The sequence below is a fragment of the Mycolicibacterium aubagnense genome (assembly GCF_010730955.1).
Lineage (GTDB): Bacteria > Actinomycetota > Actinomycetes > Mycobacteriales > Mycobacteriaceae > Mycobacterium > Mycobacterium aubagnense.
Map to the genome: position 1 here is coordinate 1,998,427 of NZ_AP022577.1, position 56,202 is coordinate 2,054,628.

General features: G+C 66.1%; 57 protein-coding genes (1 of these 57 only partly in view). 32 read left to right on the plus strand and 25 right to left on the minus strand.

Features of this window, described 5'->3' with window-relative positions:
* A protein-coding gene (locus tag G6N59_RS09855; RefSeq protein ID WP_138232009.1) for an SDR family oxidoreductase crosses the window boundary here: on the plus strand, window positions 1–512 show its 3' portion. 1,516 nt of this gene lie to the left of the window's left edge; only the last 512 of its 2,028 coding nucleotides appear in the window; its start codon lies off the left edge, out of view; the stop codon is at window positions 510–512.
* Window positions 513–567: 55 nt separating this feature from the next.
* Here the strand turns inward: G6N59_RS09855 and G6N59_RS09860 are convergent, their stop codons facing one another.
* Window positions 568–1,812, minus strand: coding sequence for an ammonium transporter (locus G6N59_RS09860; RefSeq protein WP_138232010.1), 1,245 nt, complete (start codon window positions 1,810–1,812; stop codon window positions 568–570).
* Between the two features lie 205 nt (window positions 1,813–2,017).
* Here G6N59_RS09860 and glnT point away from each other — a divergent pair, with 205 nt between their 5' ends.
* From glnT to G6N59_RS09895, 7 genes are all read left to right on the plus strand, one after another.
* Window positions 2,018–3,358 carry a type III glutamate--ammonia ligase gene (gene glnT, locus G6N59_RS09865; RefSeq protein ID WP_138232011.1) on the plus strand — a complete coding sequence of 447 codons (1,341 nt, stop codon included), beginning with the start codon at window positions 2,018–2,020 and terminating at the stop codon, window positions 3,356–3,358.
* Between the two features lie 66 nt (window positions 3,359–3,424).
* The gene (locus G6N59_RS09870) at window positions 3,425–4,336 is read left to right on the plus strand and encodes a class II glutamine amidotransferase domain-containing protein (RefSeq protein WP_138232012.1); all 912 of its coding nucleotides are present in this window, start codon (window positions 3,425–3,427) and stop codon (window positions 4,334–4,336) included.
* The gene (locus G6N59_RS09875) at window positions 4,333–5,013 is read left to right on the plus strand and encodes a protein glxC (protein WP_138232013.1); all 681 of its coding nucleotides are present in this window, start codon (window positions 4,333–4,335) and stop codon (window positions 5,011–5,013) included. The genes G6N59_RS09870 and G6N59_RS09875 overlap by 4 nt, the downstream gene beginning before the upstream one ends.
* 13 nt (window positions 5,014–5,026) lie before the next feature.
* A complete protein-coding gene (locus tag G6N59_RS09880) occupies window positions 5,027–6,382 on the plus strand; it encodes an FMN-binding glutamate synthase family protein (RefSeq protein ID WP_138232014.1) in 1,356 nt (451 codons plus the stop codon).
* Entirely contained in the window at window positions 6,382–7,560 is a 1,179-nt protein-coding gene (locus G6N59_RS09885) for an NAD(P)/FAD-dependent oxidoreductase (RefSeq protein WP_138232015.1), read from the plus strand. Before G6N59_RS09880 ends, G6N59_RS09885 begins: the two co-directional genes overlap by 1 nt.
* A gap of 42 nt (window positions 7,561–7,602) precedes the next feature.
* Window positions 7,603–8,919, plus strand: a complete 1,317-nt coding sequence (locus G6N59_RS09890) for an allantoate amidohydrolase (protein ID WP_138232016.1) — start codon at window positions 7,603–7,605, stop codon at window positions 8,917–8,919.
* A gap of 145 nt (window positions 8,920–9,064) precedes the next feature.
* Window positions 9,065–10,141, plus strand: a complete 1,077-nt coding sequence (locus G6N59_RS09895; protein ID WP_138232017.1) for a nucleoside hydrolase — start codon at window positions 9,065–9,067, stop codon at window positions 10,139–10,141.
* Between the two features lie 59 nt (window positions 10,142–10,200).
* Here G6N59_RS09895 and G6N59_RS09900 read toward each other — a convergent pair whose 3' ends face one another.
* From G6N59_RS09900 to G6N59_RS09915, 4 genes are all read right to left on the minus strand, one after another.
* Window positions 10,201–10,623, minus strand: a complete 423-nt coding sequence (locus tag G6N59_RS09900; protein ID WP_138232018.1) for an organic hydroperoxide resistance protein — start codon at window positions 10,621–10,623, stop codon at window positions 10,201–10,203.
* A gap of 52 nt (window positions 10,624–10,675) precedes the next feature.
* Entirely contained in the window at window positions 10,676–11,107 is a 432-nt protein-coding gene (locus G6N59_RS09905) for a MarR family winged helix-turn-helix transcriptional regulator (protein ID WP_138232019.1), read from the minus strand.
* A gap of 339 nt (window positions 11,108–11,446) precedes the next feature.
* Window positions 11,447–13,015 carry a DNA polymerase Y family protein gene (locus G6N59_RS09910; RefSeq protein ID WP_163911198.1) on the minus strand — a complete coding sequence of 523 codons (1,569 nt, stop codon included), beginning with the start codon at window positions 13,013–13,015 and terminating at the stop codon, window positions 11,447–11,449.
* Between the two features lies 1 nt (window position 13,016).
* Complete coding sequence (locus tag G6N59_RS09915) at window positions 13,017–13,712, minus strand: DnaE2-dependent mutagenesis accessory factor ImuA' (protein ID WP_138232021.1); 696 nt, start codon at window positions 13,710–13,712, stop codon at window positions 13,017–13,019.
* Window positions 13,713–13,936: 224 nt separating this feature from the next.
* On the opposite strand from G6N59_RS09915, the gene G6N59_RS09920 reads away from it, so the two are divergent.
* The 3 genes from G6N59_RS09920 to G6N59_RS09930 are packed head-to-tail and all read left to right on the plus strand — an operon-like array spanning window position 13,937 to window position 17,816.
* A complete protein-coding gene (locus tag G6N59_RS09920; RefSeq protein WP_138232022.1) occupies window positions 13,937–14,218 on the plus strand; it encodes a hypothetical protein in 282 nt (93 codons plus the stop codon).
* Window positions 14,219–14,277: 59 nt separating this feature from the next.
* Window positions 14,278–15,909, plus strand: a complete 1,632-nt coding sequence (locus G6N59_RS09925; protein ID WP_138232023.1) for a S53 family peptidase — start codon at window positions 14,278–14,280, stop codon at window positions 15,907–15,909.
* Window positions 15,906–17,816 (plus strand): zinc ribbon domain-containing protein, encoded by a 1,911-nt coding sequence (locus G6N59_RS09930; RefSeq protein ID WP_138232024.1) that lies wholly within the window; start codon window positions 15,906–15,908, stop codon window positions 17,814–17,816. Before G6N59_RS09925 ends, G6N59_RS09930 begins: the two co-directional genes overlap by 4 nt.
* Here the strand turns inward: G6N59_RS09930 and ctaD are convergent.
* From ctaD to G6N59_RS09950, 4 genes are all read right to left on the minus strand, one after another.
* On the minus strand, window positions 17,788–19,530 hold the full coding sequence (gene ctaD, locus G6N59_RS09935) for an aa3-type cytochrome oxidase subunit I (protein ID WP_163911202.1): 1,743 nt from the start codon (window positions 19,528–19,530) through the stop codon (window positions 17,788–17,790). The genes G6N59_RS09930 and ctaD overlap by 29 nt on opposite strands.
* Window positions 19,531–19,680: 150 nt before the next feature.
* Complete coding sequence (locus G6N59_RS30895; protein WP_234884370.1) at window positions 19,681–19,983, minus strand: hypothetical protein; 303 nt, start codon at window positions 19,981–19,983, stop codon at window positions 19,681–19,683.
* Window positions 19,984–20,114: 131 nt separating this feature from the next.
* Window positions 20,115–21,674 carry a glutamine-hydrolyzing GMP synthase gene (guaA, locus tag G6N59_RS09945; protein WP_138232025.1) on the minus strand — a complete coding sequence of 520 codons (1,560 nt, stop codon included), beginning with the start codon at window positions 21,672–21,674 and terminating at the stop codon, window positions 20,115–20,117.
* A gap of 9 nt (window positions 21,675–21,683) precedes the next feature.
* Complete coding sequence (locus G6N59_RS09950) at window positions 21,684–22,241, minus strand: TetR/AcrR family transcriptional regulator (RefSeq protein ID WP_170212440.1); 558 nt, start codon at window positions 22,239–22,241, stop codon at window positions 21,684–21,686.
* Between the two features lie 68 nt (window positions 22,242–22,309).
* On the opposite strand from G6N59_RS09950, the gene G6N59_RS09955 reads away from it, so the two are divergent.
* Complete coding sequence (locus tag G6N59_RS09955) at window positions 22,310–23,188, plus strand: TauD/TfdA dioxygenase family protein (protein WP_138232026.1); 879 nt, start codon at window positions 22,310–22,312, stop codon at window positions 23,186–23,188.
* A 70-nt stretch (window positions 23,189–23,258) separates the two neighbouring features.
* Window positions 23,259–23,993 carry a beta-phosphoglucomutase family hydrolase gene (locus G6N59_RS09960; protein ID WP_138232027.1) on the plus strand — a complete coding sequence of 245 codons (735 nt, stop codon included), beginning with the start codon at window positions 23,259–23,261 and terminating at the stop codon, window positions 23,991–23,993.
* 128 nt (window positions 23,994–24,121) lie between these two features.
* Here the strand turns inward: G6N59_RS09960 and G6N59_RS09965 are convergent, their stop codons facing one another.
* The 3 genes from G6N59_RS09965 to guaB form a co-directional block, all read right to left on the minus strand.
* Window positions 24,122–25,846, minus strand: a complete 1,725-nt coding sequence (locus tag G6N59_RS09965; protein WP_138232028.1) for a GMC family oxidoreductase — start codon at window positions 25,844–25,846, stop codon at window positions 24,122–24,124.
* A 67-nt stretch (window positions 25,847–25,913) separates the two neighbouring features.
* A complete protein-coding gene (locus tag G6N59_RS09970) occupies window positions 25,914–27,062 on the minus strand; it encodes a GuaB3 family IMP dehydrogenase-related protein (RefSeq protein WP_138232029.1) in 1,149 nt (382 codons plus the stop codon).
* Between the two features lie 22 nt (window positions 27,063–27,084).
* Window positions 27,085–28,626, minus strand: a complete 1,542-nt coding sequence (gene guaB / locus G6N59_RS09975; RefSeq protein WP_138232030.1) for an IMP dehydrogenase — start codon at window positions 28,624–28,626, stop codon at window positions 27,085–27,087.
* A gap of 143 nt (window positions 28,627–28,769) precedes the next feature.
* On the opposite strand from guaB, the gene G6N59_RS09980 reads away from it, so the two are divergent.
* Window positions 28,770–29,174: a DUF5319 domain-containing protein gene (locus tag G6N59_RS09980; RefSeq protein ID WP_020102483.1), complete on the plus strand. Its 405-nt coding sequence runs from the start codon at window positions 28,770–28,772 to the stop codon at window positions 29,172–29,174.
* Window positions 29,175–29,310: 136 nt separating this feature from the next.
* Here G6N59_RS09980 and G6N59_RS09985 read toward each other — a convergent pair whose 3' ends face one another.
* The 3 genes from G6N59_RS09985 to G6N59_RS09995 all read right to left on the minus strand — a co-directional run bounded on the left by G6N59_RS09985 (window position 29,311) and on the right by G6N59_RS09995 (window position 32,036).
* Window positions 29,311–30,552, minus strand: a complete 1,242-nt coding sequence (locus tag G6N59_RS09985; protein ID WP_138232031.1) for an anti-sigma-D factor RsdA — start codon at window positions 30,550–30,552, stop codon at window positions 29,311–29,313.
* Entirely contained in the window at window positions 30,545–31,123 is a 579-nt protein-coding gene (locus tag G6N59_RS09990; RefSeq protein ID WP_138232032.1) for a sigma-70 family RNA polymerase sigma factor, read from the minus strand. The genes G6N59_RS09985 and G6N59_RS09990 overlap by 8 nt, the downstream gene beginning before the upstream one ends.
* Before the next feature lie 88 nt (window positions 31,124–31,211).
* Window positions 31,212–32,036 carry a hypothetical protein gene (locus tag G6N59_RS09995; protein WP_138232033.1) on the minus strand — a complete coding sequence of 275 codons (825 nt, stop codon included), beginning with the start codon at window positions 32,034–32,036 and terminating at the stop codon, window positions 31,212–31,214.
* A gap of 423 nt (window positions 32,037–32,459) precedes the next feature.
* Between G6N59_RS09995 and G6N59_RS10000 the strand changes: the two genes are divergently transcribed.
* Window positions 32,460–32,750 carry a WhiB family transcriptional regulator gene (locus G6N59_RS10000; protein ID WP_029105464.1) on the plus strand — a complete coding sequence of 97 codons (291 nt, stop codon included), beginning with the start codon at window positions 32,460–32,462 and terminating at the stop codon, window positions 32,748–32,750.
* A gap of 75 nt (window positions 32,751–32,825) precedes the next feature.
* Here the strand turns inward: G6N59_RS10000 and nicT are convergent, their stop codons facing one another.
* A complete protein-coding gene (gene nicT / locus G6N59_RS10005; protein WP_138232034.1) occupies window positions 32,826–33,938 on the minus strand; it encodes a Nickel transporter NicT in 1,113 nt (370 codons plus the stop codon).
* Entirely contained in the window at window positions 33,935–34,687 is a 753-nt protein-coding gene (locus tag G6N59_RS10010; RefSeq protein ID WP_138232035.1) for a DUF6390 family protein, read from the minus strand. The genes nicT and G6N59_RS10010 overlap by 4 nt, the downstream gene beginning before the upstream one ends.
* Window positions 34,688–34,855: 168 nt before the next feature.
* Between G6N59_RS10010 and G6N59_RS10015 the strand changes: the two genes are divergently transcribed.
* From G6N59_RS10015 to hypE, 15 genes are all read left to right on the plus strand, one after another.
* Window positions 34,856–35,191 carry a hydrogenase maturation nickel metallochaperone HypA gene (locus tag G6N59_RS10015; RefSeq protein WP_138232036.1) on the plus strand — a complete coding sequence of 112 codons (336 nt, stop codon included), beginning with the start codon at window positions 34,856–34,858 and terminating at the stop codon, window positions 35,189–35,191.
* A gap of 29 nt (window positions 35,192–35,220) precedes the next feature.
* The gene (hypB, locus tag G6N59_RS10020) at window positions 35,221–35,982 is read left to right on the plus strand and encodes a hydrogenase nickel incorporation protein HypB (protein ID WP_138232037.1); all 762 of its coding nucleotides are present in this window, start codon (window positions 35,221–35,223) and stop codon (window positions 35,980–35,982) included.
* A 312-nt stretch (window positions 35,983–36,294) separates the two neighbouring features.
* Entirely contained in the window at window positions 36,295–37,350 is a 1,056-nt protein-coding gene (locus G6N59_RS10025) for an NADH-quinone oxidoreductase subunit B family protein (RefSeq protein WP_138232038.1), read from the plus strand.
* Between the two features lie 68 nt (window positions 37,351–37,418).
* Window positions 37,419–39,215 carry a nickel-dependent hydrogenase large subunit gene (locus G6N59_RS10030; RefSeq protein WP_138232039.1) on the plus strand — a complete coding sequence of 599 codons (1,797 nt, stop codon included), beginning with the start codon at window positions 37,419–37,421 and terminating at the stop codon, window positions 39,213–39,215.
* A gap of 3 nt (window positions 39,216–39,218) precedes the next feature.
* Complete coding sequence (locus G6N59_RS10035; protein WP_138232040.1) at window positions 39,219–40,139, plus strand: NifU family protein; 921 nt, start codon at window positions 39,219–39,221, stop codon at window positions 40,137–40,139.
* Window positions 40,136–40,765 (plus strand): DUF5947 family protein, encoded by a 630-nt coding sequence (locus tag G6N59_RS10040; protein ID WP_138232041.1) that lies wholly within the window; start codon window positions 40,136–40,138, stop codon window positions 40,763–40,765. The genes G6N59_RS10035 and G6N59_RS10040 overlap by 4 nt, the downstream gene beginning before the upstream one ends.
* Window positions 40,762–41,406, plus strand: coding sequence for a DUF6084 family protein (locus G6N59_RS10045; protein ID WP_138232042.1), 645 nt, complete (start codon window positions 40,762–40,764; stop codon window positions 41,404–41,406). The genes G6N59_RS10040 and G6N59_RS10045 overlap by 4 nt, the downstream gene beginning before the upstream one ends.
* The gene (locus G6N59_RS10050) at window positions 41,403–42,743 is read left to right on the plus strand and encodes a hypothetical protein (RefSeq protein WP_138232043.1); all 1,341 of its coding nucleotides are present in this window, start codon (window positions 41,403–41,405) and stop codon (window positions 42,741–42,743) included. Before G6N59_RS10045 ends, G6N59_RS10050 begins: the two co-directional genes overlap by 4 nt.
* Entirely contained in the window at window positions 42,734–42,853 is a 120-nt protein-coding gene (locus G6N59_RS31870) for a DUF6893 family small protein (protein ID WP_110789080.1), read from the plus strand. Before G6N59_RS10050 ends, G6N59_RS31870 begins: the two co-directional genes overlap by 10 nt.
* Window positions 42,850–43,347, plus strand: coding sequence for a hydrogenase maturation protease (locus G6N59_RS10055; protein ID WP_234884371.1), 498 nt, complete (start codon window positions 42,850–42,852; stop codon window positions 43,345–43,347). Before G6N59_RS31870 ends, G6N59_RS10055 begins: the two co-directional genes overlap by 4 nt.
* Window positions 43,348–43,350: 3 nt before the next feature.
* Window positions 43,351–43,599: a HypC/HybG/HupF family hydrogenase formation chaperone gene (locus G6N59_RS10060; protein ID WP_138232044.1), complete on the plus strand. Its 249-nt coding sequence runs from the start codon at window positions 43,351–43,353 to the stop codon at window positions 43,597–43,599.
* Complete coding sequence (gene hypF / locus G6N59_RS10065) at window positions 43,596–45,884, plus strand: carbamoyltransferase HypF (protein WP_234884372.1); 2,289 nt, start codon at window positions 43,596–43,598, stop codon at window positions 45,882–45,884. Before G6N59_RS10060 ends, hypF begins: the two co-directional genes overlap by 4 nt.
* A 16-nt stretch (window positions 45,885–45,900) precedes the next feature.
* Window positions 45,901–46,188, plus strand: a complete 288-nt coding sequence (locus G6N59_RS10070; protein WP_138232045.1) for a HypC/HybG/HupF family hydrogenase formation chaperone — start codon at window positions 45,901–45,903, stop codon at window positions 46,186–46,188.
* Window positions 46,185–47,285 carry a hydrogenase formation protein HypD gene (gene hypD, locus G6N59_RS10075; RefSeq protein WP_138232046.1) on the plus strand — a complete coding sequence of 367 codons (1,101 nt, stop codon included), beginning with the start codon at window positions 46,185–46,187 and terminating at the stop codon, window positions 47,283–47,285. The genes G6N59_RS10070 and hypD overlap by 4 nt, the downstream gene beginning before the upstream one ends.
* Window positions 47,278–48,333, plus strand: a complete 1,056-nt coding sequence (gene hypE / locus G6N59_RS10080) for a hydrogenase expression/formation protein HypE (protein WP_138232047.1) — start codon at window positions 47,278–47,280, stop codon at window positions 48,331–48,333. Before hypD ends, hypE begins: the two co-directional genes overlap by 8 nt.
* Here hypE and G6N59_RS10085 read toward each other — a convergent pair.
* A complete protein-coding gene (locus G6N59_RS10085) occupies window positions 48,330–49,826 on the minus strand; it encodes a potassium/proton antiporter (protein ID WP_138232048.1) in 1,497 nt (498 codons plus the stop codon). The genes hypE and G6N59_RS10085 overlap by 4 nt on opposite strands.
* A gap of 83 nt (window positions 49,827–49,909) precedes the next feature.
* Here G6N59_RS10085 and G6N59_RS10090 point away from each other — a divergent pair, with 83 nt between their 5' ends.
* Window positions 49,910–50,569: a potassium channel family protein gene (locus tag G6N59_RS10090; RefSeq protein WP_138232078.1), complete on the plus strand. Its 660-nt coding sequence runs from the start codon at window positions 49,910–49,912 to the stop codon at window positions 50,567–50,569.
* A gap of 15 nt (window positions 50,570–50,584) precedes the next feature.
* Here the strand turns inward: G6N59_RS10090 and G6N59_RS10095 are convergent, their stop codons facing one another.
* Window positions 50,585–51,268, minus strand: a complete 684-nt coding sequence (locus G6N59_RS10095) for a hypothetical protein (protein ID WP_138232049.1) — start codon at window positions 51,266–51,268, stop codon at window positions 50,585–50,587.
* Entirely contained in the window at window positions 51,261–51,734 is a 474-nt protein-coding gene (locus tag G6N59_RS10100; RefSeq protein WP_138232050.1) for a nuclear transport factor 2 family protein, read from the minus strand. The genes G6N59_RS10095 and G6N59_RS10100 overlap by 8 nt, the downstream gene beginning before the upstream one ends.
* A gap of 93 nt (window positions 51,735–51,827) precedes the next feature.
* Here G6N59_RS10100 and G6N59_RS10105 point away from each other — a divergent pair, with 93 nt between their 5' ends.
* Entirely contained in the window at window positions 51,828–52,442 is a 615-nt protein-coding gene (locus G6N59_RS10105; RefSeq protein WP_234884373.1) for a TetR/AcrR family transcriptional regulator, read from the plus strand.
* 6 nt (window positions 52,443–52,448) lie between these two features.
* On the opposite strand, the gene G6N59_RS10110 is transcribed toward G6N59_RS10105, so the two are convergent.
* The 5 genes from G6N59_RS10110 to G6N59_RS10130 all read right to left on the minus strand — a co-directional run bounded on the left by G6N59_RS10110 (window position 52,449) and on the right by G6N59_RS10130 (window position 56,144).
* On the minus strand, window positions 52,449–53,036 hold the full coding sequence (locus G6N59_RS10110; protein WP_163911208.1) for a DNA-3-methyladenine glycosylase I: 588 nt from the start codon (window positions 53,034–53,036) through the stop codon (window positions 52,449–52,451).
* Between the two features lie 23 nt (window positions 53,037–53,059).
* The gene (locus G6N59_RS10115; protein ID WP_138232052.1) at window positions 53,060–53,698 is read right to left on the minus strand and encodes an FMN-dependent NADH-azoreductase; all 639 of its coding nucleotides are present in this window, start codon (window positions 53,696–53,698) and stop codon (window positions 53,060–53,062) included.
* Window positions 53,699–53,712: 14 nt separating this feature from the next.
* Entirely contained in the window at window positions 53,713–54,660 is a 948-nt protein-coding gene (locus G6N59_RS10120; RefSeq protein ID WP_138232053.1) for an aldo/keto reductase, read from the minus strand.
* Window positions 54,661–54,729: 69 nt separating this feature from the next.
* Window positions 54,730–55,452: an isochorismatase family protein gene (locus tag G6N59_RS10125; RefSeq protein ID WP_138232054.1), complete on the minus strand. Its 723-nt coding sequence runs from the start codon at window positions 55,450–55,452 to the stop codon at window positions 54,730–54,732.
* Between the two features lie 101 nt (window positions 55,453–55,553).
* Entirely contained in the window at window positions 55,554–56,144 is a 591-nt protein-coding gene (locus G6N59_RS10130; protein WP_138232055.1) for a TetR/AcrR family transcriptional regulator, read from the minus strand.
* Between the last annotated feature and the right edge of the window lie 58 nt (window positions 56,145–56,202).

Consider the following 56,202-nt stretch of genomic DNA (forward strand, 5'->3'; position numbering starts at 1 on the left):
TCAACGTGTCGAGCGCCGGGGTCCAGGCCAACAGCCCGAAGTACAGTGCCTACCTGCCGAGCAAGGCGGCACTGGACGCCTTCTCTGAAGTTGTTGGTACCGAGACCCTTTCGGACCACATCACGTTCACCAACATCCATATGCCGTTGGTCGAGACCCCGATGATCGCTCCGTCCAAGCGACTGAACCCCGTGCCGCCCATCACCGCGGAGCATGCCGCGGCGATGGTGGTGCGCGGCTTGGTCGAGAAGCCGGCGCGGATCGACACACCCATGGGAACGCTGGGCGATCTCGGAAATTACTTCACCCCCAAGCTGTCTCGCCGAATACTGCACCAGCTGTACCTGGGCTACCCCGATTCGGCAGCAGCCCGCGGCGTCACCGAAACTCCGCCGCCGGCCGACCGCCCACGCAACCCGCGACGGCCCAAACGGCCCATCTCGGTCAGCAGGGTCCGGGTGCCGCGGCCGGTCAAGACCGCCGTGCGCCTGATCCCCGGAGTGCACTGGTAGAAACGACGACACCTGGTCCGTGCCACCGCACGGACCAGGTGTCGCGGTATCGAGGTCAGATCAATTCGTACGCCGGATCCCGGTGCAGGGTCGAGTCGATGCCTTCCTCCTCCGCTTCGGCGGAGATGCGCATGCCCATCATCTTCTTGATCGCGAGTGCGATCACGAGGGCGACCGTGAAGGAATAGACCAAGACGGCTCCCGCCGCGACGGCCTGCTTGAGCAGCAGGTCCGCGCCACCGCCGTACAGGAGTCCGTTGACGCCGTTGGGCATTCCCGAGCTGGCGAAGAATCCGATCAGCAGCGTACCGACGATGCCGCCCACGAGGTGCACGCCGACGACGTCAGTCGAGTCGTCGTAGCCGAACTTGTGCTTGAGGCCGATCGCGAACGGGCAGATCACCGCCGGAATGAACCCGACGAAGATGGCGCCGATCGGGGTCACCGCACCACAGGCCGGAGTGATGGCAACCAGACCGGTGATCGCGCCGGAGGCCGCGCCAATGCCGGTCACGTGACCGTCCTTGAACTTCTCCACCAGAAGCCAGCCCAGCGTGGCCGCACACGTCGCGACGAATGACGTGACCATGACGATCGCGGCCGGCTTACCGGCGGACAGCGCCGATCCACCGTTGAAGGCATACCAACCCGCCCACAGCAGCCCGGCCCCGAGCAAGGTCAGCGGCACATTGTGGGGTCTACGCGACGTCCAGGTCGCCGACTTGCCGAGCACCAGCGCCACCGCCAGCGCCGCCGCGCCCGCGTTGATGTGGACGGCGGTGCCACCGGCGAAGTCGATCGCATGCAACTTATTGGCGATCCAGCCGCCCTTGGCCGTACTGGTCACCACACCGTCGGCCGCGAAAACCCAATGGGCGACCGGGAAATAGACCAGAACCGCCCATGCCGTCGCGAACGTCATCCACGCCGCAAACTTCATCCGGTCCGCCGCAGCACCCGAGACGATCGCTACGGTGAGCGCCGCGAAGAGCGCCTGGAAAAGCGCAAACAAACTGACCGGCAGCCCGTTGATGGTGGTCATCGGATCCAAGAGGTCCTTCATCCCCGCGAACTCGGTGAAGCTCCCGACGAATCCGCCGTACGAGGTGCCGAATGTCATCGAGAAGCCAAACAACACCCACAACACACCGACGACGGCCACGGCGCCGTACGTCATCATCATCATGTTGGTCGAGCTCTTCACACTGACCATGCCGCCGTAAAACAATGCCAGCCCTGGGATCATGATGGTGAGCCCAATGATGCAACAGAGCATGAATGCTGTTGTTCCGGTGTCCATTTCGCCTCCTCGCAGGTTCGTGAGCACATGACATGCCCGTCTCTGCACAGTAGACATCGTTTTCTTTGCGTAGACGCTACGTTGCACGTAACAAACTTGTGAACGACCCCGTAACGCCGAAGTTACGTCGCCACTGTTGCAATACCCATGGCAACTGTGTCTACTTTTAAGAAACATTGATTCTCATCAGTAGTCGGGAGTTGGCATGACGACGAAACCCAAATCACTTGCGGCGCTGGCCGAACAATCGGGGACCAAGTTCATCCTGGCGCTCTTCGTCGATCTCAACGGCAAGCCGTGCGCCAAGCTGGTACCGGTCGAAGCGGTCGACGAACTGGCCACCAATGGTGTCGGATTCGCCGGCTATGCGGTCGGCGCGATCGGCCAGGAGCCAAGAGATCCCGATCTGATCGCAATTCCCGATCCGGCGTCCTTCACCCCGATTCCGTTTGTCAAAGAAGGCCTGGCCCTTGTGCATTGCGACCCGCACGTCAACGGCGCACCGTGGCCATTCGCCCCCCGCAACATTCTCAAGGCGATGATCCAGCAGGCGGCCGATGCCGGATTCGAGCCCTGGATCGGAGCCGAGGTCGAGTACTTCCTGCTCAAACGCGACGCCGGCGGTGCACTGGTACCCGCGGACGACCAGGACACCGCAGCCCAGCCGTGTTACGACGCCCGCAGTGTCACCCGGATGTACGACCATCTCGCGTCGATCAGCACCGCCATCAATGGGCTCGGCTGGGGCAATTACGCCAACGACCACGAAGACGGGTCCGGCCAGTTCGAGCAGAACTTCAATTACGCCGAGGCGCTGACGACCTGCGACCGCGTCATCACGCTGCGTTACCTGCTCAATGTGATGGCCGCCGAACGGGGCATGATCGCGACCTTCATGCCAAAACCGTTCGCAGACAAGACCGGCTCCGGTCTGCACATGCACATCTCGCTCACCAGCGGAGGTGCTCCGGTGTTCCCCACCGAGCCCCCGGAGGACAACCGCGGCCTCGCGATGTCCGCAACCGCGTATTCGTTCATTGCGGGCATCCTCGATCACGCCTGCGCGATGCAGGCCGTGATCGCACCAACGGTCAACTCCTACAAGCGAACCGGCGCTATCTCGACGGCGTCGGGCGCATCCTGGGCGCCCCGTTTTCCCACCTACGGCGGCAACGACCGCACGCACTATGTCCGGGTCCCCGACAACAGCCGAATCGAACTGCGCGGGGGCGACGGCTCGGCCAACCCCTACCTGGCCGCGGCGGTTGCACTCGCCGCCGGGCTGGACGGCGTCAAGCGGGCCGCCGACCCCGGCGCCCTGGGCACGGGACCAAGGCAGGAACGACTCCCCGCCACCCTGTTGCACGCGATCGAACGGTTGGAGACCGACCAGGTGATGACGGGCGCACTGGACGCGGCCATCCCACCAGGCTCCGACACCCCCAGTGTCGCTGCATATTTCGCCCGTCTGAAGAAGACCGAATTCTGGGACTGGCACTCAGCGGTCGGCGCCTGGGAACACGAGCGCTACCTCACCGCTTTCTGAGAAACCGCAACAAATCCTCTGTCGGCCAACCATATCCGGCCGCGACGAGAAAGGAACAGTACAACCATGTGCGGAATCGTAGGGTTGCACCTGCGCAACCCCGAGCTGTATCCCAGGCTGGGTGCACTGTTGACCGGCATGCTGACCGCCATGGAGGCGCGCGGCGCCGACTCGGCCGGGATCGCTGTATATGGCAATCCGCAGTGGTCACCAACCGGGCAGAGCACCATCTCCCTGATCGACGTCGGCGCGTCGCCTGAACAGGTTGCGAAGGCGATCGGCGCTCGCCTGGAAACCGAAATCACCGTCATTGCCCGCGATGTGACCTGCCTCGTGTCAGCAGACACCACGCCCGAGGCGCTGCTTGCAGCCGCCAAGGAGGTTTACCCACATGCTCTCGTCGGCGGATTCGGTGAGGACGTGGCCGTGTTGAAAGGTGTCGGCACGCCCACGTCGCTGGCGGTCAGCTGGGGGCTGGCGGACGCACACGGCTGGCAAGGGGTCGGCCATACCCGCATGGCCACCGAGTCGGCAGTCACCCCCAGCGGCGCACACCCGTATGCGGTGGGCCCGGATCAGTGTCTGGTTCACAACGGTTCGTTCGCCAACCATGCCGGCATCAGGCGCGAGCTGCGGGCGGCCGGCGTCGAATTCGACTCCGAGAACGACACCGAGGTCGGCGCCCGCTTCGTGGCTCACAAGCTGGCCGCGGGATCTGATGTCGAAGGCGCGCTGACCGATCTGACCACGACATTCGACGGCTTCTACACCCTGCTGGTCTCCAACAAAGACAGCTTCGCGATCGTGCGTGACGCCATCGCGTGCAAGCCCGCGGTGATCGCGGAGACCACCGACTGGGTTGCCATGGCATCGGAGTTCCGTGCCCTCGCGCATCTGCCCGGAATCGCGGACGCCCGGATATGGGAGCCCGAACCCGAAGTGGTCTACGCCTGGAGCCGAGAGGCGGTACCGGCATGACCGACACACCAACAACATTCGACCTGTCAACCACACCGCTACGTGACGTCAATGCGGCACTGCACGCTGAGGGCATCGACGGCCAGTACGTCATCACCAACCCGCAGGGCGCCCACAACGTGGCCGTCGGGGTCAACTCACCGGTCGAGATCACGGTCCAAGGCCACGTCGGTTACTACGCCGCCGGCATGAACCAGAAAGCCGAGATCACCGTCAACGGCAACGCCGGGCAGGGCCTGGCAGAGAACATGATGAGTGGTTTCGTCCACGTCACGGGCGACGCATCACAATCGGCGGGCGCTACCGGGCGCGGTGGACTGCTGGTGATCGACGGCAACGCCGCCGCACGCTGCGGCATCTCGTTGAAAGGGCTGGACGTCGTCGTTGGTGGCTCGGTCGGCCACATGAGCGCGTTCATGGCACAGAAGGGCCGCATCGTTGTGCGCGGCGACGCCGGCGACGCCCTCGGCGATTCGATCTACGAGGCGCGGCTGTATGTCCGAGGAGAGGTGAAATCCCTTGGCGCGGATTGTATCGAGAAGCCGATGGCCGACGAACACCTCGAGGAGCTCGCGGGTCTGCTCAAGGCCGCCGGCTACGACGACGACCCGGCCACCTACCGGCGGTACGGCTCGGCGCGCACCCTCTATCACTTCCAAGCCCACAACTCTTACTGATTGAGGCAAGCTCATGACCTTCTCGGCAGACGACCGCACCCACCGCGGGCTACGCGAGTCCGCGACCTTCGACCGTACGACCATCGCCGCCATCCACCGGGCGGCGGAAACCGGCATCTACGACATCCGCGGCTGGGGCGCCAAGCGCGCTCTCCCGAATTTTGACGACCTGCTCTTCCTCGGCGCATCGATGTCGCGCTACCCCCTGGAGGGTTATCGGGAAAAGTGCGGCACCGACGTGGTTCTGGGCGCACGAAATGCCAAATACCCACTGCACCTGGACATCCCGGTCACCATCGCCGGCATGTCCTTCGGAGCGTTGTCCGGACGCGCCAAAGAGGCGCTCGGCCGCGGCGCCTCGGAGGCAGGCACTTCCACGACGACGGGCGACGGCGGCATGACTCCCGAGGAACGCGGGCATTCCAAACATCTGGTCTATCAATACCTGCCGAACCGGTATGGGATGAATCCGGACGACCTACGCCGCGCCGACGCCATCGAGGTGGTGCTGGGTCAAGGCGCCAAGCCCGGTGGCGGTGGAATGTTGCTGGGGCAAAAGGTATCCGAGCGGGTCGCCGGTATGCGCGACCTGCCGCAAGGTATCGACCAACGGTCAGCATCACGGCATCCCGACTGGACGGGTCCTGACGATCTCACCATCAAAATCAATGAACTTCGTGAGGTCACCGACTGGGAGAAGCCGATCTACGTCAAGGTCGGCGCATCGCGCACGTATTACGACGTGAAACTCGCGGTACACGCCGGCGCCGACGTGGTGGTGGTCGACGGGATGCAGGGCGGTACTGCTGCCACCCAGGAGGTCTTCATCGAACATGTCGGCATCCCTACCTTGGCCGCGGTACCGCAGGCGGTGCAGGCATTGCAGGAACTCGGAGTACACCGCAAGCCCGACGGCGTGCAACTGATCGTGTCCGGCGGTATTCGGACCGGCGCGGACGTGGCGAAAGCCTTGGCCCTCGGGGCCGACGCGGTGGCCATCGGCACCGCGGCACTGATCGCCCTCGGCGACAACCACCCCAAGCACGAAGCCGCGTATGCCCAACTCGGCTCAGCGGCAGGATTTTTCGACGACTTCCAGGATGGTCTCGACCCAGCCGGCATCACCACCCAAGACCCGGTGTTGGAGCAGGCGCTGGACCCGGTCGACGGCGGGCGCCGGCTCGCCAACTACTTGCGGGTGCTGACCATGGAGGCGCAGACCATCGCGCGCGCGTGCGGCAAGGCACATGTCACCCACTTGGAGCCCGAAGACTTGGTCGCGGTGTCCATCGAAGCCGCCGCCATGGCACGGGTGCCACTGGCCGGCACGTCATGGATTCCGGGCCACTCCGCGGCAGGCGCGTTCTGATGGCAGCAAAAGCAGTGATCATCGGCGGCGGCCTGATCGGGCTGTCGATCGCGAACTCCCTGACCCGGCGAGGACTCTCGGATGTCGTTGTGCTGGAACGTCATCAGCTGGCCAGCGGCGGCACCGGGAAGTCGTCGGGCATCGTCCGCGCCCACTACGGCGTGCCATCGATCGCCGCCATGGCCTGGCGCAGCTTGCCGGTGATCGAACAGCTGGGAGATGCCGTCGGGTTCCGGCAAGTGGGCTATACCGTTCTCGTGGGCGACGAGAACGTCGACGCCTTGAGCGCGAACACGGCGATGCACCAGTCGCTCGGTGTCGAGGTCGAACTGATCGACACCGACACCTTGCAGAAACTGTGGCCGATGCTCGAGACCTCCGATGTGGCACTCGCCTCGTACGAACCGCGCGGCGGATTTGCCGACGCCACCCAACTGGCCCTGCACTTCGGGCAGGTGGCCCGGGCGGCGGGCGCCAGGATCGGGCAGAACATGCCGGTCGCCCGCGTCGTGACAGCCGGCGACAAGGTCACCGGCGTCATGCTGGAGAACGGTGACCTCATAACCGCCGACCTGGTGATCGTGGCCAACGGCTGGTGGTCGGCAAAGTTGTTGGCCGACATGGGAATCGACTTTCCTATCGAGGCCTATCGATCGGAGCTGCTGATTGTGGACGCCGGCACACCGCTACCCGACCTACCGGTGATCTCTGATCTCATCAGCCTGCAGTACTGCCGCGTCGAAGGCTCTGGCCAGTTCCTGGTCGGAAACAGCGATCATGCGGACTTCCAGAAGAAGTTCGTCGACCCGGACAGCTACTCGAACGTCGCCACCGAGGCATCGGTCTTGGCTTACGGCGAGAAGGTGATGCACCGGTTCCCTGGGTTCCCCGAGCCGGCGGTCACCCATACCTATGCGGGTGTGTATGACGTTCCGCCGGACTGGAATCCGGTGATCGCCCCGATCGGCGGGGTCGACGGATTGATCCTGGCGGCCGGCTTCGCGGGCCATGGATTCAAGATCAGCCCCGCGGTCGGAGAGCTGGTCGCGGACCTGGTGTTCGAAGGCGACAGTACCGACCCCGACATCCCGGCCACCGACTTCCGGTTGGAACGGTTCGCCGAAGGTACCCCGCTGAACAGTCTGCATCCGTATGTCGGTGCGGGCGAGATGCGCTGACCACCTCGCACTACAAAATCTCATTGCCAAGAAGGAACTTTCATGCCCGATACCGTCACCTCCCTGCTAGCCGAGATCGCCGCCACCGGCGTCGACAACCAGCGCGGCGGCTACACGCGACCGGTCTATTCGACGGCTGAGCTCGATCTGCGGTCGTGGTTCGTCGCGCAGGCGACAAAGCGCGGCCTCGATGTCGAGACAGACCGCAACGGGATCATCTGGGCCTGGTCGGGCGAAGTCGGCGACGGCGCCGTCGTCACCGGCAGCCACCTGGATTCGGTACCCGGAGGCGGCGCGTACGACGGGCCACTCGGGGTCGCGTCGGCGCTGGTCGCTTTCGACCTGCTGACCGCCCGCGGCGTCGGCGGGCGGCGGGCCATCGCCGTATTCCCCGAGGAGGAAGGCTCGCGCTTCGGGGTCGCGTGCCTGGGTTCGCGGCTGCTGACCGGAACGATCGATCCGGACCGGGCCCGAGCACTCACCGACAGCAGCGGCACCACCTTCGCCGAGGCAAGTCGTTGCGCCGGAATCGATCCGGCGCATCTGGGGGCTGACCCAGAATCGCTCGGGAGGATCGGGACGTTCGTCGAACTCCACGTCGAACAGGGCCGCGGGCTGACTGATCTGCGCAGGCCGGTGGCCGTCGCCTCATCGATCCTCGGTCACGGCCGATGGCGGCTGTCCTTTGCCGGCGAAGGCAACCACGCCGGCACCACACTCATGGACGACCGCGCGGACCCCATGGTCGCCGCCGCCAGGTTGATCACGGCCGTACAAACGCTGGCACGCGCCATCAGCGGCGCCCGCGCCACGGTCGGCCGGGTCACCCCGGTTCCCGGCGGGACCAATGTCATTGCCTCTCGCGTGGACCTCTGGCTGGATGCGCGTCACCCCGATGATGCGGTAACCAAGTTCCTGGTGCACGAGATCGCGGAGGCGGCCAACGTTGCCGCCGTCAGCGAAGGATGCAGTGTCACCATGACCGAGGAATCATTCAGTCCCACAGTTGATTTCGACCCACAACTTCGGAACAGTCTGAGCACGGTACTCGATGACGCCCCGATCCTGGGAACCGGAGCCGGCCATGACGCCGGCGTTTTGAAGGACTACGCCAGCACCGCGATGTTGTTCGTGCGCAACCCCACCGGCGTCTCCCACGCCCCGGCCGAAGCTGTCGAGAACGCTGATGCCGAAGCCGGTTCGGTCGCCCTTGCCGATAGCCTGCAGCACCTCATCGAGTCCCAGTCCCCACCACCGGACGGTGCCGCGCGTCGTCTGCTGACAGTGGACATTGATGCGTTATGGCTGACAGGTGGAGAACGACGAAACGCTACTTCGCAATGCGGGCACCACCCGTAACCGTCGACTGGAAGACAAGGTCGAGGAACTCGAGCCCGAGGCCCGCTGATCCGGCTGCCTGTTCTTTTGTGTCGGTCATCGCATTTCCCGACGGCGCGATCTGATCGACATGCCCGCCGCCCCGTCTCCCCATATGGTTGGCGACATGATCGGGAGCGAGGTGGCTACGGCCCAGCCGGTTTTTGCTGACGTCGACACCGGCGTCGACGATGCGATGGCGCTGGCCTACTTGCTGGCCAGCGCCGACGCCGAACTGGTCGGCATCGCGTCGACCGCGGGCAACGTCCCGGTCGACCAGGTCTGCGTCAACAACCTCGGGTTGCTGCAGCTGTGCGGCGTCGGGCCCATCCCGGTGTCCCGGGGCTCGAGCGTCCCGCTGGTCGCGCCGTTGCGCACCGCAGAGGATACTCACGGCCCGCGGGGGTTGGGTTACGCCGAACTGCCCGAACCGAATCCAGAATCCGAAACCGGCGGCGTACTCACCGAGTACGACGCCGCCGAGGCGTGGATCCAGGCTGCACGCGAGTACCCCGGTGAGCTGATCGGCCTGGTCACCGGTCCGTTGACCAACTTCGCGCTGGCGCTGCGCCGGGAACCGGCACTCCCCCGGCTCCTGCGGCGGCTCGTGATCATGGGCGGCGCCTTCGATTACCGGGGCAACACCACGCCGGTGTCCGAATGGAACATCAGTGTCGACCCGGAGGCCGCCGCGGAGGTGTTCTCGGTCTGGGGCGCGGCGTGGGGCTTGGAGGATCCGGCACATCTGCCGATTGTGCTGGGGCTCAACCTGACCGAGAACATCGCGATGACGCCGTCACTGCTGAGCCGGCTGGCGACCGCAGCAGGCGGACCGTCATCGCCGATGAGCGTGTTGGACGATCGCGGGACGCGGTCCACGTCGTCCAACGCACTGATCCGGGTCCTGGAAGACGCCATGCGGTTCTATTTCGAGTTCCATTTCGACCAGGGCGAGGGCTACCTGGCGCACCTGCACGACCCGCTCGCGGCGGCGGTGGCCCTGGACCCCGACATCGTCCGGTACCAGCAGGCAACGGTCGACGTGGAACTGCTGGGCACGCTGACCCGCGGTATGACGGTGGCCGACTGGCGCGGGCATTGGGGACGTCATCCCAATGCCCATATCGGAGTCGAGGTGGACCCGGTGGCGTTCTTCGACCGGTTCATCGAGCGCGTCGGCCGCTTCGCCGCGGGGCTCCCCTAGACGCCGAATAGCCACCTGCGACAACGTGCTTCGCAAGTGGCCAGTCGGCGATACCGCGATCAGTCGTCGGTGACGGTGATCGCGACGTCGATGTTGCCGCGGGTGGCGTTGGAGTAGGGGCACACCTGGTGGGCCTTGTCCGCAAGCTCCTGGGCGGCGTCGTGGTCCAGGTTGGGCAGGGTGATCTCCAGCTCGACCGCCAGACCGAAACCGCCGTTGTCCAGCTGCCCGAGCGAAACCCGCGCTCCCACAGACGAATCAGTGACATCCGCCTTGACCTCGCGAGCGACCAGACGCAGTGCCGAGTGGTAGCAGGCGGCGTAGCCGATGGCGAACAGCTGCTCGGGGTTGGTGCCGTTGCCGCTGCCGCCCATCTCCTTCGGGATGGCGAGGTCGAGGTCGAGCTTGCCGTCCGAGGTGCGGCCGTGGCCGTCGCGACCTTCGCCGGTGGCCAGGGCTTCTGCGGTGTAGAGCGCCTTCATGTCGATCTCCTTGTGGTTGGTTGGTGCTGGTGACGCGGGATGCGTCGGTAAATCAGTGCGATGCGGTCAGCGCATCGGTCAATCGGCGGATCGCGTCGCGCAGGTCCGCCGCTTCCCGCTCGGTGATGCCGGTCTGAGCGCCCAGCTTCTCGGGAATGCACTGGGCCTTGGCTTCGAGCTTGCGGCCGGCGGAGGTGAGGGTTACCTCAACCTGACGCTCATCCTGCTGCGACCGTTCACGACGGATGAATCCATTGGCTTCCAACCGTTTCAGTAGCGGTGAGAGAGTCCCCGAATCCAGCTGTAGCCGCTCACCCAGCCGCCCGACCGTGACCCGATCCTCTTCCCACAACACCAGCAGCACCAGATACTGCGGGTAGGTGAGATTCAGCTCGGACAGGATCGGCCGGTAGGCGGCCGTCATGGCCCGCGACGCCGAGTACAAGGCGAAGCAGAGCTGTCGGTCCAAGGTGAGTGCGTCCACACAGAGAACTATAGCCAACAATTCAATTGTGCACAACTAAAATGTCTCCACTGTTCCGGCGGTCCCGAAGTCACGGTCAGTTCGGGTTGCGTCGGGCGTTTCTGGCGGTCGCTGGGTGATTGTCGTTTCTGGCGGTCGCCGGGTGGGTTGTTCTGCTCGATTGTCTACCTACCCCCTGATGGGTCTACGGCGAATGTGCAGCTTTGGCGGTGGATCTGCGAAATATCAGCGAAAGCCTGCACACTCGCCATAGGAAGTGGATCAGACAACCAGTGGTTCAAACGGCAACGCCGGCCATGATTCGGGTAACCAGACGCCTAGACCCGAGCGCCGGGCCGCCTATTCGTAGACGCCCTCCACATACCACCGCCGCTGCCGGTAGCACAGCAGCAGCGCACGGCTCTCCTCATCACCCCCGAGCAGCACCTGAGCTCGAGCCGTGCGGCCTTTCCCGCGCTCCGGATCCCACCAGCGTTCGTCGACCGACCACGGTCCCGCCCACCAGCGCAACACCCCGCGATAGCCCGACCCCGTCAGCCCCACGGGATCCGTGGAGAACATGCCCCGGTCCGTGACCCGAACCGAATCACCGCGTGCATCAACAAGTTCCACCGGATCATCCAGCAGGACCACCGGGGCCGGCTCCGGTAGCCGTCCCGGCCAGGGTTGCGTCGGATCATTCAGCGGCACCACCTCATCCCCCAGCGGGGTAAGGGTGATGCGCTCGGCCGGCCCCCGCCCACCACTGAGCACCGGCACCTGCACCGCCTCCGGCCCCAGCAGGCCCTGGACCCGCACCAGCGCCCGCCGGGCCCGCATCCGGTCGTCATCGCCGGAGGACCCCCACAACGGCAGCTGCAGCGCCGCGGCCGAGACCACTTCGACGGGGTGCAATCGCAGCACCGTGATGGGCGCAGTGGGGCCTGCCCGGCCCAGCCCCCGCCTGGTCAACCAGCCGTCCAGTTGCCACCGCACCCGGTCCGCGGTGGCGTCCTCGGTCAGCGGTTCGGCGCACCGCCAAACCCGTTGTAATTCTTCGCCATTGGCGGTCACCGCATCGATGGCCAACCGGGTGCAACCCACCCCGGCGGACTCCAGGCTGCGGTGCAACCGGCCCGCCAACGAGCGTCCGGCGAACGCCGCCGCGTCCACCCGGTCGATGGGCGGGTCGCAGTCCATCACCGCATCGAGATCCGACGGCGTCTCCGGGCCTGCCGGTCGACGGGCCGGCTCGCCCCGGGCGAACCGGTGTGCGACCACCGCGTCGGTACCGAACCGGGACGCCACGTCGGTCCGGGACAGCGCGGCGAACTGCCCGATGGTTCGAATACCCATGCGCCACAACAAGTCCGACAGCTCTTCCCGGCCGTCACCGGACAGGCTCGGCTCGGTGGCCAACTGCCGGATGGACAGCCCGGCGAGAAATTGCGCATCCTCCCCCGGCGCGAGGATCCGTCCCGCCCGGGCGGCGAACACCGCGGTGGGCAACTGGTCGGCGATACCCACCTGACATTCGACCCCGGCCGCACCCACCGCGTCGACCAACCGCTCGGCCGCGGTCTGCTCAGACCCGAAATACCGGGCCACCCCACGCACCGTCAACACCAGCAGCCCCGGCCGCAGTACCTCCGCGCGCGGCACCACCTCATCGACCGCAGCCGTCACCCCCTCGAAATGACGGGCGTCCCGCGCCGGATCGGCTGTGGCGACGTGCAATTGCGGGCAGCGGGCCTGAGCCTCCCTGCGCCGCAATCCCCTTCGCACCCCTGACGCCCGTGCCGACGCCGAACAGGCCGCCACCCGGTTCGCCAGAGTGACCGCCACCGGTTCGGTCACCGGCAGTCCGGCGGCTACTGCCGCCGCCACCGCGGGCCAGTCCATACACCAGATGGCCAGCACCCGGGACATCTCACCCACCCACCGCTCGGAGCGGACGCATCGAGCGGCCCCGGGCCCGCGTGTCCAGCCGCACCCGGCCGATCCGCCCGCACCCCGGCACCGGGTCCCCGGCTCCCGCGCCGACCACCTCATACCCGCGGACCCTGGCCTCCAGCCGCGCTGTCGCCCCCGGCCAATCACCATCGGTGACCAGCAGGGTGCACTCGCGCTGCCGGGCCCGGGACGCCACCACCCGGGCCCGCCCGGCCGGAACGGACTTGCCGCCCAGGCCGAGCAGCACCAGCTCGAGCCCGTCCATGAGCACCGCGGCCACCTCCACCGGGTCCGGCCCCGGATCCGGGATGAGCGCGATGCGCTCCAGATCGGCTCCCATCTCCACCGCGGCCAGCAGCCCGACCTTGGGCTGACCGACGATGGCCGTATATCCGCCGGACGCCGTCACCGCAGCCACCATCCGCAGCGGCAACGACCGGGCACCCGAGAGCACTGCGACGGTGCCACGGGGCAACACCTCAGGCAGCAGATCAGACTGGAAATCCGCCGGTTCCAGCAAACTTTCAACCGCCTTCGGGGCCGGCTCCGACCGGCCGCGGTCCCGGCTCCGCAAACCTGCTGGTCCAGACATCTCGGCGATCTTGCGCCGGAGCTGTTCCAGCTGGTCAGCGCGGTCAATCCGACTATTCGCCAGACTGGTCACAACCGCCACAACAACACCTCCAACACCACCAGACACTTGCTCAATTCGAATATTTGTTCGATATCGTGAGTAAACACCCACCCACCGACACGGTCAAGCCGCGAGGCGCACCACCCACCTGCCACCGGCGCATCCAGGCGGTACGCTCGAATCTGGAACCGATCCGAAGTTCCGCCCCCAGAACTCATCACCGGGGTCTGGTGGACCACCGCGTCAGTTGAAGGGACACCGACATGCGCTCATCCCGCCTGGTCCACCGTGTCACCGCCGCCGCCGGCGGCACCGCACTCATCGCCATGATCGGCCTCACCGCCGGCTGTGGCGGAGAAAAGAAAGCCCCCGAGACGCCGTCGTCGACCACCACCACGACGACCACGACGACATCGGCGACCACGACGACATCGGCGGTCACCCCGACCGAAAAGTCGATCAACCCCAACGGCGGCAACCTGTTCACGCCGTCGGTCACCGCCAACCCGGCGCCTACCGCCACACCGGGCACCCACCGCAACTGACAACCGACCCGGGTTGCCTACCGGCCCAGCAGAATCCGGGTTAGCGCTACCGTTGCTATATGCCACCGCGGACTCGGACACCGTCACAGCGATGGCTGTTGGCCCTGCCCCTTGTCGCCGCCCTGGCTCTGGTCTTCACCCTGCCCATCCCGGGCCGGCAGAACGCGGCGTCAGACCAACCGTCAGGCACCATCGACGGTCCGTTCGCGTCGCTGCTGGCCTCATCGACCGATCTCGGACTCGCGCGTCCGCAACGCGTCCGGCTCACCGCCACGCTCGATGCCGATGATCGGCCGGATGCACTGATCAATTGGGCTGATCTGCAACGGCTTTCGGTCCAATGGCGGCCGGGTGACAACTGGGCCGTCATCGAAGGCGATCCCGGCCCCATGGGCACCGCCTTCGGCGTCCAGGTGCACGACTACCGCGGCCGGCGCGGGCAGGAGTTCTACGCCGCACCACAACAGCCCCGGCTTCCCACCGAATTGCACGGCACGGTCGCCGAATTGGGCCGGATCCTCAGCTACACGCCGCATCACGAATCCACCCCGCCGCCCCGGCCGCTCGGGGTGCCCGAACGCGGCCTGACCCCGAGCCACCTGCTCAGCGCCTACCGCGCCGACAAAATGGCCGCCGCCGGCTACACCGGTAAGGGCACCACCGTGGTGGTCTTCGCCTTCAACGGCTACGACCAGGCCGACCTGGACAAGTTCGCCACCACCTTCGGCCTACCCACATTCACGCCGATCCTCGTCGGCGGGAAGCTCGGCGAGGACCACGGCGAGACCACCATGGACCTCGAGGTGATCCATGCCGTCGCACCCGACGCCAAGCTGGTCGTCGTCAACGCCCGTCCCACCGTCACCGGCGAAGGTGCCTATCTGAAGATCGGCGAGATGTTCGAGCAGACCGACCGCGACTTCCCCGGCGCCATCTGGAGCCTGTCGATCGGCTGGGGTTGTGACAAGCTGGCCACCGCCGCCGACCTCGCGCCCGTCCGCTCGGCGTTGGCCACCGCGGAAGCACACGGCACCACGGCCTTTGACGCCAGCGGCGACCTGGCCGGACTGGAATGCAAAGGCGGCGATGACTGGGATTCGCCGCCAGGCTCAGGCGATGTCGGCCTGGATTCGGTGGCGTCACTGCCCGAGATGACCAACGTCGGCGGCAGCACCCTGTCCACCGACGCCGACGGCCAATGGGTGGACGAACAGGCCTGGTTCAACGTGCCGCTCTCCCAGGGCACCGGCGGTGGCGTCTCCGCCCTGTTCGATCAGCCGCGCTGGCAGGCGGCCGCGGCGACACAGGTCGACCCGAAACGCAGTGCCGGCAAGCGCATGACGCCGGACATCTCGGCCGTCGCCGACCCCTACACCGGCGTGAAAATCGTTGTCGGCAAAGAGGTTGTCGTCGGCGGCGGCACCTCACAGGCCGCCCCGATCTGGGCTGGGCTGACCGCCATCATGAATCAGCACCTCATCGCGAACGGAGGGCGGCCGGTCGGCGCACTCAATCCACTGCTGTATCGCATCGCCACCGGTGCTCCACACCCGGCGTTCCGCGATATCACCTTGGGCGGCAACGCCGTTGACACCGCGGGCCCGGGCTACGACCTGGTGAGCGGCCTCGGCACGCCGAACCTGGAGAACCTGGCGGCCGACCTGTTGCTGCTGCAGAAGGTGACGCAATGAGCACGCAGCTCGAAGACCGGCCGATGATGGAGTGCGAGGTCTGCCAGCTGGACGTCCCGGCCGGCGAGTACTGCGGCCTGTGCGGCGCACCGCTCAGCGAACACCGCCACGACGGGCCGCACTGGTTGCGGGCACGGTCGTTCAGCGCCGCACCCGGACAGCATTTGCTTCGCCTGTCGATCACCAGCTCGCTGTTCCCGCACCTGTCCCCGCGATCACGCACATCGTTCATGATCGGGCTCATCGCTCTGGTACTGGCGCTGGTCGCAACCGCGCTGCTCCGCCTACCCGGCGCGCTGGTCGCGGTCGCGGTCCTCGGGCTGCCCGTGATCTTCGGAATCTATCTGCGGGAATCCGAATTCAACCGAGACGCACCACGCGGCAACCTGTGGCTGACCGCCGGCCTCGCCGTCGCTCTCGGCGTCGGTTGGGCTCTGCTCACCGGAGCCGCGGCCGCCCGGTCCTACGGCATCCCGCTGGGCGCGGGCATTGCGGCGGCTCGCATGCTGCGTACCGGCGTCGGCGTCACGCTCGGTGGCCTGTTGCTCATGCAGGTGCCCACGCTGACGATCCGGCTGCTCCGGCCCGGCCATCGAGAAACCCTGCACGGCTACGCCATCGGCGCCCACGCTGCCATCTATTTCACCGCGGCGGCGACCCTGACCCGGCTGGCCCCGCAGTTCGACACGGGCATGGTCAACCGCGACCGCCCAATGCTGGGCCTGTTGGTCGAGGCCGGAATCCGCGGCCTGGCCACCCCGATCATCGCGGCCACCGTCGGCGGTCTGATCGGTGCGGCACTGTGGTTCACCCGGCCGCCGAACAAGGCACACCAACACCGCGGCTACGTCCGGCTGACGTTGACCCTCATCGCGGTGATCGTCGCCGTGGTCTATGCGCTGCTCGGCCTCATCGACATGGTCCAGCTACCGCAGGTGGTGCAGCTGGCCATGTATCTGGCGCTCACCGGCATCGCGCTGCTGGCGTTACGCGTCGGGCTACACCTCGCGCTTCTCCACGAAGCACACGACGACTACAACATGGACGAGCCGCTGCTGTGCACCCAATGCGGCCACGTGGTGCCCGACGCCCCGTTCTGCGCGGCCTGCGGTGCCGCCACCCGCGCGTCGTCGCGGGCCGCGCGCCGTGGCCAGCGCAGCGACCGTCCGGTCCCCGCCGACAGCATGGGTGTCGGACTGCTCCCCGGCTATTCGCTGCATGCGACTTCCTACTCGGCAGCACCGACCCGGACCACCAAACGTGTTCAGGTGACGCTCATCTTCGTCCTGGTCGCCGTGGTGGTGGCCGCACTCCTGGTCGGGGTATCGGGGCTGCTCGAGAAACCGGCGGTGCGCTATGTGTGTCCGCCCGAATGCGGGCACCCGCCCATGGGCCAACCGGTGACCATCAATCCCCGGTTCACCGCACCCGATGGTTCGTTCAGCGTCGCCTACCCGGCAGCCGGATCGGCGTACGAGGTGACCAAGGACGACCGCGGCGTCCTGGCGAAGCTACTGGCCGGCGACGGTGGGATGCTCCAGCTGTTCAGTCGACCCGCGGCCGGACGGAAGCCGAAAGACATTGCGGCCGAACTGATCACCTCGTCCTACCCGGATGCCAAGACCGCCTACGAGATCCCGAACGCCATGGTCGGATACCAGTCGGGCTACGGCTTCGTCGCCGACTGGTATCCCCAGGGCGCAAGCCGCCGATTCGCCCGGATGCGACTGCTCGTGCTGGTCGCCGTCAAGAACGACCTGGCACTGATCGCCGCGGCGACGGGGCCGTACCACCCGTTCGGGCCGGACTTCGGATCCGGGAAACCGTCCGCGGTCGGCCTGCAACTGGCCCTCGACATGGGCCAGTACGTCAACAGCTTCAGCTGGCGCGGGGACCCGCCGCGCTGACCGTCTCAGGTTCATCGGTCTTGTGGCGCCGACCGATATGCGCTTCGGCGCGCATCCGCTCGACCATGTGCGGGTAGTGCAGCTCGAACGCCGGGCGCTCCGAACGGATCCGGGGCAGCTCGGTGAAGTTGTGCCGCGGCGGCGGGCAGCTGGTGGCCCACTCCAGGGAGTTGCCGTGGCCCCACGGGTCGTCGACCATGACGGGCTCACCGTAACGCCAGCTCTTGAAGACGTTCCACACGAACGGCAGCGTGGACACGCCCAGGATGAAGGCACCGATCGTCGAAACGATATTCAGCGTGGTGAAGCCGTCGGTGGGCAGGTAGTCGGCGTACCGACGCGGCATGCCCGAATTACCCAGCCAGTGCTGCACCAGGAAGGTGGTGTGGAAGCCGATGAAGGTCAGCCAGAAGTGCAGCTTGCCCAGGCGCTCGTCGAGCAGCCGGCCCGTCATCTTCGGGAACCAGAAGTAGATGCCCGCATACGTGGCGAACACGATGGTGCCGAAGAGCACGTAGTGGAAATGCGCCACAACGAAATACGAGTCGGTCACGTGGAAGTCCAGCGGCGGGCTGGCCAGCAGCACACCGGACAGACCACCGAGCAGGAACGTGACCAGGAAGCCTGCGGTAAACAGCATCGGGGTCTCAAACGTCAACTGCCCCTTCCACATGGTGCCGATCCAGTTGAAGAACTTGATGCCGGTCGGAACCGCGATCAGGAACGTCATGAAGGAGAAGAACGGCAGCAGCACGGCGCCGGTGGCGTACATGTGGTGCGCCCACACGGCCACCGACAGGGCGGCAATGCTCATCGTGGCGAAGATCAGCGTGGTGTAACCGAAGATCGGCTTGCGGGAGAACACCGGGATGATCTCCGACACGATGCCGAAGAACGGCAGCGCGATGATGTACACCTCAGGGTGCCCGAAGAACCAGAACAAGTGTTGGTAAAGGATCATGCCGCCGTTGGCCGCGTCGTAGATGTGCGCGCCCAGGCGGCGGTCAGCGGCCAGACCGAACAGCGCGGCGGTCAGCAGCGGGAACACCATCAACACCAGGATCGAGGTCACCAGGATGTTCCAGGTGAAGATCGGCATCCGGAACATCGTCATACCCGGGCAGCGCATGCAGACCACGGTGGTGATCATGTTGACCGCACCGAGGATGGTGCCCAGACCACCGACCGCCACACCGAGAATCCAGAGGTCGCCACCGACGCCAGGTGAGTGGATCGCATCCGATAGCGGGGTGTAGGCGGTCCAGCCGAAGTCGGCGGCACCAGTGGGGGTGATGAACCCGGACAACGCGATCAGGGCGCCGAAAACGAAGAGCCAGAAGGACAGCGCGTTCAGGCGCGGGAACGCCACGTCAGGCGCGCCGATCTGCAGCGGCAGCACCAGGTTCGCGAAGCCGAACACGATCGGGGTGGCGTAGAACAGCAGCATCGCCGTGCCGTGCATGGTGAACATCTGGTTGTACTGCTCGTTGGACAGGAACTGCAATCCGGGAAGTGCCAGTTCGGCGCGGATGAACAGGGCCATCAGGCCGCCGATGAAGAAGAAGATGAAGCAGGCGACGCAGTACATGATGCCGATCAGCTTGTGATCGGTGGTGGTGACCAGCTTGTAGATCAGGTTGCCCTTGGGTCCCATCCGCTCCGGGAAGGGCCGGCGGGCCTGAAGTTGTGCGACCGGAGGCGCTTCTGCCGTCATGAGAGCCCACCGACAACCGGACGACCGCTGCGGCCTGGGCCGTTATCCAATTGCACCACCGCCACCAACCTTTCTGCATCGCGCTGCCACGAACGCTATTGACCGGTTGGGCGGTCAGGGGAGGGCCAAAAGTCCCAACCCGACTGGAGATCAGAAGTTGTGATGCACCCCGGGCTGCGCCGTTTGCGGCGGCGGCGCCAACACCGACGGGGTAAAGGAATTCGGTCCCGACGGGTTGATCGACTTCTGGGTCGGCGACACGGAGGCGGGCGACGAGGTGGTGGTGGTGGTGGTCGTCGTCGTGGACGTGGTGTTGCCCGGCGGGGACTGGTTGCCGCCGCAAGCAGTAGTAAGAACGCCTAGCGCGACGATCGCGCCAGCGGCCGCGACGGCCTTCGGCGTGTAGCGTCGAAATCCACTTGCCGCACAAGCAGACTCAGCAATTTGACCCATCGGAACACCTCTACGTCCTGTGTTGCTCTCAGTGCCATCGGCACGGACACCAAGCAATGCCTCTTCATGGTTCCGTCACCGAGAACCACTCTGAAAGGGACGAAGGTCATCAACCCGATAGAGCTAGGGCCTCACTCCCACTCGATGGTGCCCGGCGGCTTGCTGGTGATGTCCAGCACCACGCGGTTGACCTCGGGCACCTCGTTGGTGATGCGGGTCGAAATACGTTCCAGCACTTCGTAAGGAACCCGAGTCCAGTCGGCGGTCATGGCGTCCTCGCTGGACACCGGACGCAGCACGATCGGATGCCCGTAGGTCCGCCCGTCGCCCTGCACACCGACCGACCGCACATCGGCCAGCAACACCACCGGGCACTGCCAGATGGTCTGGTCCTGGCCGGCGGCGGTCAGCTCCTCGCGGGCGATCGAGTCGGCACGGCGCAGCGTGTCCAGCCGGGGACCCGTCACCTCTCCGACGATCCGGATGCCCAGGCCGGGGCCCGGGAACGGCTGCCGCCCAACGATTTCCTCGGGCAGGCCAAGTTCGCGACCGACGGCCCGCACCTCGTCCTTGAACAGCAGCCGTAGCGGCTCGACGAGTTTGAACTTCAGATCCTCAGGCAGTCCGCCGACGTTGTGGTGGCTCTTGATGTTGGCGGCACCGGTGCCGCCGCCGGATTCCACGACGTCCGGGTAGAGCGTGCCCTGTACCAGGAACTCGATCTCCGACTCGCTCGATCCCAGGGTGTCGCGCACCGCACCCTCGAACGCGCGGATGAACTCGCGCCCGATGATCTTGCGCTTGCCTTCAGGGTTGGTCACCCCGGAGAGTGCGTCGAGGAAACGGTCGGCCTCGTCGACGGTGACCAGCTTGGCGCCGGTAGCGGCGACGAAGTCACGCTCGACCTGTTCGCGCTCGCCGGCGCGCAGCAGGCCGTGGTCGACGAACACACAGGTCAGTCGGTCGCCGATCGCGCGCTGCACCAGAGCGGCGGCCACCGCCGAGTCGACGCCACCGGACAGTCCGCAGATGGCCTGGCCATCGCCGATCTGCTCGCGGACCTGTTCGACGAGCTGGTCGGCGATGTTGGCAGCCGTCCAGGTTGCGCCGATACCGGCGAAGTCGTGCAGGAACCGGCTGAGCACCTGCTGGCCGTGCGGGGAGTGCAGCACCTCGGGGTGGTACTGGACGCCGGCCAGCTTGCGGGCCCGGTCCTCGAATGCGGCGACCGGAGCGCCGGGGGTGCTGGCCACCACATCGAACCCGGCGGGCGCCGCGGTGACCGCGTCACCATGGCTCATCCATACCGGCTGCGTGTCGGGCAGCCCTGAATGTAATTCTCCGCCAGACACTTTCAGCTCGGTTCGGCCGTATTCACTGGTGCCGGTGTGCGCCACGGTGCCGCCGAGCGCCTGGGCCATGGCCTGGAATCCGTAGCAGATGCCGAACACCGGGACCCCGAGGTCGAAGATCGCCGCGTCCAGTTGCGGAGCGCCCTCGTCGTAGACGCTGGACGGGCCACCGGACAGCACGATGGCCTGCGGGTTCTTGGCCTTGATGTCCTCGACGGTCGCGGTGTGCGGCAGGACCTCGGAGAAAACCCGCGCCTCCCGGACCCGGCGGGCGATCAGCTGCGCGTACTGCGCGCCGAAATCGATGACCAGGACGGGCTGCGAAGCTGGTGTTTGCACCCGCCCAGTCTAGTGGTGGACGTCCGGGGGCTCAGCCAGCCGCTCGGCCGCCGCGCCCACGGCGGCACGAACCTCGTCGTCGGTCATCTCGCCAAGCCCCAGCGCCGGCCGCAAGAATGACCCGAGCAGTCGCCAACCCAGTTGCAGCGCAATGATGTTGCCCACCGCGAGCCGGGCCTGGTTCTCGTCGGCGTACCGGGGCAGGAATTCGTCGAGCAGCCGCGTCATGTTGGGAAATGTGGTCTGCAACTCCCCCACCGGGTAGCCGTCGAGCTCGGCCCGGGCGATCACGCGCAGCTGTTGATCCAGCGCGGCGTCGATCACATCGGCCGGAGCCTCGGCCTCGATCAGTTCCCTGAGTCGCCGGCCGAGATGGTCCAGCACCGCTCCGACCAGCTTTTCTTTGGAGCCGAGGTGCCGGAAGACCAGCCCGTGGTTGACGTTGGACTTGGCGGCGATGTCCCGGATCGACGTCGCCGCAGGTCCGCGGGCGGCGAACAGCTCGGAGGCAGCCTCGAGCACCGCAGCGACGACTTCGTCACGGCCCACTGGCACACCCGTAGTCATGTGGCTACACTAGCGTCCACACACTGTAGTCAACTGACTACAGTGTCGATCTCCGGAAAGGGACCCTGATGACCTCCGCGCTCACCGTCACCAAACTGACCAGCAAGATCGGTGCCGTCGTCGATGGCGCACGACTGGGCGGCGACCTGTCGCCAGGGACCATCGCCGAGATTCGCGCCGCGCTGCTGGAGCACAAGGTCGTCTTCTTCCGCGGCCAGGACCACCTCGACGACACCCAGCAGCAGGCGTTCGGTGAGTTGATGGGCAATCTGGTCGGCCATCACGCGATGAAGCGCGCCGGGGCACCGAAGATCACCCCGATCGACTCGGACTACGGCAAGGCCAACCGCTGGCACACCGACGTCACATTCATGCCCGACTACCCCTCGGCGTCGGTCCTGCGCGCGGTCACCCTGCCCACCTATGGCGGTTCCACCCTCTGGGCCTCCACCGTCGCGGCGTACGACGGACTGCCCGCGCCGCTCAAGGCGCTGGTCGAGAACCTGCGGGCGGTGCACTCCAACCGCTTCGACTACCTCAAGGACGTCACCGTGGATACGACGCACCTGACCGACGAGCAAAAGGGCTACCAGGCCGAGTTCCAGAAGCCAGACTTCCGGACCGAGCACCCGGTCGTACGGGTCCACCCGGAAACCGGCGAACGCGCTCTGGTCGCCGGACAGTTCGTGCGCGGCTTCGTCGGTCTGGACAGCTACGAATCGGCCGCCCTGCTGGAACTGCTGCAGCGCCGAATCACCATGACCGAGAACACTGTTCGCTGGGACTGGCAGCCCGGCGACGTCGCGATGTGGGACAACCGGGCCACCCAGCACCGCGCCGTCGACGACTACGACGGCCAGCACCGGGTGATGCACCGCGTCACGCTGACCGGTGACGTCCCGGTGGACGTATACGGGGCACCGAGCCGCGTCATCAGCGCGGCGTAACGTCGACGAATAGCCGGGCCGAAAAGCAGGAAAGGACACAGCAGGACCACTCCCGACCGAAAGAGCAACCATGCTGGGTCTCCCCGAAGGCGTACACGCCTGCCTGTTCGACCTCGACGGTGTCCTGACCGACACCGCGGGCGTGCACAAGAAGGCCTGGAAGGCGATGTTCGACGCCTACCTGCGGCAACGCGCCGAACATAGCGGCGAACACTTCGTCCCGTTCGACAGTCACGACGACTACCTGCGGTACGTGGACGGCAAGCCGCGTGCCGATGGCGTCCGGTCGTTTCTGCGCAGCCGTGGCATCGACCTCCCGGACGGCAACCCGGACGACCCGCCGGACGCCGAGACGGTGGCCGGCCTGGGCAACCGCAAGAACCAGATGTTCCAGAAGGTGCTGCACGACGAAGGTATCGAGGTGTTCAGCGGGTCTCGGCGATATGTGGAGGCGGTTACCGCCGCCGGTCTCGGCGTCGCCGTCGTGTCGTCGAGCGCCAACACCCGTCAGGTGCTGGACGCCACCGGGCTGTCTCAGTTCGTCCAGCAGCGGGTCGACGGGCTGACCCTGCGGGACGAGCACCTCGCGGGTAAACCCGCACCGGACTCATACCTGAGGGCGGCACAACTGTTGGGTGTCGAACCGGCGGCGGCCGCGGTGTTCGAGGACGCGTTAGCCGGCGTCGAAGCGGGACGAAACGGCCGGTTCGGTTACGTCGTCGGCGTGGACAGGGCCGATCAAGCCGCGCAGCTGCGCGACAGCGGAGCCGACGTCGTGGTCACCGACCTGGCCGACCTGCTGTAGGCCGACGATGATCACCCAGGACCCATTTCCCGTCGAGCCATGGCAGGTCCGCGAGACGCGGCTGCCGCCGCCGCCGCAACCGCCCGGGCGGGCACCTACTCACCGGCGTTTGCACACCGCCTGAGCCGTCAGACCGGGGTGATCGGCAACCGGCGCAGTGCGCCGGGGGCGTCGGCCGGCACGACCGGACGGTCCGGAGCCACCGGCTCAATCCGCCGGTACGGCTCGCCCTGGGCCGGGCGCGCGTCGTCCTGCCCCTTGTTCGGCCACAGCGACGCCGCCCGCTCGGCCTGTGCCGCGATCGAAAGCGACGGGTTCACACCGAGATTCGCCGAGATCGCGGCACCGTCGGTGACGAACAGCGTCGGGTAGTTGTAGACGCGGTGGTACGGGTCGATGACGCCGGTCGCCGCGCTGTCACCGATCGCCGCGCCGCCCAGGAAGTGGGCGGTCAGCGGGATGTTGAACAGCTCGCCCCAGGTGCCGCCGGCAATACCGCCGACCTTCTCGGCCATCCGCCGGGTCGCCTCGTTACCGACCGGGATCCAGGTCGGGTTGGGCTCACCATGGCCCTGCTTCGACGACATGATCCGGAAACCAGCCGGCCCGCGCTTGGTGAACGTGGTGATCGAGTTGTCCAGGTGCTGCATGACCAGCGCGATCACGGTCCGCTCGCTCCAGTGCTGCGGGTTGAGCAGCCGGATCAGCTCACGCGGGTCCTCGCCGGCCTGATTGAGGAACTGCTTCCACCGCGGCACGTCGGTGCCCTGCGGGCCGGCGCCGTCCGTCATGAGGGTCTGCAGCATGCCCATCGCGTTGGAGCCCTTGCCGTACCGCACGGGTTCGATGTGGGTGTCCGGCGTGGGGTGGATCGACGAGGTGATGGCCACGCCGTGCGTCAGGTCCATGTCCGTCGGCACTTCGCGGGTCTGCGCGCCCACGATCGACTCGGAGTTGGTGCGGGTCAGCACCCCGAGCTTGTCCGAGAGCTTGGTGAGGCGTCCGGTGTCGCGCACCTTGAACAGCAGCTTCTGGGTGTTGTACGTGCCGGCCGCGACGATCAGGTACTTGGCGGTGAAGGTCCGCTTGCCACGCCGCACGCGTCCGTTGGTGCGTCGGGTCGCCACCTCCCACAGCCCGTCGCCGCGCTGTTCGAAGCTGGTCACCGTCGTCAGCGGATGTACTTGCGCCCCGGCCTTTTCCGCGAGGCCGAGGTAGTTCTTCACCAACGTGTTCTTGGCGCCGTGCCGGCAACCGGTCATGCACTCGCCGCACTCGATGCAGCCGGTGCGGGCCGGGCCCGCCCCGCCGAAGTAGGGGTCCGGCACCGTCTTGCCCGGGGCCTTCTCACCGTCGGGCCCGAAGAACACGCCGACGGGCGTCGCGACGAAGGTGTCCGCGCAGCCCATGTCCTCGGCGACCTCTTTGATGATCTTGTCCGCGTCCGTGAACGTCGGATTCTTGACCACGCCGAGCATGCGCTGCGCCTGCTCGTAGTGCGGCATCAGCTCAGCGCGCCAGTCGGTGATGTCTTTCCACTGCGGGTCGTTGAAGAACGGGTCCGGCGGGATGTAGAGGGTGTTGGCGTAGTTCAAGGAACCACCGCCGACGCCCGCGCCGGCCAGGATCATCACGTTGCGCAGCAGGTGGATCCGCTGGATGCCGTACATGCCGAACTTGGGCGCCCACAAGAACTTTCGCAGGTCCCACGAGGTCTTGGCGAAGTCGGCGTCGGAATACCGGGGGCCGGCTTCCAACACTCCAACGCGGTACCCCTTCTCGGTGAGCCGGAGGGCGCTCACGCTGCCTCCGAAACCCGAGCCGATGATCAAGACGTCGTAGTCAGGCTCCATGGCAGAAGTATGGACCTACCGCTCGGTAACCAGCTACCAAGGTATGCCTAACTCGCTACCGCCGGTACTAGCTACCGACGGTGAGCCCCACCTTCTGGAACTCCTTGAGGTCGCAGTACCCGGCCTTCGCCATCGACCGACGCAGACCGCCGACCAGGTTGACCGAACCGAAGGGGTCGTCGGACGGACCGTTCAGCACCTGATCGAGCGACGGACGCTCGCCCAGCGCGACCCGCAGCAGGGCTCCGCGCGGCAGCGACGGGTGCGCCGCGGCCGCCGGCCAGAACCAGCCGTCACCAGGCGCCTCGGCGGCCGCCGCCAACGGCGTGCCCAGCAGGACCGCGTCAGCGCCGCAGGCGATGGCCTTGGCCAGGTCGCCCGACGTGTGGATGTCACCGTCGGCCAGCACGTGCACGTAGCGGCCGCCGGTCTCGTCGAGGTACTCGCGGCGCGCGGCGGCAGCGTCGGCGATCGCGGTGGCCATCGGCACGCTGATGCCCAGCACCTCGTCGCTGGTCGTCGCGCCGTAGGTCGAGCCGTAGCCGACGATGACGCCGGCCGCGCCGGTGCGCATCAGGTGCAGCGCGGTGCGGTGGTCGAGTACGCCACCGGCCACCACGGGGACGTCGAGCTCGGAGATGAAGGTCTTGAGGTTGAGCGGCTCGCCGTCGGAGGCAACGCGCTCGGCCGAGATGATGGTGCCCTGGATGACCAGCAGGTCGATCCCGGCCGCGACCAGCGTCGGGGTCAGGGCCTGGGCGTTCTGCGGGCTGACGCGCACCGCGGTGGTGACACCGGCTTCGCGGACGCGTGCCACGGCGGCACCGAGCAGCTCCGGGTCCAGAGGGGCCGCGTGGAGCTGCTGCAGCAGCCGGACGGCCTCCCTGGATGCGAGGTCCGGGTCGCCTTCTTTTTCCGCCAGCTCGACCACCTCGGCAAGCTTGTCCTCCACGTTGCGGTGCCGGCCGATCAGGCCTTCACCGTTGAGCACGCCGAGGCCGCCGAGGCGGCCCATCTCGATGGCGAACTCGGGCGACACCAGGGAGTCGGTCGGGTGCGCCAGGACCGGAATCTCGAACCGGTAGGCGTCCAGCTGCCAGGCCGTGGACACGTCCTGGCTCGAGCGGGTGCGCCGGGACGGCACGATGTTGATGTCGTCGAGTTCGTAGGTACGACGAGCGGTCCGGCCCATGCCGATTTCAACCATGTCACGCATGTGTTTTTGACTTCCCTGTCAGTTAGCGCGAGGAATAGTTCGGTGCTTCGACGGTCATCGTGATGTCATGCGGGTGGCTTTCCTTCAAGCCCGCCGCGGTGATCTGCACGAACTGCGCCTGCTGCAGTTGTTCGATGGTGGCCGAGCCGGTGTAGCCCATGGCGGCCCGCAGACCACCGGTGAGCTGGTGGATCACCGTGGACAACGGACCGCGGAACGGCACCCGGCCCTCGATGCCCTCCGGCACCAGCTTGTCTTCGGACAGCACGTCGTCCTGGAAGTAGCGGTCCTTGGAGTAGGACTTGCCCTGACCGCGGCCCTGCATGGCGCCCAGCGATCCCATGCCGCGGTAGCTCTTGAACTGCTTCCCGTTGACGAAGATCAGGTCGCCGGGCGATTCGGCGGTACCGGCCAGCAGGGATCCGAGCATCGCGGTCGAAGCGCCGGCGGCCAGCGCCTTCGCGATGTCGCCCGAGTACTGCAGACCGCCGTCGGCGATTACCGGGACGCCGTAGGGCCGGCACGCGGCGGTCGCCTCGAGGATCGCCGTGATCTGCGGAGCGCCGACACCGGCGATCACTCGGGTGGTGCAGATGGAGCCGGGGCCGACACCCACCTTGACCGCGTCGGCACCGGCCTCGCACAGCGCGGCGGCAGCGGACCGGGTGGCGACGTTTCCGCCGACGACTTCGATCTTCTCGCCGACGGCCTTCTTGAGACGGGCCACCATGTCCAGCACACCGCGGTTATGGGCGTGCGCGGTGTCCACGATCAGCACGTCGACGCCGGCGTCGGCCAGCGTCATGGCGCGGGTCCACGCGTCGTCACCCACGCCGACGGCGGCACCGACCAGCAGACGGCCGTCGCTGTCCTTGGTGGCCAGCGGGAACTGCTCGGTCTTGACGAAGTCCTTGACGGTGATCAGTCCGGTGAGCTTGCCGTGTCCGTCGACGATCGGCAGCTTCTCGATCTTGTGCCGGCGCAGCAGGCCCAGCGCGGCCTCGGCGGAGACGCCCTCCTGCGCGGTGATCAGCGGAGCCTTGGTCATCACCTCGGCGACGGCTTTGTCCTGGTCGACCTCGAAGCGCATGTCGCGGTTGGTGATGATCCCGACGAGCTGCCCCGCCGTGTCCACGACGGGCAGGCCGGAGATGCGGAAGCGGGCGCACATGGCGTCGACCTCGGCCAGCGTGTTGCTCGGCGAGCACGTGACCGGATCGGTGACCATGCCGGCCTCGGACCGTTTGACGGTCTCGACCTGGGCGGCCTGCTCACTGAGCGGCAGATTGCGGTGCAGCACACCCATGCCACCGGCGCGAGCCATCGCGATGGCCATGCGCGATTCGGTGACGGTGTCCATGGCCGAGCTGACCAGCGGCACCCGCAGCCGGATGTTGCGCGTCAACTGGCTGGACGTGTCGGCGGTGGCCGGGATGATGTCGGACGCCGCGGGCAGCAGCAGGACATCGTCGAAGGTCAGCCCGAGCATCGCGACCTTGGTCGGATCGTCACCGCCGGTCGGCACCGGAACGGAGATGGGAACGCTGCTTTCAGCGATCGACATGGGTGGGGCCTCCAGGGCAGACACAGTCGTGGAACTAAAAAGCCATCCTATCGGCCCAGACTGTGTGCACCGAACCCCACTATCCGGCGGCTCGCCGGGGTAACGGCTGGCGCATCGCCAGGGGTGATAAGTAGGGTGGAGCTGTGCGTGACCACCTGCCGCCGGGCTTGCCACCCGACCCGTTCGCCGACGATCCCATGGACCCGTCGGCCGTACTGGACGCGCTGGAGCCCGGACAACCTCTGGACCCGCAGGAACGCATGGCCGTCGAGGCCGACCTCGCCGATCTGGCGGTGTACGAAACACTCTTGGCGCACAAGGGCATTCGCGGTCTCGTCGTCTGTTGCGACGAATGCCAGCAGGACCACTACCACGACTGGGACATGCTGCGGGCGAACCTGCTGCAGCTGTTGGTCGACGGCACCGTCCGCCCCCACGAGCCTGCCTACGATCCCGAGCCCGACGCGTACGTCACGTGGGACTACTGCCGCGGCTACGCCGATGCGTCACTCAACGAGGCGACCTCCGAGCACGACGGCTACCGCTGATTCTTTCTGTTGACGTGCCGGACATCACCTTCAGCACTTCTGCGGTTGATATTGCGCTGAGGGCGTAATCGATCGGGTCAGCAGCACCGCCACCACAGACTCAAACACTCGACGGCCAGGGCACATGCCGCCGGAATCAGTGCTGCCCGCGCCCCGACCCCGACCCCGACCCCGACCCCGACGGCGCGTCCGTTGTGGTCGTGACTGACCGCTCCCGCGTCGGCTCCGGCTGCTGCGTTTCCTTGGTCGACGGGACAACCGATGCCGTCTGCGCCGGTGTGGTCACCGAGGGCGATGTGACAGTCGGGGCGACGGTGGTGACGGTCTGCGCGGGCGCCGGGTTCTGCGTCGGCGAGGGCGCAACGGTGGCCGTGGGTGTGGGCGACGCCGTGGCCGGGTTGGTGACGACGGGCTCACTCGAGGACGGCACCGACGACGGCGCAGAAGTGGCCGTCGCCGTTGATGCCGATGTCGAGGCAGCCGATGTCGACGTGACCGTCGAGCTGCTCGACGGTGTCGCCGACGTGGAACTCGTTGGCTCGGTCGAGGACGTCGCGCTGGTGGTTGTATCCGAGGACGACGTCGACGCAGTGGTCGATGTCGAGGTCGTCGTCGTGATCGATGTCGAGGTTGTCGACGAGGTCGCGTCCGACGACGAGGTGGACGTCGACGTGGACGTCGTGCTCGAAGTAGTCGACGTCGTCTCGACCACCGGAACCGGCAACAGGGTCAGCGGCGACGACGGCAGGACCGGCAACGGCTCCCCCGGCGGCGGCAAGGTGGCCGCCGGGTTCTGCTCAACCACCTTGTAGGTCAAGGCATTCCACTGCTGGATCAGCTGCTGCTTGTGTTCCGGGGCGTCGACACTCTGCACCGTCGGACCCAGGGCTTGCAACTTGTCCTGCGCCTGCTGCCACTGACCGTTGTCGATCAGCTGCTGCACCTGTTGCATCTCGGTCTGCGCGGCCAGCATCACCTGGTCATCGCGGCTGGCCTTCTCGGTGCCGAACATCGCAGTGTGCAGGCCGTACAGCGAGGAGTTCGGTCCGGCGGCGTAGATCGCGGTCCCGAAGCCGCCGAGGCACAACAGCGCCGCGGCGACGGACCCGACGATCGTCAGCGAGGTCCGGTATTCCTTGCGGTGCAACCCATTCTGAAGGGCCGCCACTGCGTCGCGGGCCGTGACGGGTGTCGTCACCGCGGGTTCGCGGATACTGTCGCGCCAGTCGGCGAACAGGAACGCGAGCTCGGCTTCGGTGGAATCCGTCGAGTACGCGTGCTGGTCGGCGGCGAGCGCGTCGAAGAATCGGTCGACCCGTCGAATCTCGTTGAGCGAGGGATCGCCGCCATTGGGAGACCAGTGTCCGGAGTCAGGCATGGCCACGCTCCGTCGAACCGATCTCGGCCTTCAACCTGGCCAGCGCCCGATGCTGAGCCACCCGGACCGCGCCGGCAGTGCTGCCCACGGCCTCGGCCGTCTCTTCGGCGCTCATGCCGACGACGACGCGCAGAATCAGGATTTCGCGCTGCTTCTCGGGGAGCACCGCCAGCAACCGGTTCATCCGGGCAGCCGCGTCGGCATCGATGGCCAACTGCTCCGGACCCAGTTCGTTCGACGGGCGGTCCGGCAGATCATCGGTGGCTTCAGCCCGGTTGCGGCCGGCGGCACGATGCGCGTCAGCAACCTTGTGAGCGGCAATGCCGTACACAAAAGCCAGGAACGGCCGTCCCTGGTCTTTGTACCGCGGCAGCGCCGTGATCACAGCTAAACACACCTCCTGAGCCACATCGTCTGAGGAAACACCCTGTCGTTCACCGACCCCGAACCGCGCGCGGCAGTACCGAACGACGATCGGGCGGATGGTTTCCAACACCTTGCGGAGCGCATCACGATTGCCGGCAACTGCATCAGCAACGACAGCATCGAGACCATCTCCCGAAAATGTCATCGTGGGCGCATTCTCCAGCGTTACGGACGAGGCGTTGTCGTGGTTGGTATGTCAGGTCAACATTAATGACTGGCGCGGGCGGTCAGATTCATCCCGCCCATCGCCCGCCACGGTCGCGGACGGTTGCGGCCGCGGCGTCGCGGATCTCCACGATGGCCTGCGGGCTGTGCTCGGCACTGCCGATATCGCTCAACAGACAGCCCAATGCCCAGGTCAGCGGCACCAAGCCGAATTGCCTGGCACGGTCGAGCGCGCTGTCGCCGACTCGGCGGGAGTCGTCGAACCGACCCGCACTGCACAGCGCCGCCGAATACACGACGTCGGTTTTCACGGCGTGGCGTGGCGAGCCCAGGTCACCGACGAGCTCCCGAGCGTGCTCGGCATGAGCGACGGACTCCCCGCCCCGACCACTGACCATCGCCAATTCAGCGCTGACCCAGGCCAGCCGAACCCGCTGGCGCGGAACCCCGCTTTTTTCGGTGTCGGCCGCGGCCCGCTCGAGCAACCGGTGCGCGACCCCGAAGCGGCCGATCCCGAGAGCGTCGGCAGCCAGACCGACGAGCGCATCGGCCCGCGCCTGCGCGGCGTCGGGTTGAGGCGCGACCAACGCCCACGCCCGACCGTCGGCGACCCGGGCCAGGCGGTGCCAGCCGAGCTGCCGGAGAAACGAGGCGCGGGTGCTGTGCGCCAGCGACAGCAACGAACCGCTGGCTCGCCGCGCGACTGAGTCGAGGTCCGTGGCCGCGACGGCGTAGTACCCCTGACCGCCCGCGGCGACGGCACGCAGCCACAGCTCGTCGGGCGAGCGCGCCGCCGGCAGCGGCCAACATGGCACGTCGTTGCCAAATGCGGCGTTATATAGACGGACAGCTGGCTGGTCGGCGGAGTGCGTTGTGGTACCGGTTGCGGTCATCGAGTCAGCACGGTATCAATGCGGCGCCGGGGCACGGCGCCGTTCTCCCGCCCTGCGAGTTCGGCGGCGTTCGTTAATAATTCATGCTCGCCGTGTTAACACCATGTCAATTGCATCCATTTCGGCCACAAATTGACCGACGTGGCGAACTGGCGTGAACTGCCGAAACACGATGTTTTCGGGAACGACAGAACATTTCAGGACCAGCCGTTTCGTTTCCAAAGCATCGCGAAGATGAACGAGATGTAAATTCTTGACCTGCACTTATGGGGTTTCGCACAGGGCGTGGCTATTGACGGAATTTGCCGAATCCTTCTACGTTGTGTGCACGAGATGTCATCGGCGACAAGTGCTCGGGTCATTTGCAGATCGACGCACATCCACAGATTGCAAATTGGATGTGCGGGGAGGAGTCATTTCCCAATGCCACAGCCTCAGCAGCTTCCCGGACCCAACGCCGATATGTGGGATTGGCAGATGCATGGTGTTTGCCGTGGTGTCGACTCCGCGGTGTTCTTTCATCCCGATGGCGAGCGCGGCCGCGCTCGGGCCCAGCGCGAAATGCGCGCCAAGGAGATGTGCCGGGCCTGCCCGGTGATCACTCAGTGCCGGTCACACGCACTGGCCGTCGGCGAGCCGTACGGCATCTGGGGCGGACTCAGCGAAGGCGAGCGCGAGCTATTGCTGAAGCGGGGCATCCGCCGCGCGTCGTAGGTCTTGTCGTAGGTCTTCTTCGCAGACGGCCTCACTCGTCTGGGTGGGGCCGTTTGCGGTTGACGGTCCGCCCGCTCACCCGGTCGACGACGGAGCCGAAGCATCGGCCGACCATTTGGCTTCGATCTTGGCGTACCGCCAGATCAACAGCGCCGCGATCCAGGTGACGACGAACAGCCCGACGATGACGAAGCCCAGAGAGTTCATGTCGAGGCCGGTGATCCAGTCACCGAAGCCGCCGGTCCAGTTGAGCTGCTGCGCCAGCAGGCCGAGCAGCTCGACGCCGCCGATGATGAGGGCGACCGCGATCGACAAGCCGGTGATGGTGATGTTGTAGTAGACCTTGCGAACCGGTTTCAGAAATGCCCACCCGTAGGCGAAGTTCATGAACGTGCCGTCGGCGGTGTCCAGCAGACTCATGCCCGCGGCGAACAGTACGGGCAGGCACAAGATGGCATACCAGGGCAGCCCGGCGGCCGCACTGGTACCGGCCAGCACCAATAGGGCGACCTCGGTGGCGGTGTCGAAGCCCAGACCGAACAACACCCCGACCGGATACATCTGTGCCGGCTTGGTGATCGATTTCGTGAGGCCGCCGAAGATCCGGTTCAGGAATCCCCGGTTGTTGAGCCGGTCTTCGAGTTCGGCTTCCTGGTAACTGCCCGAGCGCATCTCTCTGAACACCTTCAGGATTCCGACCAGAATCACGATGTTGATGATCGCGATGAGCAGCAGGAAAACACCTGACACGCTGGTGCCGATCAGCCCCGCGTAGTGGTGCAACGCCGAGGTGTCATCCGCAACGGGGCCGATGATCGTCGTGACCCCGATCGAGAGCAGCAGCGCGAGACCGAACACCACGGTCGAGTGCCCCAACGAGAAGTAGAAGCCGACGGACAGGGGCCGCTTGCCGTCAGCCATCAACTTGCGGGTGGTGTTGTCGATTGCCGAAATATGGTCTGCGTCAAAGGCATGCCGCAAACCGAGTGTGTATGCGGTCAACCCGACGCCCAATCCCAGCGTCTTGTCCCCCAGATTGAAGTGTTGCGGGGCCACGAACGCGGCAAGCGTGACCCAGCCGACCAGATGCAGCACCACGATCACGCCGATCATGGTCGCCATCCGCAGCCATTCGTCCCTGTTCAGCGCTCCCTTGACCATCGCGAGGCGAGTGGGGGTGATCGTCATCGGTGCCGCTCCAGACGTTGGTTGGTGACGCGGAGCTGACGAAGTGTGCTGTCCCGCAATGCGTGCTGCTGTGCCGGCGTCAGCCGCCCGCACACCCGGCCCCAGTGCACTGCGACCTGATCGCCGGCAGACATGTCGGGCACGGCGCTGTAACCGTCCTCCCACACCTCAAGACGCCGCGGCGAGGGCTCGGACAACCGGAGCCGGTGTCCGTCCCAGAGCAGCGCACTCGCGTCGATATCGACACGGTCGCCGGAGCGGGAAAGCACCGTCCCCCAGGTGATCCGGCAGTTGTCCAGGACGCGCAACGGATGCTCGTCCAGTCCGCTGCCCAGCAAGCGGGACCACGGATACACCCCGAACACGTGGAAACAATGATTGGCCGCGACCTCGCCGGCGAGGTCCTCGGTCAGATGCGACCAGTACCGGCCGGCCAACCGCCCGATGACGTCGAGCAGCTGACCCGCGACAGCACCGGAATCCAGGTCGGCCGCGATACCCCCGCCGAGCCAATAGGATTCGACGAGACGGAGATCCAGCGGGTCGGCAATGCCGGTCAGTCCGGACAGGACCTCCAGGTACGGCCAGGCACCGGAGAAGCTGCGGGCCGCGATCCGCACCTCATCGACGGAGGCATCGCGCAGCGCGGCCAGCTCCGGCGGCCCGCAGTAGCCGAGATGGTTGGGGGCGTATGCATAGCGGGCGAACATCTCGACGCCCTCGTCACAATCAGCCACCGGAAGGCACATGACGGCCCTCCTCCCGGTCGAGTACCTACGAGGCTAGTTTCGTCCGGCCGCGGCCGACAGTCCACTAGGCCAGAAGCGAAGCAGGGCGTAGCGTGGAAACACGTTCCGGTGCAGTCCTGCAGCGGGTGGGGCGAGCGCTGGCCCGGGCGGAGGCGGCGGTGAGACCCGATGCATGAGCTCTCGCTCTGTCAGGCGATCGCCGGTGTGGTCAGGCCGTACGCAGCCGACAAACACGTCGAGGTGGTACGGGTCCAGGTCGGTGCCCTCCGGCAGGTGGTGCCCGACTCGTTGACGTTCTGCTGGGACCTGATTCGCGACTACGAGTCCATGCCTGATGCCGAACTCGAGCTGGAAATGGTTCCGGCAGAAGTGGTCTGCCGCTCGTGCGGTCAGCAGTCGCTGCTCGCGTCACGATGGTCGGTGTGCTGCCCGGTGTGCGACAGCGCCGAAGTCACGGTGATCAGAGGCAATGAGTTCCAGGTGACGTCCATGGACGTGTCTTGATATGCGGCGGTTCGCGAGAGGTGGCCACGATGGGTAGATTCCACCGGCACGAAGACGGCACGGTCCACACGCACGAAGACGGGGACCACCGTCACGAACACGGGGACCACAGCGGCTACGAGACCGGAACGGAGCGCATCGACGTACTGGAGTCGATCTTCGCCGAGAACGACATGCGCGCAAACATCAACCGCAATGCGTTCGAGAGCAACGGGATCCGAGCACTCAATCTGATGAGCTCACCAGGATCGGGAAAGACGACCGTACTGGCTGCCTCACTCGACAACCTCAACGGCGAGGTGGCCGTCGGCGTGATCGAAGGTGACATCGCCACCGACCTGGATGCGGAAAAACTCGGGGGCCGCGGCGCTCAGGTGTCGCTGATCAACACCAATAATGGGTTCGGCGGCGAATGCCACCTGGACGCGCCGATGGTCAATCGGGCGCTGCAGGGCCTGGCGCTCGCAGACCTGGATCTCGTCATCATCGAGAATGTCGGCAATCTGGTCTGCCCAGCTGAGTTCGATGTCGGCGAGCACGCCAAGGCGATGGTCTACTCGCTGACCGAAGGCGAAGACAAGCCGCTGAAGTACCCCGTGATGTTCCGCGCGGTGGACGTGGTGCTGCTCAACAAGATCGATCTGGCACCGTATCTCGACGCCGACGTCGAGACGTATGCCGCCCACGTGCGGATGGTCAATCCGACCGCCACGATCCTGCCCGTGAGCGCCCGGACCGGCGAAGGCATGGCGGCCTGGTTCGATTGGCTGCGCACGTTCGTCCGGCAATAACCCGACGACTACCGCCCCATGACCCCTCCGGGCGAATCATCTTGAATTTCAGCAAATTTCGAATCACGGACCTGTCAAGTGCACACGCAGCCAGATTGACGCCTATGATAATTGGCCAGCGAATGCGCTATCCCCGATATCGGTGGCCTGGCACCTTGGGGTAACCCGTTGACAACCCATTGCACCCGGAGTAGACCGAGAAACAGCGCCGCGCATCGGGCCGAACGTCGACTCCTGCGGCGAATGGGACTGAACAACCAATCCCGCAAAGATCGACGTAGGGACCCAGCCCGTCCCGGAAAGAACTACGATATGCCTACTTCGGCAGCAGTCAAGGCAGAGTCGGCACTGATTCACGTTCTGTGGATCAATGCCGGTCTGAGTTGTGACGGCGATTCCGTGGCGCTGACTGCCGCCACTCAGCCCAGCATCGAGGAGATCGCGCTCGGCGCGCTTCCCGGGCTACCCCAGATCGCCGTGCATTGGCCTCTCATCGACTTCGAATGCGGACCGAACGGGGGCGCAGACGACTTCCTCGAATGGTTCTTCCGGGCCGATCGAGGCGAGCTCGATCCGTTCGTGCTGGTTGTCGAGGGATCGATACCCAACGAGCAATTACACACCGAAGGCTACTGGTGCGGGTTTGGCAACAACCCCGCCACCGGACAGCCGATGACCACCAGCGAGTGGCTGGATCGCCTGGCGCCCAAAGCAACCGCGGTGGTGGCCGTCGGCACGTGCGCCACCTACGGCGGTATCCATGCGATGGCCGGTAACCCGACCGGCGCGATGGGTGTACCCGACTATCTCGGGTGGGATTGGAAGAGCAAGGCGGGCATTCCCATCGTCTGCGTGCCGGGGTGCCCGATACACCCGGACAACTTGGCAGAGACATTGACGTATCTGCTGTACATGGCGACCGACCAGGCCCCGATGATTCCGCTGGACGAAGCGCTCCGGCCCACTTGGCTCTTCGGCGCGACCGTGCACGAAGGCTGCGACCGGGCCGGCTATTACGAGCAAGGCGACTTCGCCCACGAGTACGGATCACCCAAATGCATTGTCAAGCTGGGCTGTTGGGGTCCGGTCGTCAAATGCAACGTACCGAAACGCGGCTGGATAAACGGTATCGGCGGCTGCCCGAATGTGGGTGGCATCTGCATCGGCTGCACCATGCCCGGGTTCCCCGACAAGTTCATGCCCTTCATGGATGAACCGCCCGGCGGCAAGGTGTCCACTGCGGCGTCGGGCCTGTACGGATCCGTCATCCGCAACCTGCGCCACATCACCGGCCGGACCGTCGACAAAGAACCGCATTGGCGCCATCGCGGCACAAAGCTTGAATCGGGAGCGACCCGCACCTGGTAGGTGCGGACCCTCACCGCCTGCCGCCGATTCGGCGATACGGCGAAAGGTATTGCTAGGGAGCGAAGTCCATGACAACGATCATTCCGGAACCATCACAGGTCAAACGGGATCCCGGCCAACTCGTCGAGATGGCATGGGACCCGATCACCCGGATCGTCGGCAGTCTCGGCATCTACACGAAGATCGACTTCGAGAACCGCGAAGTCGTGGAATGCCACAGCACGTCGTCGATCTTCCGCGGCTACTCGATCTTCATGAAGGGTAAGGATCCACGGGACGCCCATTTCATCACCAGCCGCATCTGCGGCATCTGCGGCGACAACCACGCCACCTGTTCGTGTTACGCACAGAACATGGCCTACGGGGTGAAGCCGCCGCATCTCGGTGAGTGGATCGTCAACCTGGGCGAAGCCGCGGAGTACATGTTCGACCACAACATTTTTCAGGAGAATCTGGTCGGCGTCGATTACTGCGAGAAGATGGTCGCCGAGACCAACCCGAGTGTGCTCGCCAAGGCCGAGAACACACTGGCGCCGCACTCCGATGCCCACGGCTACCGGACCATCGCCGACATCATGCGCACGCTCAACCCGTTCACCGGCGAGTTCTACCGCGAGGCGCTGCAGGTCAGCCGGTGGACGCGAGAGATGTTCTGCCTCATGGAAGGCCGGCACGTCCACCCCTCGACGCTGTACCCGGGTGGCGTCGGCACCGTCGCCACCATTCAGTTGATGACCGACTACATGACCCGGCTGATGCGCTACGTCGAATTCATGAAGAAGGTCGTGCCCATGCACGACGACCTGTTCGACTTCTTCTACGAGGCCATTCCCGGTTACGAACAGGTCGGGCTGCGGCGCACCCTGCTGGGCTGCTGGGGATCCTTCCAGGATCCCGAAGTGTGCAACTTCGCCTACAAGGACATGGAGCGCTGGGGCGACGCGATGTTCGTGACGCCCGGTGTGGTGGTGGACGGAAAACTGGTGACGCACTCACTGGTCGACATCAACCTGGGCATCCGGATCCTATTGGGCAGTTCGTATTACGACGACTGGACCGACCAGGAGATGTTCGTGAAGAACGATCCGCTCGGCAACCCCGTCGATCGCCGGCATCCGTGGAATCAGCACACCAACCCGCATCCGCAGAAGCGGGACATGGACGACAAGTACAGCTGGGTGATGTCACCGCGCTGGTTCGACGGCAAGGACCACCTGGCCCTGGACACCGGAGGTGGGCCGCTGGCCCGGCTGTGGTCCACCGCGCTGGCCGGACTGGTCGACATCGGCTACGTGAAGTCGACCGGGCACAGTGTGCAGATCAACCTGCCGAAGACCATCCTCAAGGGACCCGTCGAGCTGGAGTGGAAGATCCCGCAGCACGGCAGCAACACCATCGAACGCAACCGTGCCCGTACCTACTTCCAGGCCTACGCGGCTGCCTGCGCACTGCACTTCGCGGAGAAGGCACTCGCCGAGATCCGCGCCGGGCGCACGAAGACATGGGAGAAGTTCACGGTGCCCGACGAAGCGATCGGCTGCGGTTTCACCGAGGCCGTCCGCGGCGTGCTGAGCCACCACATGGTGATCCGGGACGGCAAGATCGCCAATTACCATCCGTATCCTCCGACGCCCTGGAACGCCAATCCCCGGGACAGCTACGGCACGCCGGGCCCGTACGAGGACGCGGTGCAGGGCCAGCCGATCTTCGAGGAGAACGACCGGGAGCACTTCAAGGGCATCGACATCATGCGTACGGTGCGGAGTTTCGATCCGTGTCTGCCCTGCGGGGTGCACATGTACCTGGGTGACGGAAAAACCCTGGAGCGCTTGCACTCCCCGACGCAGTCCGTAACCGGGGAGTAGCCTGTGGCCGCGCCGGACGACGCGCACTGGCGCACGGCGGGCGACCGGATACAGACACTGCTCGACGCCAGCTCGGCAGCCGGGCCGGTGACGCGTGAGCGTGCCGAGCTGTTGGTCGGCGAGGTCACCGACCTGTACGGCGCTGCGCTGCAACGGATCATGCGGCTACTCGCCGGCCATCCCGAGCTCACCGAGCAGTTGACCGACGACGACCTGATCGCCAGCCTGCTGCTGGTACACGGCCTGCATCCACATGACGCGCGCAGGCGCATCGAGGACGCGCTGGATAAGGTCAGGCCGTACCTCGGTTCCCACGGCGGCGACGTCGCAGTGGTCAGTGTCGCCGACGGTCCCGGCGGCGCTGCCGTCCGATTGCAGTTCGCGGGCAGTTGCAAGAGCTGCCCGTCGTCGGCAGTGACGCTCGAGCTCACCGTCGAGGACGCCATTCGTGCGGCCGCTCCGGAGGTCAGCACGATCGAGGTGGTGGCGGCCGAACCCAAAACCGGTGTGATCCCGGTGGATTCGCTGTTGAGCCGGGTCCACCGGGACGGTCGAGCCGGATCGGTGTGGCATCCGGCGCCGGAGCTCGCCGACCTGAAACATGCTGAGGTCGGCGGGTTCCGGCTGGCCGGCGAGACGCTGCTGGCGTGCCGACTCGGCGAGAATGTGTTCGTCTACCGCGACCGGTGCGGACGTTGCGCGGACTCGTTGGCCGGCGCCGCGCTGCATCGCCGCATCGGATCTGCCGACCCGGTGCTGCGGTGTCCCCGCTGCCACGCCCATTTCGATGTCGTGCATGCGGGCATCTGCGTCGACGACAACGCCACCGCCGCCGAACATCTCGAGCCGGTACCGGTGCTGGTACGCGACGGTGTGCTGTCCGTCGCGATGGAAGTCACCCCGACCGCAGCCGGTGTGCCATGACGGGCGCCTATGACGTGCTGGCGCGCATCCGCGCCGCCCGCGCCACGCCCGTTGCGGCGGGCGAGCGGTGCGAGATGTGCTCGGAGCAGATCGCTGCCGAACACCAGCACGTCGTGAATATCGAAGGCCGACAACTGCTGTGCGTCTGCCGGGGCTGCTATCTGTTGTTCACCGATGTCGATGCCGCGCTCCACTACCGCGCCGTCCCTGATCGGTACCTCACCTTCCCCGATCTCGCACTCGGCCGCCGCGAATGGGAGCTCCTGCAGATCCCCGTCGGGCTGGCGTTCTTCTTCCGCAACTCGTCCCTCGACCGCACGGTCGCCTTCTATCCGGGACCGGCCGGCGCGACGGAATCCGAACTGGACCTTGGCATGTGGGCCGACATCCGCGACGCGGACCCGCGCGTCGACCTGCTGGCCGCGGACACCGAGGCACTGATCATGCGGCTGCCGGATGATCCGCGCCCCCTCGAATGCCACCTGGTGCCGATCGATGCGTGTTACGAGTTCGTCGGCCGCCTGCGGATGCTGTGGCACGGGTTCGACGGCGGGCAGCAGGTCCACGAGTTCGTCGACGACTACTTCAACGCCATTGCCGAACGCGGCAAGGTGGTGACGGGATGACCGAGGTGACCTTCGCCGTCGTCGACGTCTTCCCCGAGCCTTACGCGGTGACTCCGGTGCTGACCGCACGGGTCGGGATCGCGGCGCTCGGCGATGAGCCGGTGCACGCCATCGCGTTACGCGCCCAGATCCGTATCGAACCGCTGCGCCGGGGTTACACCGACCAAGAGGCGGCAGCGCTGCTGGACCTGTTCGGCACCCGCGACCGCTGGAGCACCACCCAGCACACCTTCCTGTGGCAGCACAGCAGTGTCATGGTGCAGGGCTTCACCGGCACCACCCAGGTCGACCTCCCGCTGGAATGCACCTACGACGTCGAGGTCACCGCGGCCAAGTTCTTCCATGCGTTGCACGACGGCAACATCCCCCTCCAATTCCTCTTCAGTGGCACTGTTTTCACCAAAGGACAACACGGCTTCGCCGTCACCCCGGTACCCTGGGACCGCGAGGACCACTACGACATGCCGGTATCGGTGTGGCGCGCCCTCATCGACCTGCACTACCCACACACCGGCTGGATCAGGTTGCACCACGACACCATCGACGCCCTGGTCGACTACAAGGCCCGGCACGCGCTGCTCGGGCTCGACGACACGGTCATGGCACTGCTGACCGCCCAAGCCGCACAGGATCTCCGATGACTGCCGCGTGGGAGCAGGCCAGGGCCGTGGCCGATGCGGTGCTCTACGAGGGCTATCTGCTCTACCCCTACCGGGCCACCTCCGGAAAGAACCAGTCCCGCTGGCAATTCGGCGTGCTCGGTCCGCCGCACGCTGCCGAGGTCGGGCTCGGCGAGGACGACACCCTCTCGGCCCAGCTCCTCGTGCACCCTGGGCCCGATACGGCTCTGACCATCGTGGTCCGGTTCCTGCAGCTGCAACACCGGGCGGTCGAACGGGACACCGGCGGCGAGTTCGCACCAGTCGACGAGCTGACCGTGGCCGGCCGCACCTGGCTCAGCTGGGATGAGGCCGTCGAACGCGAGCTGTCATTCGGACCGTTCACGGAATCGGACCTGTCCACGCCGCAGCGGCTGCCGGTCGTCGTTGCCGGTGGCAGCGACGTCGAGCGCATCGACGGTGGCAGATTGGTCCGGACCCGCGCCGAGCTGCGCGCCGAGGTCACGGTGCGGTCCGAGGCCGACGATGGACTCCTGCGCGTCACCCTCGAGGTACGCAATGTCGTTGAGCCAGCGACAGATAAGGAGGGTACGATCGCACGATCCCTGATCGGTACCCACCTGATTGCCGAGGTCACCAGCGGTGAATTCGTCTCGATGCTGGAACCGCCGGAATCGGCCGCCGACGCCGTCGGGCGCTGTCAGCGGCACCGTTGTTTCCCCGTGCTGGCCGGCCGGCCCGGCACCACCACGTTGATGCTGGTGTCTCCGATCATCCTGTACGACCATCCGGAGATCGCCGAGCAGAGCGAGGGCGCCCTCTTCGATTCGACCGAGATCGACGAGATCCTGACTCTGCGCGTCATGACGATGACCGACCAGGAGAAGACACAGGCCCGGGCCACCGACCCGCGCGCAGCAGAGATCATCGATCGCTGCGACGCGATGTCGCCGGATGCCCTGCTGAATCTGCATGGGGTACTACGCAATCCACACGCCGGTGCCGAAACCCGATCGTTGATACCCGAGATTCCCGAGGGCGTCGACTGGTGGGATCCGCTGGCGGACAACGCCGTCGCGCCGACCCTTGACGCGGTGTTGGTAAACGGGGTGCGAGTCAGTCGCGACAGCCGGGTCCGGCTACACCCGTCCCGGCGCGCCGACGCACAGGATCTGTTCTACGCCGACAAGGTCGCGCGCGTCACCTGCGTCCACGAGACGGTCGACGGCGACCAGCAGATCGGCGTCGTCCTGGAGGACGACCCGGCCGCCGAGATGCACGACTGGTACGGCCGATATCTGTACTTCGCACCCGACGAAGTCGAACCACTGAATGAAGGGATATCACCATGGAAGTAGTGGGTTGGATTGCCGTGATCGTGGTCGCGGCGGCGGTGGTGGGCGCCGGGGTTGTCGGTGTCCGCTCCATCCCGGATGCGCGTCGCTACCTGCGCATGCGGCGGATGTGACGGGAGGCGTTGCTACGCAACGGATTCTGGTAGCCGGAATCGGCAACATCTTCCTCGGTGACGACGGCTTCGGCCCCGAGGTGCTCCGGCACGTCGGGGCCACAGAAGCGGGTGTTCAGCTGACGGATTACGGCATCAGGGGCATGCACCTCGCCTACGACCTGCTCGGCGAGTGGGATGCGCTGGTGCTGGTCGACGCGATCCCGTGCCGGGACACGCCGGGGGCGGTGCACGTCTTCGAGGCCGATCACCAATCGCTCACGGCGGCAGTGGGTCTGGACGCACACGCCATGGATCCAGCAACAGTGTTCGCCAGTCTCAACGCACTCGGTGGAGCCCCTCCCCATACCGTGGTGGTGGGGTGCGAAGTGGCCGACGTCGAGGATCGGATGGGCCTTTCCGATGTCGTGGCGGCCGCCGTCCCGGTCGCGGCCCGCGCCGTCGAAAGCGTTGTCGCAGAACTACTCAGCCGCGCTCCGGTTCGGGAGGGCTGAGCCATGTGCCTGGGCATACCGGGGCAGGTCATCCAAATGTTGGACGGTTACGGCGACCAGCTCGCACTCGTCGACGTCGCCGGCGAACCACGCAAGGTGAATGTCGGGATGTTGCCGGAGGAGACCTTCGACGCGGGCGACTGGGTGATCATTCACATGGGGTTCGCGCTCGAAAAGACCGACGCGGCAGGGGCCGCGGCGGCGCTCGAAGGTCTGAGGCTGATGGGCAACGGCGACGGAGCAGGGTCGTGACGCGCCGACGGCTGCGGATCTGCGCGCACGGCGTCGTCCAGGGCGTCGGCTTCCGGCCGTTCGTGTACACCACTGCCGCGGCCCTGGGGCTGAGCGGCTCGGTGCGCAATGACAGCTCCGGGGCCATCATCGAGATCGAAGGTGACACCAGCGCCATCAGGGAGTTCCTCGACCGGCTGCAGCACCACCCACCTCCACTTGCCGTCATCGAATCTGTTCAGACACAGGATATTCCGGTATGCGGGGGTACCGGATTCGCCATCACCGACACGTCGCACTCGGCCGGCGGTCGTACCCTGGCCTCCCCCGATGTCGCGATGTGCGACGAGTGCGCGGCCGAGCAACGCGATCCGGCGAACCGGCGGTACCGGCACCCCTTCGTGAATTGCACGAACTGCGGGCCCCGCTTCACCATCATCGCGTCGCTGCCCTATGACCGGGCCGCCACCACCATGGCGAATTTCCCGATGTGCCCCGACTGCGCGCGCGAATACGCCGACCCGGCCGATCGTCGCTTCCACGCTCAGCCCGTGTGTTGCCCGGAGTGCGGGCCGACGCTGACCTTCCGGGATCACAGCGGCGAGACCGTGGTCGGCGAAGCAGGCCTCAGCCTGGCACGGAAACTGTTGCGCGACGGTGGGATCCTCGCGGTCAAGGGCATCGGCGGCTACCACCTGGCCTGCGACGCCGGCAACGCGGCGGCCGTGCAGACGCTGCGTCGGCGCAAGCATCGCGGTGACAAACCTTTCGCGGTCATGGTTGCCGACCTGGCGTCGGCGCGGGGCATTGCCGAGGTGGACGAATCTGCGGCGCAGTTGCTTTCGGGTATCCAGCGCCCGATCGTGCTGCTGGCCAGAAGATCGGATACCGCGATATCCGATCTCATCGCGCCGCACAACCCGGACATCGGCGTCATGCTGGCCTACACCCCACTGCATGCCCTGCTGTTCGGGCTGCCGGGCGACGAACCAGGCCCGTCGGTCCTGGTGATGACGTCGGGAAACCTTGGCGGTGAACCGATCTGCTTCACCGACGACGATGCCACGGACCGCCTCGCCCGGCTCACCGACGGTTGGCTGCTGCACAATCGGTCGATCCTGGTGCCGTGCGACGACTCGGTCGTGCGGATGATCGGCCAGGACGAGATGCCCATCCGGCGATCCCGTGGCTACGCACCGCTTCCCGTCGCCCTACCGGTACCCGTCGCACCCACGTTGGCGGTCGGCGCCGACCTGAAGAACACCCTGGCCGTTGCCGAGGGCAAGTATGCATGGCTGAGTCAGCACATCGGCGATATGGATGACCTGGCCACCCTGTCCGCATTCGACGCGGCGGAACGGCACCTGCAGGAGCTGACCGGTGTGGCACCCGAGAACCTTGTCGCCGACGCGCACCCCGGTTACCGCTCCACCGCCTGGGCGCGCCGTAATGCTGACGGGCGACCGGTCCGTACGGTGCAGCACCACCACGCTCACATCGCCGCCGTCATGGCCGAAAACGGCCTGGACGGCAACAGTCAGGTCATTGGATTCGCCTTCGATGGAACAGGTTACGGTCCCGACGGCGCAATCTGGGGTGGCGAGGTGCTCGTCGCCGACTACAAGGGCTACCAGCGGGCGGCTCAGCTGCGATATGTCCCGCTGGCCGGAGGCGATGTCAGCGTGGAGCGCCCGTACCGCATGGCACTCGCGCACCTGTGGGCCGCCGGGCTGCCGTGGAGTGCCGACCTGCCGCCAGTGCGGCACTGCCCGGACGATGAACGCGGGGTCCTGGCGCACCAATTGCAGACCGGGCTCGGGTGCGTTCCGACCTCCAGCATGGGCCGGCTGTTCGACGCGGTATCCGCCCTGGCCGGGGTCCGGCAGACCGCCGGCTACGAAGCACAAGCGGCCATCGAATTGGAGGGCATCTCTCGCGGCATAGATTGCGGCGCAGTCACATACGCCTTCGACATCGTCGCCGATGACCCGGCGCTGGTCGACCCCGCGCCGGTGCTCCGCGCCGTCATCGACGATCAGCGCGCCGCCGTTCCGCCCGGCGTGATCGGGGCGCGGTTCCACCAGGCCGTGGCGGACCTCGTCGTACGGCTCGCCGAACTGGAATCGGAGGCGGCAGGCATCCGCGTCGTCGCGTTGTCCGGCGGCGTGTTCCAGAACGCCCTGCTGCTGCGGCTCACGCTGAGCGGCCTGCGCGCCAAGGGTTTTGAGGTGATCACCCACCGTCAGGTCCCACCCAACGACGGCGGTATCGCGCTCGGCCAACTACTGGTGGGCAATTCGAACTGAGAAGAGGAGTACTTCCATGTGTCTGGCAGTTCCGGGGAAAATCCTGAGCCTGTCCGAGCGCGACGGCACGCTGATGTCACTCGTCGACTTCGGGGGTGTCCAGAAGGACGTATGCCTGCAGTACATCCCGGACGCGACAGTCGGCGAATACGTTGTCGTCCACGTGGGATTCGCCATCCAACGGCTCGATGAGGAATCGGCCATCAAGACGTTGAAAGAGTTCGAGCACCTCGGCGTGCTCAACGATGAGTTCGGGGACGGGTTCGAGATCGCGGCACGACAGGCAACCGAGGTGACACCATGAAGTATCTGGACGAGTTCAGTAATCCCGAACTGGCCGGCAAGCTCATCGACCAGATCCGGGCGGCCACCAGCAGACGCTGGGCGATCATGGAAGTGTGTGGCGGGCAGACACATTCGATCATCCGGCACGGTATCGACCAACTTCTGCCCGACGAGATCGAAATGATCCACGGCCCTGGTTGCCCGGTCTGCGTGACGCCGCTGGAGATGATCGACAAGGCACTCGAGATCGCCGGCCGCCCTGAAGTGATCTTCTGCTCGTTCGGCGACATGCTGCGGGTGCCGGGCAGCGCGAAAGACCTGTTCCGGATCAAGAGCGAGGGCGGCGACGTCCGGGTCGTGTACTCGCCGCTTGATGCGTTGACGATCGCACGGGAGAACCCCGACCGGCAGGTGGTGTTCTTCGGCATCGGGTTCGAGACCACCGCGCCCGCCAATGCGATGACGGTGTACCAAGCCAAACGTCTTGGTATCAAGAACTTTTCATTGCTGGTGTCACACGTTCTCGTGCCGCCGGCCATCGCGGCGATCATGGAGTCGCCGACGTGCCGCGTACAGGCGTTCCTCGCCGCCGGGCACGTGTGCTGCGTGATGGGAACCGATGAATATCCGGCGCTGACCGAGAAATACCGAATCCCCATCGTGGTCACCGGCTTCGAACCGCTGGATATCCTCGAAGGTATCCGGCGCACGGTGATTCAGCTGGAGGCCGGCCGCCACGAGCTGGAGAACGCCTACCCGCGAGCTGTTCAGGCGCAAGGCAATACGGCGGCCAAGGCGATGTTGGAAGACGTCTTCGAGGTCACCGATCGCACGTGGCGTGGCATCGGCATGATCCCGCGAAGCGGCTGGCGCCTGTCCCCCGCCTACCGCGAGTTCGACGCAGAGTACCGGTTCTCCGTCACCGGAATTCGCACCGCCGAATCGGTCATGTGCCGTTCGGGCGAGGTACTGCAAGGCCTCATCAAGCCCCACGAGTGCGCCGCTTTCGGCAAGGAATGCACACCGCGTAACCCGTTGGGCGCGACCATGGTCTCCTCGGAGGGCGCGTGCGCCGCCTACTACCTCTACCGGCGACTCGAGGTGACACATGCCTGAGATCGACATCGAGTCGTGGGTGTGCCCGACCCCCTTGCGCGACGCACCCAACATCGTGATGGGGCACGGTGGCGGCGGGGCGATGTCGGCCGAGCTGATCGAGCATCTGTTCCTGCCGGCATTCGGCCCGGCGGCCGAAGCCGGTATGGGCGACTCGGCCGTCATCGAGGTCGGTGGTGTGCGGCTGGCGTTCTCCACCGACTCGTTCGTGGTCAAGCCGTTGACGTTCCCCGGCGGCAGCATCGGCGACCTCGCGGTCAACGGGACCATCAACGACCTCGCCATGGCGGGTGCACAACCCCTGGCGCTGTCGACGGCATTCATCCTCGAGGAGGGCACCGCGCTGCAGGAGATCGCACACGTGGCGCAGGCCGTCGGCACGGCCGCGCTCGCAGCCGGGGTCAAGTTGGTGACCGGCGACACCAAGGTGGTCGATTCCGGTCACGGCGATGGCGTGTTCATCAACACCGCGGGCATCGGCGTCGTCGATCCGCGGGTGGATATCCGTCCGCAGCGGGCCGCACCCGGTGACGTGGTGATCGTCAGCGGCGACATCGGCGTGCACGGCGTCGCGGTGATGAGCTGTCGCGAAGGGCTGACGTTCGCGACCACGGTGGCCAGCGATACCGCGCCCCTGCACGGTCTCGTGGCTGCCATGATCGAGACCGGCGTCGACCTTCACGTGTTGCGCGATCCGACGCGCGGCGGCGTCGCCGCCACACTCAACGAGATCGCGAAGACGGCCCACGTCGGGATGGCCCTGGACGAACGCACCTTCCCGATCCCTGCCGAGGTCCGGGACGCGTGCGGGCTCCTCGGGCTGGACCCGCTCCAGGTGGCCAACGAGGGCAAGCTGTTGGCCGTCGTGCCCGCCGACGGCGCCGAGCTCGTGCTGGCCGCGATGCGCAGTCACCCGCTCGGCACACGCGCCGCTGTGATCGGCCGGTGTGTCGCCGAACATCCCGGCATGGTCGTCGCGCGAACAGCCCTCGGCGGCACCCGGGTGGTCGACCTGCCCATCGGCGAGCAACTGCCCCGAATCTGCTAGTCCGGCTCACCGTATTCATCGAACCAATAGGCAAGCTTCCCGCGGCGGCTCACCGCGCGCAGCCTGCGCTCGGTGGCCTCCCGGGTGGTGCTGGTGCTGACGATCAGCAGCTCATCACCGGCTTCCAGTCGAGTGTCAGGCTGCGGCACGAAGGTATGGCCCTTGCGGATGATCAGGGTGATCACACTCGGGTCAGGCAGTCGCAGTTCCAGCACCGTCACGTTGTGCAGCCGCGACTGCGGCAACACAGTGAGAGTCAGCAGCTCGGCGTCGAGCACGTCGAGGGGCGCCGACTCCACCTGAAGCTCGCGGGTGATGTCCCGCCGGATGAGCCCGAGCCAGTGCGCGATCGGCTTCAGGCTGGGCCCCTGGACCAGCGTGAAAACCACGACCAGCACGAACACGATATTGAGCAGCCGGTGGCTGTCGGGGACGCCGGTGACGATCGGGTAGGTGGCCAGCACGATCGGCACCGCACCGCGCAGCCCTGCCCACGACAGGAAGGCTTGTTCGCGCCATGGCACTCGAAAGCGGAGTAGCGACAACACCACGGACAGCGGTCGGGCCAGCAGTAGCAAGACGAGACCGACGAGGACGGCCGGGATCAGGTCGTCACCGAGCTGGCTGGGCGTGACCAGCAGCCCGAGCAGGACGAACAGCCCGATCTGCGCCAGCCAGCCCAGCCCTTCGGCGAAGGATCGGGTGGCGGCCCGGTGCGGCAACCCGGAATTCGCCAGTACCAAGCCCGTCACGTACGCGGCGAGGAATCCGCTCGCGTGCGCCACTCCCGATGCGGAGAAGGCCACGGTACCCAGACCGAAGGTGGCCAGCGGGTACAAACCCGACGCGGGTAGCGCGATCCGGCGCAGCGTGACGGCACCCAGGTAGCCGCACACCACGCCGATCCCGGCTCCGGCGAGCAGCTCATATACCAGGCTGAGCAGCGCCTCCCCTGCTTCGAAATGCAGCGGAACAGCGCTGAACATCAAGACCAGGATGACGGCCGGCGCGTCGTTCAGACCGGATTCGGCTTCCAGGAGACCAGCCAGCCGCCGCGGCAGCGGCAGCACCCGAAGGACGGAAAACACCGCCGCTGCGTCGGTCGAGGAGACGATGGCGCCCAGCAGCAGCGCGAGCTGCCAGTGGACGCCGAGGAGCAGATGCGCTCCTGCCGCGGTGACCACGGTGCTGATGGCCACGCCCAGGGTGGCCATCACCGCCGCCGGGGCCAGGCTCTTTCGGACGTCACTGAACTGGGTGGTGAGACCGCCTTCGATGAGGATGATCGTCAACGCAGCCGTGCCCAGATCGCGCGCGAGCGTGACGTCGTCGAACCGCAGTCCGATGCCGTCCTCGCCGACCAGCACGCCGACGCCCAGGAACAGCAACAGACTGGGGAGTCCGGCCCGGGTGGCCAATCTGGTGGCGACGATGCTGGCCAGCAGCACCAGGGCGCCGACGAGCAGTACCCGGTTCATCTCCTCCAGCGTCATCGGTCCCCGTTCAGGTCTGCGGCCACGGCCGAGCCAAATGTATCCGGCCGGTGGGTGACAATGACTGCGTGAGCACCCGGGGCATGCGCGTCGCTATCGCCGGCGCCGGCGCGGTGGGCCGGTCGGTGGCGCAGGAACTCGTCGCCAACGGCCACAAGGTCCTGCTGATCGAGCGTGACATCCACAAGTACGAACCGCACACGGTCCCAGAGGCAGACTGGCTGTGGGCCGACGCCTGCGAGGTGGCCTCGCTCGAGGAGTGCAGCATCGAGATGTGCGACGTCGTGATCGCCGCAACCGGCGATGACAAGGCGAATCTCGCGATGGCGCTGTTGGCCAAAACAGAATTCCACGTGCCGCGGGTGGTCGCGCGCGTGAACAACGTCGCCAACGAGTGGTTGTTCACCGACGACTGGGGTGTCGACGTCGCAGTGTCCACGCCGCACGCGATGGCCGTCGGCGTCGAGGGCGCCATCGACGTCGGCCACCTGGTCCGACTGATGGGGCTGCGCCAGGGTCACGCCAATCTGACAAAGTTCACGCTGCCGCCCAACAGTCCGTTGATCGGGCGCACATTCGGGGACATGACGTTGCCGCAGAACACCCTCTTGGTGACGGTGCAGCGCGGCACCAGGATCATCGTGCCGAAATCAGCAGACCGCTTCGAGGACGGCGATGAGCTGCTCTTCGTCGCAGACGAATCCGTCGACGGAGACATCCGCGACCTCATCCACGGCGACTAGAGCCGCATTCGACGGTTACAACGCGTAGCAATACCTGCTGGTCGGCACCGAATCCAGATTGGTGTGGGCGCCAAAGCGCATCACGCTCTCGACCATGAGCGTCATCCGACGCTGCAGTTCGGCCTCGTCGCCGCCGCTGCCGTAGAACGCGTGCACGTCGGTCATCGCCGCCATGTGGAACAGTTCCTCGACGACGGCGTCGACCCGCTCGGTGCCGTGCACCGTCCGCAGCACCCGGTTTTGCACATAGCCGAACGTGTCCTGGGTGTCGATGGCGACGCTGGTGTGCTGCCCCTGCCAGATCTCGAGCCAGTCGGCCGGATCGAGCCCGGCCGGGATGCGCAGGAAACCGATCTGCGCCAATGCCGTTGTCCGGACCCCGTTTTCCACGCTGGGCGGGTCCAGGCGCACCGTCTCCTCGACCTCCCAGCCGGCACTGCGCTGAGAGATCGCGGCCAGCAGGTCGGAAATGGGCTCCGGGTCAGTGTCGGGGTCGGTCCACACACTGACCACCGCGGACACCGGGCTGTCGAAGGCGGTGATGCGCAGCATCGCCACCTCGACGTCGGCGTCGTCGACGTTGATCTGCAACCGGTTCACGCCCGCGGCCCGCAGTAGAACGTGCAATTGCCTCGACTGCAGGGCGGTGTCCAAACCCGCGCCCCACAAGGCGTACACCAGCTTCACGGCATCAGCCATGCTTGGCGGCCATCGGCTCGGCCTGCATGACTCCGCCGGCCTGGAGCCACTCGCCCACCGCCCTCGGGGCATCGCGGACGGGGTTGTAGACGTCCTCCTCGGAGGAGAACAGGTTGTCCCCGGCATAGACGAGGCGGGTGATGTTGGGGAAACCGAACACCTTGCCCGGCTCGGTGGGATGGTCAAGGGCGTTGATGATCTCGGTGACGATCGCGCCGTTCTCCTCGTCGATCGCGACCCAGGTGTGCGGGAATCGCATGTGCGGGAACGGCTTCATGACGCCCACGATCCATTCGCGGACGGCGTCGCGGCCGTGCATCTCGCCGTAGGCGTGCTCGATATAGTGCACGTCCTCGGTGAACAGATCGGCGAACGGGGCCCAGTCACCGGTGCTCGAACAGACCTCGACGACCTTGGTGTAGTGCTCGAGCGCGGCCATCAGCTCGTCCCGGGTGAATCGTGGCATGTCCGAACCTCCAGAGGCTACTAGAATCAATTTCAGTTCTTGGACTCTACCCAACAACTAGAATTCGCTCCAGACCCAAGAAGGAGCTGCACCTTGGCAAGAATCGCCGAACCCCGCCCGGCCGCTGAGCCCAGCTCCGCCGTGCAGCAGCAGCGTCGCGACGCGATCCTCAAGGCCACCGCGGCCCTGGCCGCACAGAAACCCGCCGACCAGGTACAGATGAACGAGGTCGCCCGCGCCGCCGGCGTCGCGCTCGGCACCTTGTACCGCTACTTCCCGTCGAAGACCCACCTGTTCGTCGGCCTCATGGCCGACCGCGTGGACCGGATGCAGGACGGAATCCACCGCCGGAAGGCGCCCGCCGGTACCGCGGCCGATCGCGTGTTCGATGTCCTGTCGCGCGCCACGCGTCCGATGCTGCGGCAGCCCCACCTGACGGCCGCCATGCTCAACTCACTGAACACCGCCGACGCGACGGCCGTGGCCGAGGTAGGCCATATCGACCGCCAGGTGCGCAGCATGCTGCTGACCATCTGCGGGGTGGATGATCCCGGGCCACAGGATATTTCGCTGATGCGCCTGGTCCAGCACACCTGGCACGGAATCCTGCAGTCCAGCCTCAACGGGCGAATCTCCGCCGACGAGACCGAGGACGAGATTCAGCTGGCGTGCCGACTGATCCTGGCTCCGCTTGCCCGCACCGAATAGCGCCGGCTAGGCCCGGAAGCAACCTTCGAAATGGCCGTTCTCGATTCCCGCGGTCTGCATGAACGAGTGCGCGACGACCGGACCTACCAGGTGAAACCCGGCTTCCCGCAACGCCACTGACAGCTGAATGGACTCAGGGCTGGCCATCCGGCCGTCATCCCAGCTCCTGAGCCGATGACGCTGCCGTGGTTCATGCTGCCAGCATAATTGCGAGAGCGAGTATTTCGACAGCAGCCGGGCATTGTGCACGGTGGCCTCGATCTTTCGCCTGTTGCGAATGATGCTGGTGTCAGCCATCAATCGCTCGACATCATCGGTGGTCATCGCGGCGACGGACGCTGGTGCGAATCCGCGGAACGCGTTACGTAGGCTGTTCCGCTTGTCGAACACGGCCGCCCACGACAGCCCGTTCTCGAAGTACGTCAATGCAAGTAACTCGAACAAGGCAGTGTCATCGCGGGTCGGCACACCCCATTCCCGGTCGTGATAGGTCCGCAAATCCCGGCCCGTTTCAGTCGCCCACCGACACCTGGCGACGCCATCCGCAGCGGTGACCACCGTGGGGAGCGCCGCCGGCATCCCGACGCCTGCCATCGCTCTCATCTCATGGCCCGCCGTCAGACGTAGCCATGCGCTGCCGCAAGCTTTTCCGCATCTTCAAGCGCCTTTGCCAGATCGCCGGTCGGATTGCCGGTCAGCATCGTGGGCTGAAATCGCAATTCGTCGACCTCCTGAATCCCAGCTTGATTGAGCCACATGCGCAGGTACGCGGCGTGATGGTCCACTCCGAATGCCGGTTCGGCTACACCGTGTGCGTACACGCCGGAGGTGAGGGTCAGGGTGGCATGCTTGCCCGTGAGCAGTCCCCGGTAGCCGGCCTGCGGGTCCAGACTCCACAGAATCCCCGGCTGATGAACCAGATCGATGAAATGCTTGAGCCGGTACGGAATTCCGGAGTTCCACATCGGCGAAGCAATGAGATACCGGTCGGCAGACTTGAAGCGGTCGGCGATTGCCACGATCTCGTCCCAGGCCGACTGTCCGGCGCCATCCTGCTCGGCTCCTTTGATGACGTTCATCTTCGCAGCCGCTTTGTCGCCGTCGAATGCAGGGAGTTCCGTCTCCCACAGATCGAGGTTATCGATCTCGAGGTGCGGGTTGACTGCCGTCAGTGCATCGAGATACGCCGTGGCGATCTGCCTCGACTTCGAATCACTCTTGCGCGGAGACGCTTGGAGGTACAGCAATTTCGTCATGGCCGGACTTCCCTTCAGCGATCCGAAGGCACTTCGGTGAACCCAGGTTCCCCCCCGTCGACAACGGAGTTGAATCGAATACGGGTGTCCAGGCGCTCGTTGATCTCGTCGATCGCGTCATCGGGAAGTGCTGCGACAGCGAAGTTTTCGGCGATCCGAGAGGGTGTGACCGATGCCGTCAGAACTGCGCTGCCACGCTGGATTCCCCAAGCCAGCAAGACCTGTGCGGGCGTCCTATCGAACTGCCGCGCCATCGAGACGATGAGCGGATCGTCGAGCAGTCGTGGTTCGAGTGCATGACCAAGCGACGCGAACGCCAACAAGATGGCGCCATGGCTCTTGGCCAGCTCGTACAGTTCCCACTGCGGGTGGTACGGGTGTGCCTCCACCTCGACAACTGCCGGCTTGATCCGCGCGAACTCCAGCACGTCCCTGGTTCTTTCGGCACTGATGTCAGAAAGTCCGATCGCGCCGACAAGCCCTTCGTCGACGAGATGCTCCATGGCAGCCCAGGTTTCAGCCAGGGTGACGCCGTTGTCGTAGATCACGTTCCCATGCACATCCCGGGGATCCTGATCATCGCCAGGCTGGAACGCGAACGGCGTGTGCACCAGGTACAGGTCGAGCGTGTCCAATCCCAACCGGTTCAGGCTCGCCTGCAGCGCGGGCTTGACCCGTTCCGGGCGGTGGTTGTTGTTCCACAACTTGGTGGTCACGAACAGGTCTTCGCGGCGGACTGTCCCGTTCGCGAACAGTTCCTTCAGCGCCGCACCGACCTGCGCTTCATTGCGGTAACGCTCGGCGGCATCGAGGTGGCGGAATCCAGCTTCGACCGCTGCGATCACCGCGGCCTCGGTCTTCGTGTTGTCGGACAGTGAAGTCCCGAACCCGAGGGCCGGGATTGCGCCGCTGCCGTTGTTCAACGGGAAACGTCGCTGTCTCACATCGTCGTTGAGTGTCATGATCCTGATCTCCTTGTTCACTGATGGCTTGGTGTGCGGAAAGTGCTTAGGGGCAATGTGTTTCGAGGTTCACTGGCCGCCATCCACACCCCCGCCGACGATGGCGACCGCCTGCGCGGTGGTCCATACCGCGCTGGCCAGGTACCGAAAGTTCACCAGCGCAGCCAGGTAACCGTCACCCTCGGGCAGGCGTGGACCCGCCGTGGCGTCTTTGACCACGGCCACCTCGAAGCCCTGTTCGACGAGTTCGCGCAGGTGCCCTTCGACGCACAGGTTGGCGGCCATGCCGGCCAGGATCACCTGCGTCACGCCGCGCTTGCGCAACTGCAGCACAAGGTCATTCGACTCGGGACCCACGATCTTGTGGGGTGAGGTGATGACGGTGCGGCCGTCATGGATGTGGTGCCGGTACGCGGGCAGGAAGTCCGCGCCGGAGTCGGCGAAACCATCCATTGTGTAGGCGCCGGCACGCGCAAACATGCCGACACCGCCCATGAACTGCTCGAGCGGGTCGCCGAACCGCCACTGCCCATCAGTTGGGTAGAAGTAGTGCGGCGAGACGGCGACCGTGAGTCCGGCACGCTTGGCCACTTCGAACAGTTCGCCGATGTGCGCACCGGTGTTGTTCTCTTCCACGCTCGCACCGAACACCGACCACGCCACTCCGTCGGGACTAAGGAAATCGATCTGGGGATCGGTGACGACGAGCGCCGCACGCGCATGGTCGAGCACGAAGCCGGAACTCGGTAAGGCGGGTTGCGGCGGCTCGGCATAGTCGGAGTGGTCTGCCATGGCACAGCCTTCGCGGTCGGCGGATGTTGACACCGCAAGAATAGATGACCGGTCGTCTATAAATCAAGAGCAACCACTAGTGGCCTGCATAACAGCTCGGGTCAGCGCAGCAGCGCCGGCAACGTGACCGTTTCGAATCGGTCGTACGGCGCGCGGCTACGGGTGACCTTGCCCCTCAATGCCGCACCCTCCCACGCCTCGATCAGCACCGATGCCAACTCGGACGCTCCGCGGTCCGCGGCAATGTCACCACCACTGCCCTGCCCCGATCGCACGCAGCCGGCAAGCGCCCCGTCCCAGCGATCGAGGATGCGCGTCAGTTCGGCGCGCACCGGTTCGCTGGACCCGCCGAGTTCGAGCGACATGTTGCCGACCAGACAGCCCAGCAGGAAGTCCGCGGATTCATGCTCGTCGGCGAGCGCATGGAAGAACCGGGCGATCCGCTGGTGTGCCAGACCGTCAGCGTCCAGCAGCGGCAGGAGCCGCTCCTCGATATCGGACCAGTAGTGCTCGAGGATCGCCGCCGCGAATGCCTCCTTACTGGGGAAATACGCGTAGAACGAACCCTTCGGCACACCCGCCGCGTCGGTGATGTCCTTCACGCCACTGGCGGCGAATCCGTGCGCATGCACGAGATCGAGCCCTGCGGCCAGCAGTCGCCGGCGGACTTCGGGATTGGCTGGGCGCGGCACCCCACAATATTAGCCGACCGGTCGGCTATCTTTGGCTGCGAAACCGCTCCGCTGCGAC

Bases quoted from the DNA above. Each gene is read 5' to 3' on its own strand.
- G6N59_RS09985 (WP_138232031.1), bottom strand. From the start codon at position 30,552: ATGCCTGACTCCGGACACTGGTCTCCCAATGGCGGCGATCCCTCGCTC.
- hypE (WP_138232047.1), top strand. From the start codon at position 47,278: ATGCCTGAGATCGACATCGAGTCGTGGGTGTGCCCGACCCCCTTGCGC.
- G6N59_RS09895 (WP_138232017.1), top strand. From the start codon at position 9,065: ATGATCGGGAGCGAGGTGGCTACGGCCCAGCCGGTTTTTGCTGACGTC.
- hypD (WP_138232046.1), top strand. From the start codon at position 46,185: ATGAAGTATCTGGACGAGTTCAGTAATCCCGAACTGGCCGGCAAGCTC.
- G6N59_RS10015 (WP_138232036.1), top strand. From the start codon at position 34,856: ATGCATGAGCTCTCGCTCTGTCAGGCGATCGCCGGTGTGGTCAGGCCG.
- G6N59_RS10125 (WP_138232054.1), bottom strand. From the start codon at position 55,452: ATGGCAGACCACTCCGACTATGCCGAGCCGCCGCAACCCGCCTTACCG.
- G6N59_RS10025 (WP_138232038.1), top strand. From the start codon at position 36,295: ATGCCTACTTCGGCAGCAGTCAAGGCAGAGTCGGCACTGATTCACGTT.
- G6N59_RS10090 (WP_138232078.1), top strand. From the start codon at position 49,910: ATGCGCGTCGCTATCGCCGGCGCCGGCGCGGTGGGCCGGTCGGTGGCG.
- G6N59_RS10040 (WP_138232041.1), top strand. From the start codon at position 40,136: ATGACGGGCGCCTATGACGTGCTGGCGCGCATCCGCGCCGCCCGCGCC.
- G6N59_RS09920 (WP_138232022.1), top strand. From the start codon at position 13,937: ATGCGCTCATCCCGCCTGGTCCACCGTGTCACCGCCGCCGCCGGCGGC.
- G6N59_RS09870 (WP_138232012.1), top strand. From the start codon at position 3,425: ATGTGCGGAATCGTAGGGTTGCACCTGCGCAACCCCGAGCTGTATCCC.
- G6N59_RS10050 (WP_138232043.1), top strand. From the start codon at position 41,403: ATGACTGCCGCGTGGGAGCAGGCCAGGGCCGTGGCCGATGCGGTGCTC.
- G6N59_RS09990 (WP_138232032.1), bottom strand. From the start codon at position 31,123: ATGACATTTTCGGGAGATGGTCTCGATGCTGTCGTTGCTGATGCAGTT.
- hypB (WP_138232037.1), top strand. From the start codon at position 35,221: ATGGGTAGATTCCACCGGCACGAAGACGGCACGGTCCACACGCACGAA.
- G6N59_RS10030 (WP_138232039.1), top strand. From the start codon at position 37,419: ATGACAACGATCATTCCGGAACCATCACAGGTCAAACGGGATCCCGGC.
- ctaD (WP_163911202.1), bottom strand. From the start codon at position 19,530: ATGACGGCAGAAGCGCCTCCGGTCGCACAACTTCAGGCCCGCCGGCCC.
- G6N59_RS10120 (WP_138232053.1), bottom strand. From the start codon at position 54,660: ATGACACTCAACGACGATGTGAGACAGCGACGTTTCCCGTTGAACAAC.
- G6N59_RS10110 (WP_163911208.1), bottom strand. From the start codon at position 53,036: ATGGCAGGCGTCGGGATGCCGGCGGCGCTCCCCACGGTGGTCACCGCT.
- G6N59_RS10070 (WP_138232045.1), top strand. From the start codon at position 45,901: ATGTGTCTGGCAGTTCCGGGGAAAATCCTGAGCCTGTCCGAGCGCGAC.
- G6N59_RS10000 (WP_029105464.1), top strand. From the start codon at position 32,460: ATGCCACAGCCTCAGCAGCTTCCCGGACCCAACGCCGATATGTGGGAT.
- G6N59_RS09885 (WP_138232015.1), top strand. From the start codon at position 6,382: ATGGCAGCAAAAGCAGTGATCATCGGCGGCGGCCTGATCGGGCTGTCG.
- G6N59_RS09860 (WP_138232010.1), bottom strand. From the start codon at position 1,812: ATGGACACCGGAACAACAGCATTCATGCTCTGTTGCATCATTGGGCTC.
- G6N59_RS10060 (WP_138232044.1), top strand. From the start codon at position 43,351: ATGTGCCTGGGCATACCGGGGCAGGTCATCCAAATGTTGGACGGTTAC.
- guaB (WP_138232030.1), bottom strand. From the start codon at position 28,626: ATGTCGATCGCTGAAAGCAGCGTTCCCATCTCCGTTCCGGTGCCGACC.
- G6N59_RS10095 (WP_138232049.1), bottom strand. From the start codon at position 51,268: ATGGCTGATGCCGTGAAGCTGGTGTACGCCTTGTGGGGCGCGGGTTTG.
- G6N59_RS10115 (WP_138232052.1), bottom strand. From the start codon at position 53,698: ATGACGAAATTGCTGTACCTCCAAGCGTCTCCGCGCAAGAGTGATTCG.
- G6N59_RS09910 (WP_163911198.1), bottom strand. From the start codon at position 13,015: ATGTCCCGGGTGCTGGCCATCTGGTGTATGGACTGGCCCGCGGTGGCG.
- G6N59_RS10100 (WP_138232050.1), bottom strand. From the start codon at position 51,734: ATGCCACGATTCACCCGGGACGAGCTGATGGCCGCGCTCGAGCACTAC.
- G6N59_RS31870 (WP_110789080.1), top strand. From the start codon at position 42,734: ATGGAAGTAGTGGGTTGGATTGCCGTGATCGTGGTCGCGGCGGCGGTG.
- G6N59_RS09900 (WP_138232018.1), bottom strand. From the start codon at position 10,623: ATGAAGGCGCTCTACACCGCAGAAGCCCTGGCCACCGGCGAAGGTCGC.
- G6N59_RS10010 (WP_138232035.1), bottom strand. From the start codon at position 34,687: ATGTGCCTTCCGGTGGCTGATTGTGACGAGGGCGTCGAGATGTTCGCC.
- G6N59_RS10045 (WP_138232042.1), top strand. From the start codon at position 40,762: ATGACCGAGGTGACCTTCGCCGTCGTCGACGTCTTCCCCGAGCCTTAC.
- G6N59_RS09875 (WP_138232013.1), top strand. From the start codon at position 4,333: ATGACCGACACACCAACAACATTCGACCTGTCAACCACACCGCTACGT.
- G6N59_RS09880 (WP_138232014.1), top strand. From the start codon at position 5,027: ATGACCTTCTCGGCAGACGACCGCACCCACCGCGGGCTACGCGAGTCC.
- nicT (WP_138232034.1), bottom strand. From the start codon at position 33,938: ATGACGATCACCCCCACTCGCCTCGCGATGGTCAAGGGAGCGCTGAAC.
- G6N59_RS09965 (WP_138232028.1), bottom strand. From the start codon at position 25,846: ATGGAGCCTGACTACGACGTCTTGATCATCGGCTCGGGTTTCGGAGGC.
- G6N59_RS30895 (WP_234884370.1), bottom strand. From the start codon at position 19,983: ATGGGTCAAATTGCTGAGTCTGCTTGTGCGGCAAGTGGATTTCGACGC.
- G6N59_RS09970 (WP_138232029.1), bottom strand. From the start codon at position 27,062: ATGCGTGACATGGTTGAAATCGGCATGGGCCGGACCGCTCGTCGTACC.
- G6N59_RS09960 (WP_138232027.1), top strand. From the start codon at position 23,259: ATGCTGGGTCTCCCCGAAGGCGTACACGCCTGCCTGTTCGACCTCGAC.
- G6N59_RS09925 (WP_138232023.1), top strand. From the start codon at position 14,278: ATGCCACCGCGGACTCGGACACCGTCACAGCGATGGCTGTTGGCCCTG.
- G6N59_RS09955 (WP_138232026.1), top strand. From the start codon at position 22,310: ATGACCTCCGCGCTCACCGTCACCAAACTGACCAGCAAGATCGGTGCC.
- G6N59_RS09930 (WP_138232024.1), top strand. From the start codon at position 15,906: ATGAGCACGCAGCTCGAAGACCGGCCGATGATGGAGTGCGAGGTCTGC.
- G6N59_RS09950 (WP_170212440.1), bottom strand. From the start codon at position 22,241: ATGACTACGGGTGTGCCAGTGGGCCGTGACGAAGTCGTCGCTGCGGTG.
- G6N59_RS10085 (WP_138232048.1), bottom strand. From the start codon at position 49,826: ATGACGCTGGAGGAGATGAACCGGGTACTGCTCGTCGGCGCCCTGGTG.
- glnT (WP_138232011.1), top strand. From the start codon at position 2,018: ATGACGACGAAACCCAAATCACTTGCGGCGCTGGCCGAACAATCGGGG.
- G6N59_RS09995 (WP_138232033.1), bottom strand. From the start codon at position 32,036: ATGACCGCAACCGGTACCACAACGCACTCCGCCGACCAGCCAGCTGTC.
- G6N59_RS09890 (WP_138232016.1), top strand. From the start codon at position 7,603: ATGCCCGATACCGTCACCTCCCTGCTAGCCGAGATCGCCGCCACCGGC.